Below are 57,671 nucleotides of genomic sequence, written 5' to 3' on the forward strand. Positions count from 1 at the left end.
CCCACCCACGCGCGCAGATCGGAGAAGTGCAGGGCTTCCCCGCCGAAGACCACCCAGCGCAGCGGCAGCAGGTCGGCGTGGCGGATGTCCTCCGCCCACAGCGGCTGAAAGGCGGTGGGTGTCTGGCTCAACACGGTGACCTGCTCGTCTCGGAGCAGCCGCCGGAAGGCCGCCGGGTCCTTGGCGGTCTTGGCCGGTACGACGACGAGGCGCCCTCCGTGGAGCAGCGCGCCCCACATCTCGAAGACGGAGACGTCGAAGGCGAAGGAGTGGACCAGCGTCCACACGTCCTCGGGACCGAAGTCGTACCCCTCCTCGCACGCGGCCAGCAGACTCAGCACATTGCCGTGAGAGACCTGCACGCCCTTCGGCCGGCCCGTGGTGCCGGAGGTGAAGATGATGTACGCCCGTGTGTCCCGGCCGATGGCGACGCCGGGTTCCTCCTCCGCGGCGGGTTCCGGGAGTGGATCGTCCACATAGAGGGCGGCGACGCCGTCGGGTACTTGTCCGGCGAGGGACCGGGAGGTGATCACGGCTGCGGGCTCCGCGTCCTCGACGATCAGCTCCAGACGGGCACGCGGCGTCTCCGGATCCAGCGGGACGTACGAGGAACCGGTGCGGACCACGGCGAGCGCGGCCGCGACCGTCCATGCCGACCGGTCCAGCAGAACGCCCACCGGGCGTCCTGGCTCTGCGGACCGCTCGCGCAGCGCCGCCGCCAGCCGAGCGGCGGTCTCGTCCAGTTCCCGGTACGTCCAGCTCCGCTCCGCGTCGGTCACCGCGACACGCTCCGGGTGTGCCGCCACTGCTCCGGCGAACGCCTCCACCAGAGCGGTGGCGGAAGACAAGGTGGTGCGCCGGGTCTCGTTGCGCTTCATTGCAGACCTCCGGAATTCCGTCTCAGGTTTGGGGGAAAGCGATCAGTTCTCGCAGGGCGGCCATGAACTCCTCGCGCACGAGCGCTGCTTCGCTCTCCAGGACCAGGTCCCGCTGGTACTGGAGGCGGAACACCAGACGGTCGCCGTGGCGGGTGCCGTAGAGGCTGAACGCGAACGACACGTCGCGGGGCGGCAGGTCGTACGCCTCCAGCTCGACACCGCCGTAGGTCTGGCGGCAGCCGCTCCACGGAACGGCGAATCCGTCGTCGAGCCAGCCGCCGACCGACTGCTGAAAGGTCAAGGTCGCCTGGAAAAGGGGGTGTTGTCCGTGCCGTTCCGGCGCCAGGGCCCTGATCAGGCGGGACAGGGGGATGTGCGCCGTGTCCAGAGCCGTGCGCAACTCCCGCCAGGTGCGCTCCGCCAGGTCGTCGAGAGCGTCGCCTGCGCGGAAGTCGCCCAGCAGCGGCAGCATGTTGACGAGGTAGCCGACGGTCTCGGCGTAACGCCAGTCGTTTCGCCCGTGGTACGGCGTGCCGATGACGATGCGCCGGTGTCCGGTGACCCGGTGCAGCGCACGCAGGTAGGCGGTGGCGAAGAGGACGAACGGAGTGTGCCCGCGTGCCCGGCCGTGCTCGTGCAGACGCCGTGTGGTCGCGGCGTCCACCGCGAAGTCGACCAGTCCCGCCGGGTTGCGTCGGCGCCGCTTCGGCGACTCCCGGGGAAACAGCACCTGGTCGCGCAGTGGGTGCCACCGCTCGGTCAGGGCAGCGAGGTCCCTCTTCGCCGTCTCGGAGTCCAGTACGTCCTTCTGGGCGCCCGCCCACTCGATCGCCCCGGCGCGTGTGACGGCGGGAAGGGCACCGGAGGTGTCGTCGACGTCCAGCACGTCGGCCAGCATCTCGGCCATCACGATCCGCAGCGACCAGTAGTCGACGACCACGTGGTGACAGGTGATCAGCAGCAGGGTGCTGGTCGGTGTGAGAACGGCGGCTGCCCGCACCAGGGGGCCGGACGTCAGGAGGAAGCGCCGGTGGGCGACGCCCTCCAGGAAGCGGCGGGCCTCCTGCGGGTCCTCGGTCTCCTGCTCCTGTAGCTGGAAGTCCAGCGGGAGGCTCTCGTGCACGATCTGGGTGCCGGTGCCCAGCGGGCCCAGTGTGGTCCGCAGGGCGGGGTGCCGGGTGATCGCGGCGGCGACGGCGGCGCGCAGGCGGTCCGGGTCCAGCGGACGGGCGACGCGTACCGCCGTCGGCAGGATGTTGGCGGTGTCTTCCGGGTGCAGTTCGTCGTGGAAGGCGAGTTGTGTCTGGCCGTCGGACGCCGGATGGGTTCCCGCGGTGTCGTCCGGTACCGCGGTGGAGGGCAAGGTGGTGGGGAGCGGGGTGACGGCGAGTTCTTCGGCTATCTCCGCGAGGGAGCGGTCGCCGTAGAACAGGCCGGCCTCGACCGGCCGCTGCAGGAGCCGCTCCGCTCCGCCCTTCAGCGCCACGAGTTTGAGCGAGTCCAGACCGAGTGCCGCCAGGGGCTGATGCTGGTCCTCCGGGGTCAGTTCGTATCCCAGGTGGGCTGCGGCGAGCCGGCCGAGTGTGTCCCGCAGCGCTTCCCGGCCTGTCTCCGGCTCAGCGGCCGGGGTGCCGGCGGGCGCGGGGCGGGGCCGCCGGACGAGGCGCAGGGTGCCGTCGAGATGGCGTTGTCCGGTCTCGGCCCGGCGGATCTTCCCGCTGGACGTCTTGGGCAGGGAGCCCGGAAAGACGAAGACCACGTCGGAGAGGTGCACGTCGCACTCCGTGCCGACCGCTCGTCTTACCCGCTCGGCCCACGCGTGCGCCGTGCGTTCGTCGGAGCGCAGCGCGGCCACGCCGTCGCGGGTCACCTCCAGCACCAGGACGACGTCCCGCTTCCCCGGGTCCGGCTGGAACGCGGCGGCGGCGCCCCGGCGCAGGTACGGGGAGCTGAGGGAGGCGACGCTCTCGATGTCGTGCGGATGGAAGTTGCGTCCGGCGACGATGATGAGGTCCTTGCTCCGCCCCACCGGAAAGAGCTGCCCGTCCTTGACGGCACCGAGGTCCCCGGTGCGCAGGAACGTACCCGGATGCCCGGCGACGCGGGCGCGGAAGGTCTCCTCGGAAGCCGCGGGGTCGTTCCAGTAGCCCTGCGCGACGCTCGGGCCGCGCACACAGATCTCCCCCACGGCCTCGTCCGGCAGGCTCGCGCCGTCCTCGCCGCGGATGACGACGGTGGTACGGAGGGCGGCCGCGCCCGAGGAGACGATCGCGACAGTGTTCTCCGTCCCCTCGGCGGCGTCCTGGAGCCGCCCCTTCTCCAGAGCGCTCCGGTCGAACAGCCCGGCCCTGTGGCCCGCCCCGGGTTCGGCTCCGGAGACGAAGAGGGTGGCCTCCGCCAGGCCGTAGCAGGGGTAGAGGGCATTCGCGGCGAAGCCGTGCTCGGCGTAGCGGTCGGCAAAGCTCCGCAGGGTCTGCTCGCTGACGGGTTCGGCTCCGTTGAAGGCGATCCGCCAGGAGCTGAGGTCCACTCCGGCCAGCCGGGCGGGATCGTAGCGGTCGACGAGAAGCTGATACGCGAAGTTGGGCCCGCCGGAGCAGGTGGCGCCGAAGCGGGCGATCGCGGTCGGCCAGATCATCGGATCGTGGACGAAGGCGAAGGTGTTGAGCAGCACGGACGGAATGCCGTAGAAGAGCGGCAGCAGCGCGGTGCCGATCAGCCCCATGTCGTGGTACATCGGCAGCCAGCTGAGGATGACGTCGTCGGGGCGGACGCCGAAGCCGTCGGTGATCGCCGTCTCGTTCTCCACCAGGTTGCCGTGGCTGACCATCACGCCCTTGGGCTGGCCGGTGGATCCGGAGGTGTACTGCAGGAAGGCGAGGTCCGTGCCGTCGAGTTCGACCGGCCGGAACAGCGCGGGATCGGTCGTCAGCATGGCCTCGACGGTGTGCACCCCGGGGGTGCCCTCCGTGCCCTCCGGCGGGAACATCTCGCCCAACTGCCCCGCGAGTTCGTCGGTGGTGAGCACGTGCGTGGGTCGGCAGTCGTCGGCCACCGCCGCGATGCGGTCCAGCTTGGCGCCGGGCCGGGGCGCGTAGAGCGGCACCGCGACGACGCCGGAGTACAGGCAGCCGAGGAACGCCGTCAGGTAGTCGAGTCCGGGCGGGAACAGCAGCAGGACCCGGTCGCCGGGACGGGCCGTCTGCTGGAGGTGTGCCGCGACCTTCAGCGCGGACCGTTGCAGCTCCCGGTAGTCGACGGTGCGTTCCACTGCGAGTTCGGGGCCGACGAAGGTGTACGCGGTGGCGTCCGGCCGTTCCCGGGCCCAGTGGGAGAGGGCGGCCGGGATCGAGGTGAACGCGACGGGTGGGCGGGTCCTCGGCTCCGTCATCGTGCCGTCCTCCCTTCCGTTGCCGAACGGTTCGGCTCCGGCGAGGTGTCCCGGATCCGGGGTGTGAGTCGGTCGAGTGCGTCGGCGCAGGTCTTGGTGACCTGGGTGGGTGAGTCGCCGTGGGCGATGACGTAGCCCAGACGGTCGTAGGCGTCGCGGGGCGGGCGCACGGCGGTTCCCGGGCGGGCGGTGACGACGACGCGGTCGACGCCGTCGATGTCGCGTGCCTGCTCGGCTCCGTCGACCCCGGCGAACTCGCCTTCCCGGTCGGCGAGGAGGAACTGGATGCCGGCGTGGCGGCTCGGCTCGGGGACCGGCTCGGGGGGCTGCCCCAGGGCGACACGCACCTGCTGTTCGAGGAGTTCCGTACCGGTGGCCAGTCGGATGAGTTCCGGGATCATGCCGCCGGCCATCCGGGCGTTGATCTCGACGAGGGCCGGGCCGTCCTCGGTGAGCCGTACCTCGGTGTGCGTGGCGCCCAGCTCGATGCCGACCGCCTCCACGGCGCGGCGCACGATGTCCTCCAGTTGCCCCGCCACCGTGGGCGAGAGCGGAGCGGGGAAGAGGTGGCGGTGCTCAACGAAGTACGGGGAGCCGGTGACGCTCTTCTCGGTGATGCCGATGCAGCGGGTCTCCCCCTTCCAGCTGAACATCTCCACGCTGAACTCGGGTCCGTCCAGATACTGCTCGATCAGCGCGGTCCCGGCCGTGGGCAGGCCCCGCGCGTTGACCCGGACGGCGAGGATCCGCTCGACCTGCGCCTCTGCCTGTTCCCGGGTCGCGCACAGCAGCACGTTCGTGGAGCCGGACTCGTCCGCCGGCTTGACCACACATGGCAGGCCGACCGCGTCGACCGCCGCGGCCACCGAGGCGACGTCGGTCACGGCGGTGAAGCGCGGCTGCCGTACCTGGGCGGAGCTCAGCTTCTGCCGCAGCACCGACTTGTCGCGGCAGGCGGCCACCGCCGGAACAGGGTTGCCCGGCAGCGCCAGCCACGCCGCGAGGTCGGCCACCAGCGGGACGTAGAAGTCGCTGGTGGTGGTGATACCCGCGATCTCCTCCCGGCGGAAGCGGTCCTGGATGGTGCGGCGCAGCTCTACCAGGGAGTTCGTGTCGCAGACCAGCACCTCGCACTCCGCCTCGGCCAGGCCGGCGTACCGCTCGGGTTTGCTGGTCAGGAGGACGGCTTCGTGTCCGAGCCGGCGCGTCGTCTCCAGCGCGAGCATGCCGGTCCCCGTGGTGTTGGACTCCACGAAGAGAAGGTGCCGACGCAGCCCGGAGGTGCCGTCACCCTCACGTGGGGTGCGGGACCACCCGTGCACGACCCGGCCCGGCTCGACGACCTGGGAGGCGGATGCCGTGCCCAGGTCGTGCAGTCCCCGCTCCTTCCAGTACGGGTCGCTGTACACGGTGTTGACGTAGCGGTCGCCGCGGTCCGGGAGGATTCCGACGATGCGGGTGCCCGGCTCGGCACGGGCGGCGAGGTCGCACAGCACCCGGTACACCGACCCTGAGGTGTTCCCGGCGAAGATCTGCTGTTCCCTGGCGAGGGCTCGGGTGGACTCGAACGCCTCGGCGTCGTTGAGCCAGTGCACTTCGTCGATCAGGCGGCGGTCGAGGTTCTTCGGCAGCAGGCTGTTTCCGAGGCCGCTCTGCAACCTGCCCGGCAGGTCGGGCTGACCGAAGAGCACACTGCCGACGGCGTCGACCCCCACCACGGTCAGGTCCGGCAGCGTGTCCCGCAGGGCACGGGCGGTGCCGCAGAGGGATCCCCCGCTGCCCACCGAGCCGACGAGTACGTCGATCGGCCCGAGGTCGTCCAGGATCTCGTCGGCGAGCAGGCGGTAGGCGCCCGGGTTGTCGGGATTGGTGTACTGCTGGGGCCAGAAGGCACCCGGCAGGGTCGCGAGCAGGCGGTCGAGCAGTTCGAGCCGGGCGCTCTGCCACCCGTGTTCACTCATCGCCTCCACAACATGGACATGGCATCCCAGTGCGTGCAGCTTGGCCAGGGTGACCTCGTCGATCCGTGGGTCGGTGACTATGTGCACGTCATGGCCAAGAGCGGTCCCGACCAGGGCGACGCCCAGCGCCATGGTTCCAGAGGAACTCTCGATGATGGGCGCGCCGTCGCGGAGGGCGCCGGTGCGCTTCGCCTCGAGGATCATGTTCCGGGCGACGCGGTCCTTCATGGCGAACAGGTTCTGCAGTTCGAGCTTCGCGCAGACCTCGACGCCGTGGGCGCCGGCCACACGAAGGCGTACCAGCGGTGTGTGCCCGATGGCGTCAACCACACTGTCGAAGAGCATGTTCAGGTCCCTGGGTTGTGGCCGACGGATGTGGTGAACGGTGCTTCGGGGGTTTCTGGATCCTCGAATCTCCCCGGAGCGTCGGATCTCTGGCCCTCCGGCCCCAGCGAGCGGTAGACGGACACGCTCCCGGTGAACGCGGCGCACGATTTCCGGACGTACTCGACGCGATCGGTCTGCTCGTCCTCGTCACCGGGGAGAAGCACACCGAGATTCGTCCCGCTGTGGGCGAGCACCAGTCCGAGCCCGTCGACGTCCCTGCAGATGCGCAGCAGATCACCGAAGTGCTTTCTGGGAGAGAGGGTGTCGCTCATTTCCGCGCTCCGGGTGGCGATATCCCCCACCGTCCGGAGGTCGCCGGCCTCGACAGCGACCGTGAGTTCCCTCAACAGATGCGCGTACTCTCGCTTTTCGGCTTCGCTGCGCGGTTTCCTCGACTGATTGAACTGGACGGTGTCCACCCTTCCTCCGGCGTCGTGGGCGACGATCGTGAGAGGCGGAAGGAATCCCAGTTTCTCGCGCAGTCGCACTTCCCGGTGGTAAAAGGAGACGATTCCCGGGTACATCACGCCGTCCGACGGCTCGATGCCGCGCAGGAACGACTCGGTCTCCCTCTCCGTGAGTCGTACCCCCATCGCCTCGCCGACGGCACGCGCCGTGGCCACCAGATCGGCGGAGGAGCTGGCGAGCCCCTTTCCTTCGGGCAGGTCGGTGGTGATGGTCAGATAGCCGCCGCCGTGCCGGCCGTGGGCCCGCAGGATGCGTTCCGCGAGCAACCGGGACTTGGTCTTGTGCGATGGCCGGACCATCACCTCGCGGCACGAGGAGGCGAACCGGAATTCCGCGGTGGAGGATCTGGTGATCGGAAAGGTGACGAGAAAGTCCAGATCGTTCTCGGGCAGCACTCCCTGCAACAGTTCACCGAAGGTTCCGTTCGCGGCACCGACGCCGACGCCTTCTTCCTCGAAGGAGCCGTACGGCGATACCTCGGGCTGTTCACATGGCGGTCCAGTCATCTGCTCCCCGTGTCCGTACCGAGTCGGCGCGGTCGCCGGATACCGAGTTGACGATCGATTTCTCCGAGCGCGCCTCGGACCCGCTCGTCGCGCCGTCTCCACTGGGCGCGCTGCTCGTCGAGGTGAGCGGCGTTCTCGGCCAGCAGCTCACGCACCGCGTCGGGGTGCGCCGACCCGGCCGACCGTTTCCGGCGCAGGCTCTCCTCCACGTCGAAGGCCACGGCCAGGGCACGTTGGGGTTCCGCCAGGTCGAAGCCGTGCTTGAGTGCGACCTCGCGCAGCAGTTCGGGGTCGGTGTCACGTGGCGACAGACCTCGGCCGGAGGCGGCGACGATGTACTGGCCTGCGATGACCTGGGCTCTGCGCCAGGGCACGTTCTCGTCGAGGGTCAGCAGGTTGGCGAGGGTGAAACCGCCGAGGTACTCGCGTTCGCAGACCTCCCGCATCCGGTCCTCGCGGAAGCGGAGGTTGTCCAGCACGGTGCCGAGCAGGCTCAGCACGCTCCGTACGGCGACGAAGGCGGAATGGAGATGCGCGCCGGCCTCCTTGGAGACCTCGACCGAGTTCGAGTACGGCGTGTTGCGCTGGCCGAGGACGAGGTCGAGGTGGAAGGCGCTGAGGTGGGCGGTTCTGCCCCGGATCCGTTCCAGGATCGGGAAGTTCTTCTTCTGCGGCATCGCGGAGGAGATGCCGGACAGGTCGTCGGGAAGGTCGATGAATCCGTACTCGCTGCTTCCCCAGCTCATGAGGTCGGTGGCAAAGCGGCTCAGCGAGACTCCGAGGACGGAGAATTCGGCGGTGATCTCCACCGACCAGTCCCGGGAGGCCACAGCGGCGAGGGCATGCCGCCGGACGGCACGGAATCCGAGGAGATCGGCCATGCGGCCGCGGTCCCAGGGCAGTTCCTGCCCCGCCATGGCACCGGCGCCCAGCGGACTGACGTCGATCCCGTCATAGGTGGAGAGCAACCGCGTCAGCGAGTGGACCGTCTGCTCGCAGAGGGCCGCCAGATAGAAGCCGGGCGTGATGATCTGCGCGGTCTGGAGGTGGGTGTAGCCGGGCATGGGGATGTCGAGCGTGCGCGAGGCCACTCGGTGCACGGTCTGAGCGAAGTCGAGGAGTTGCTCGGCGGTGCGGAGCAACTGTTCTCGGCCGAAGAGGAGTTGGGCGCACGACTGGAAGTCGTTACGGCTGCGATCCACATGCCATCCGGGGACGGGGCCGGCGAGACGTTCCTCGACGAAACGTTCCAGCGCGAACGCGATGTCCGACATGTTGTCGTCCGGGCTGGCCCGGATGCGTTCGGCGGTGACTTCGCAGAGCAGACTCCCCAACTCCCGCACTGCTGCCGGGGAGATGATTCCCATTCGCCCGTACTCGATCGCGAGTACCTTTTCGATGGCGACGTACCACGGGAGGAGGTGTTCGGCCTCGTAGTGGAACTGCGGAGCAAGTATCTCGTCGTGGAGCAGAGCGCTCGGCGCCAAGGTGATACGCCCGCTGATAGGGGCGGATGATTGTCCTGATAAGGACGTCACACGGTCCTGCTCGGAAATTTCGTTCACCTCCGTGAGAATCCGCAATCGCAGACCGGTTCTGCTAGGAAGCGGCCTGGTAGGTCGTCTGCATCTTCCACGAGAACCATTGCCCGACGGTTACCTGGTCGAGATCCGCCGCCGTGGTTCCCGCCGCGAGCGGTTGCATCGGTTCGATCGAGGTGTCGTGATTCGGCAGATAGAAGAACGGAATGGAGATCCGCGACGATGTGTTCCCCGGCTCCGGATTGACGACCCGGTGCACGGTCGACATCCAACGGCCGCCTGTCCAGAAGGCCATCAGGTCACCGATGTTCACCACAAAGCTGCCCGGAATGGCCGGGACGTCCAGCCAGTCCCCTTCGCCGCGGAGCACCTGGAGACCGCCGAGGGCGTCCTCCACGTACAGCACGGTCAGGCTGCCCCAATCGGTGTGGGCGTCACGGCGAAGCTGATCCGCCTCCGGCTCCGGGTAGTAGTAGTTCGCCAGCAGCAGTGACACGTGCTCGTCGAACTTTTCGTCGAAGAAGTCCTCGTCCAGCTCCAGCGCCACCGCGAACAGCCGCATGATGTCGGCCGACAGCCCTGTCATGGCAGCGATGTACTCGTCCCAGGTCGCCTTGAAATCGGCGTCCGGCCAGATGTTCGCCGCTTTCCACGTTGCCGGGTAGTCACCGAGTTTCGAGCGTTCCTCCTCGCTCAGGTCCCCGGTCACGTGCGCCGCGAACGCCTCGTAGGGTCCGCCGGGGCGGCGCAGCCCGGAGACCCCGGCGCCCGTGTTCGCACTCAGCTCCTTCTCCGCTTCCGGTCGCGTGAAGAATCCCTTCGTCGTGGTGTACATGCGGTCCACGAGATCCTTCGGCACGCCGTGCCCGACGATGGTGAAGAAACCCGAGGTCTCGCAGGCCCGCCGGATCGCGGCGGAGATCTCTTCGCGGCCGGCTTCGGTGTTCCGGGCGGACAGGTCGATGACCGGTACGAATTCGTCTGCCATGACAGCTCCCTCATCCGGGCGGCTTTCAGCGCCGCGCCTCTTGCAGAAGTCGGTGTTCCTCACAGAGACACAAGGCTCCGTGCGGGCTTGAGCCGTGTTGCGCGCCTGGCCGCCAGGACCCCCGCGCCGGTCGCGCCACCGACGGACACCAGGGCTGCGGCACCCAGCGCGGTGAGGCTGACGCTGACGGGCAGCCCGGTGCCTTCGGTCTCCGGAGCCTCGCCGTGCCCTCCCACGGAGGGCGGAGCGGAGAAGAGGTCGGGAGCGGGGACGTACGAGAGCAGGCCGGCCAGGGCCGTACCGACCGCGATGCCCACAGCGGCGCCTACGAGGCCGAGGACCATGGCCTCGACACGGAAGACCCTGACGACATGGGAACGCCTCCAGCCCACCGCCATGAGCAGCCCGATCTCACGGGTACGTTCCGACACCAGGCCGCGCAGTGCCGTCCAGCTCAGCACCAGGCCGCCGATGCCGCCGACGACCGCGGCGATGCTCGAGAAGCGGGCGGAGATACGGCCGACGGCTCCCATGATCTGCACCAGGCTGTCGGGGGTGATGGCGCTCACCTGGCCGACGCGGTCGGTGATCCCGGCGGTGACGGCTTCGGTGTCGGCCGAGTTGCCCACCTGCACATGCACCTGGTTGACCTGGTCGGCTGCCAGACCGGCGAGTTCCTGGGCCTCGGCGAGCGGAAGGTAGATGTTCGAGGCCGCCGTCTGCGCCGAGTCCTTGATCTCGACCACGCCGACCACCGTGAAGCTGCGCTCACCGACCTTGACGCTCTGGCCCACCTTCGTGTCGTAGAACGCCGCATAGTGGCGGTCGAGGACGGCGACGCCCCGCTCACCGGTGCGCAGGGAGCGGCCCGCGATCAGGTTGTGGTCCAGGATCCGGCCCGGGCCGACAGTCCGCTCCCCGGGGTCGACTCCGGCGATGGTGGTGGTCGAGCGCGCCCCGAAGTCCCAGATCTGCAGCGAGCCCACGGCGGCGTCGACGCCGGGTACGCCACCCATCTCCCGCACCTCGCCACTGTCGAAGGTGGCCAGGCCGAACGGCTGCCGTACACCGCGTCCGGTCTGCTCCGAGGGCGTGCCGCCGTCCGGCCGGGTGACGACCAGGTCAGCGGCGATACCCGCCAGCGGGGCGCGAGCGGCCTCGCGGAACCCGGAGCCGAGGGAGGTGAGGGCGATCAGCAGGGCCGCTCCCAGCGCCACCGCGCCCACCACGGCGAGAGCTCGCCGACGGCGAAAGCGCAGCTGAGAGCGGGTGTAGAGGTTCACCGCGGTCATCAGCCCTTCGTCCGCTGCCGTAGGGCGGCGTCGAGATCCTCGATCTCCCAGTCGCCCTCGGCGCTCTTGACGGGGGCCTCGCCGGCCGGGAAGCCCTTGAAGCTGACCTTTCCGTCGATCACGACGGCGATCGCGACATGGCCGGTCAGGTCGTGCTCATCGGTGAACTCCTTGCCTGCCGGGGTGTCGGCGTCGTACCGGGAGACGCTCACCTTGCCCTCGTAGCCGGCGAGGACCTCCTCGATGTCCTTCAGGACCGGCTGCACGGGCGGGTGGTTCAGGTACACCAGGTCGACGTCCACGCCCGCTGCGGACTTGTCGGCCTTTCCCTTGTCCTCGCCACCGCAGCCCGCGGCAGCGAGAACCGCGCTCAGCGCGAGCGCGGCGATGAGTTTGCGGTTCATGCGACTTCCACTCCGTCCTGCAACCTGATCTGTCGGTCGGCGGCGGCGGCCACCTTCTCGTCGTGGGTGACGACGACCAGTGCGAACCCCGTCTCCTGGCGCAGCCGTTGGAACATGTCGAGGATTTCCTGGCCCGTGGAGCTGTCCAGGTTGCCCGTGGGTTCGTCGGCGAGAATCAGCGTCGGTTCACCGACCAGCGCCCGCGCGATGGCGACCCGCTGCTGCTCCCCGCCGGAGAGCTGACCGGGGCGATGGGTCGTGCGGTGTCCGAGGCCCACCTGCTCCAGGCGCTTCCGGGCCTGTTCGTGGCGCTCGGCGGCGCTCATGCGCAGGGGGTACAGCGGGACGGCCACGTTCTCCAGCGCCGACAGTGTGGGGATCAGATGGAATGCCTGGAAGACCAGCCCCACGTGCTCTCGGCGCCAGTCGGCCAGGGCGTCCTCTCCGGTGGGCAGGGCGTCGCCCCGGCTGCTGATCCGTCCCGCGTCGGGCGAGTCCAGTCCGGCGAGGAGGTTGAGCAGCGTGCTCTTCCCTGATCCCGACCGGCCCACGATCGCCAGGAACTCGCCGACGTGGATGGTCAGATCGATGCCGGCCACCGCGGTGACGTCGCCGAAGGACTTGCGGATCCCCTCGGCCTTCAGGGCTTCACTGGACACGCCATGCCTCCATGGGTTTGATGCCTGCCGCGCGCCTCGCGGCGAACACACTGACCAGCGCGGCCGCGACCAGGCTGGCCAGGGCAGCGGCGGCAATCAGAAGCACGTCGAGCGAAGCCCGCAGCGGGACGGTGAGGGACAGTTGCCGGGCTCCTCCGGCGAGGAAGTGGGGTGTGGGGCTGAGCTCCCAGGGGACCGGGACGGTGACCTGGGTGCTGCTCAGTGCCCAGGTGATCCCCACGGCCGCCAGAACGCCGATCACCAGGCCCAGCATCGTGATGGCCGTCGTCTCCGCGGTGAGCTGGGCGGTCACCGAGCGGCGTGGCCAGCCCACGGCACGCAGTACGGCGACGTCCCGGCGCCGCTCGGCGAGGTTGGCGCCGACCGTACGTGCCAGCCCGGCCGCCGCGACGAGCAGGGCGGCGATGCCGACGAGCAGGCCGAACCGGTCGATCAGGGAGAAGGTCGAGCCCAGGGCGTCGTCGAAGGACTGCGGCGTGGTGATGAGGCTGTCCTCGCCGAGTCCGGCGGCGATGTCGCGGGCGACCGCTTCGCTCTGGGCGGGCTGGGCGGTGACGAAGACCATGTTGATGTCCGTCGGGCCGGAGATCCCCGCGGCGGCGGTTATCCTCTGCGCGTCGGGCAGGGTGAGGTAGGCGTTGGCATTGGCGATCTGTCCGGCCCTGCTGGTGTCGACGAGGCCGACCACCTCGAACGCCCGGCCCGCGATGGGGAATCTGTCACCGGTCTTGATCTGCTTCTGCTCCGCGTAGCTGAGGTCGAGCACCACGGCACCGGAGTCCTCGGGTTCGAGGAAGCGGCCGTCGCGCAGCCCGGCGCTGAGCCGGCCCGGCCCGATCCGCTCCGCCGGATCCATGCCCAGCGTCACGACCAGGTCCTCGTCCTGGAAGGACCAGAAGATCAGGGCCCTGCTCGTCGCCTCGACGCCCTCCGTGGCGGCGATGGACGCCGCCTCCTCGTCGGTGATCGCCGCTGCGGAGTGCGGGAAGACAGCGCCCTCGAACGCCTTCGGCCGGTCGCCCTCGCGCTGGGCCACGATGTCGGTGCCGATCTCGGACAGCGGGGCTCTGGCCGCTTCACGGTAGCCGGTGCCGTACGCCTGGAGGCTCAGGAAGAGCGCGAGTCCGATGGCAAGACTGACCGCACCGGTGAGTGTCCGGATGGGCCGGCCCTTCAACTCAGCCCATACCAGAGTGAATCGGGGCACTGTTTCCTCCTTCACATGAGGTGGTGGGCAAGGAGCCGGAGCAGCCCGAAGGCGGCGCCCGCGGCGACGAGGGCGAGGGCGGACTGGGGCCGGCGCCACAAGACCAGGGCGGCGGCCGCGGCGAGGCCGGCGGTGAGCGGGTCGATGATCCCGGTCCGGGCGAACTCGACGGTGACCCCGGCGAGCACACCGATCGAGCCCAGAGTGATGCCGTCGAGGAGAGCGCGGGTCCAGTCGTGGGCGCGGATGAAACGCAGCAAGGGGCCCGCCGCCACCATCAGCGCGAAGGACGGCAACACCACGACGACGGTGACGACGAGGGCGCCCAGCGGCCCGCCCAGGGTGTAGCCGAGGAAGGTCGCCGTGTTGAGCACGGGTCCCGGGGTCACCTGCCCCACCGCGATGGCGTCCAGGAGTTCCGTCTCGGTGATCCAGCCGCGGTCGACCACCAGCTCCCCGCGCAGCAGCGCCATCAGCACGGCCCCGCCGCCGAACAGCAGCGCACCGGCCTTGAGGAACACTCCGGCCAGCGAGACCAGATCGGTGTTCCCCGTGGGAGCGGCCAGCGGAAGCATCAGGGCACCCCGTGTGTTCCGCCGTGCGGTGTGCCGGAACCGGGCCACCAGCGCGAGAACCCCCGCGACGGCGAGGAGGAGGATCTCATCGACTCCGAGGACGTACGCGAGAGCCACGGCGGCCATGAGGGCGGCACGCAGCGGTCGCCGGAGCTTGGCGGTTTTCGCCAGCCGGACGACCGTCCAGGCCGTGACCGCGACGACCACCGGCTTGATGCCGTACAGCAGCCCGGTGACCGCGGGGGTGGTTCCGTACTCCACATACAAGGCACCCAGCAGCGTGGCGAGGAGGGCGCCGGGAAGGATGAACGCCACGCCGCCGAGCACGAAGCCCGCCCGCCCGGCCCGGCGCTGGCCGATGTGCATGGCCATCTCGACCGCGTTCGGGCCGGGCAGGACACTGACCATGCCGGTCAGATCCAGGAATTCGCGCTTGTCGATCCATTTCAGGCCGAGTACGACCTTGCTGTGGACCAGCCCCATGGTGGCCGCCGGTCCGCCGAACGACAGCGAGCCGATGCGCAGGAACACCCAGAAGACCTCGGCTGCCGCCCGGCCCCGCGCAGGTTGCCGTACTTCGGTCATGCCGGGAACACCTCGATCTCGGTGGCCTTCACCGAGGCCCAGACCTGGTCACCGGGGCCCAGGCCGAGTTCGGCGAACGCCTCGGCGGTGACCTCGGCGACGAGCGGGGGCTTGCCGGTCAACGCGACCCGCAGCACGTCGCGTTCGACGTCCAGGCTCTCGATCTGGCACGCCCAGGCGTTGCGCGGCGAACCACCGGGGCGTTCGCGGTGCAGGGCAACGGAGCGGGGCCTGATGCCGGCCCACACATCACCGTGCTGGTCGTCGGGCACGACCAGGGGGAAGCCGCCGTCCACGGTCAGCCGGCCGCCCTCGACCCAGCCGCGCAGCAGGTTGACGCCGACGAACTGGGCGACGTACTGGGAGCGCGGGTGTGCCGTCACCTCGGCCGGGGTGCCGCTCTGGACCACCCGTCCGTCCTGCAGGATGATCAGCCGGTCGCCGAGGGTGAAGGCTTCCGTGGGGTCGTGGGTCACCACCAGCCGTACACCGGGGAAGGAGCCCAGCGCGCGCTGCAGGTCGCGGCGCATCTCGGCGCGCATGCCGACATCGAGGGCGGACAACGGCTCGTCCAGCAGCAGCATTTCCGGCGCCACCGCCAGCGCCCTGGCCATGGCGACCCGCTGCGCCTGGCCACCGGACAGCTCGGCGGGTCGCGCCGCGGCCCGGTCGGCCAGCCCCAGCCGGTCCAGCCACTCGGCGGCCCGCCGGGACGCCTCGCGGCGGGGCACCCGGCGGCAGCACAGGCCGAAGGCGACGTTGTCCACGGCGCTCAGGTTCGGGAAGAGGCGCAGATTCTGGAAGACCACGCCGACCGGACGGCACTCGGGCGGTACGAACGTCCTGGCAGCCGGATCGTCGAGCACCCGACCGTTCAGACTGAGCCGTCCGGCGTCGAGACGATGGAGTCCGGCCAGGGCACGCAGCAGCGTGCTCTTCCCGGCGCCGTTGGGTCCGAGAATGGCGACGGTCTCCCCCTCGCCGACCTCGATGTCGACGTCGAGGTCGAAGGTTCCGTTCACGACGCGCATCTGTGCTGTGAGGGTCACAGGCCACCTGCCCATTGCTTGCGCAGACCGATCAGAATGCTCAGGGAGACCGCCAGGAGCAGCAGGCTGAGGACGACGGCTGCTTCGGGGCTCTGCTCCAGGGCGACGTAGACCGCGAGCGGAAGGGTCTGGGTGGTGCCCGGGAGGTTGCCGGCGAAGGTGATGGTGGCGCCGAACTCGCCCAGGGCACGCGCCCAGCACAGGACCGCCCCCGAGAGGAGTGAGGGACGGATCTGCGGCAGGGTGACCCGCCGGAAGACCGTCCACGGGCTCGCGCCGAGGGTCCGGGCCGCCTCCTCCAGCTGACGGTCCGCGGACTGCAGCGCGCCGCACACCGTCAGTACCAGGAAGGGCATCGCCACGAACGTCTCGGCGAGGATCACGCCGTGGGTGGAGAAGGCCAGGCGGATGCCGAACGTCTCGTCGAGGAACCGGCCGAAGACGCCCTCGCGGCCGAACGCCAGCAGCAGCGCCACACCGCCGACGACCGGCGGCATCACCACGGGCAGCGTGGTGATCGCGCGCAGGACCGAGCGGCCCGGCAGTTGGGTGCGTGTCAGGATCCACGCCACCGGAACGCCCAGCACCAGGCACAGCGCCGTCGCGCAGAGCGAGCACAGCAGGGAGACCTGGAGCGCCTCGCGGGCCTGCGGGGACCACAGTTGGGTGACGGCGTCGGCCCACGGGACACGCAGCAGCAGGGAGGCGAGGGGGGCGGCGAACAGCGTCAGCCCGAGACCGCCGAGCAGCATCACCGCCACCGCCAGCCACCGCGAGCGGCGGGCTCGCGGTGGCGGCGGAACCGCGGCGACCGGGGGTGGTGCTGTTACGGTCATAGCGGGTCCCGGAAACCGTGCTTCTTCAGGATCTCCTGGCCTTCGGAGGACAGCAGGAAGTCCAGGAACACCTTGGCACCGGCGGCGTTGTCCCCGGCATTGAGGACACCGGCGGGGTAGTGGGCCACGACGTTCTGGTCCTCGGCGATGGCCACCGCGTCCGCCTTGCCCGAGGCCGCCTTGGCGTCCGTGGCGTACACGATGCCGGCGTCCGCCTCCCCGAGCGTCACGCGGCTGACGACCTGCTTCACGTCGAGTTCCTCGCCGCCGCTCGGCACAGGCACATCCGCGCGCTCCAGCGCCTGGCGTGCGTACCGTCCAGCGGGCACCTGGGGCCCGCACAGCGAGACCGTCAGGCCCTCGCGGTTCAGGTCCCCCAGCCCGCGGATCTTCTCGGGGTTGCCCTTCTGGACGAGAAGGCTCAGCGTGTTGCCCGCGAAGCGCCGCACGGGGCCGTCGGTCAGGCCCGCGGCCACCGCCTTGTCCATGGTGGGCTCGTCGGCGGAGGCGAAGAGGTCCGCGGGAGCGCCGTTGCGCAACTGCGCCACCAGGGTGGAGGAGCCACCCAGGTTGAGCCGGATGTCCATGCCCGGATGCACCTTCGCGAACGCGCTCTTCGCGTCTTCGAGCGCGCCGCTGAGGGAGGAGGCGGCGAAGACGGTGACCTTCCTGGTCCCGTGTCCGCTGTGCTCGGTGCCGCCCGCGCTGCCGCATCCGGTCACCGCCAGGGCCAGCACGGCGGAGGTGACGGCCCTGGCGATCCACTGTCGTGCCATGCGGTCAGCCTCCGGCCATGGCGGGAACGACGTGGACTTCGTCCCTGTCGGTCAGGCCGGTCTTCTCCCCGTCCAGCGCGCGTATGTCGTCGCCGTTGACGAAGACGTTGATGTGCGGGAGGAGCCCGCCTTCCTTGCGGCGCAGGAGATCACGGACCAGGGGATAGCTGTCGAGGAGGTTGTCGAACACCTCGGACACCGTGGTGCCCGGTACCTCGACGGTCGCCTTGTTCTCGGTGTGCTTGCGCATGATGGTGGGGACGAAGATCTTCGGCATGGGATTCTCCCTCAACAGTCGTCGTCGTCGAGATGGCCGCAGACCGTGCAGTCCGGTCGGCGGGTCACATTGAGCAGCCGGGTCATGTTCGTGCGCAGGTCGAAGAACATCAGTTGTGAGTCCAGCGGCTCGGCGAATCCGGTGAGCACCTTGATCACTTCCATGGCCATCACGGTGCCGACCAGGCCGGGCGCCGTGCTCAGGGCCGGAAAGACCTTGATGTTCGTCCAGTAGTCGGGCTTGGTCGGGTAGATGCAGGACAGGCACGGCGTGCGGCCCGGCCTGACGGTGGTGATGTAGCCCTCCGTGTCGTACATCGCCCCGGAGACCAGCGGGATCCCGAGTTCGACGGCGGCCTTGTTGAGGGCGTAGCGCTCCTCGAAGAGCGGTGCTCCGTCCGCGATGAGGTCGGCGTCGCCCACCAGGCGGCGAACGTTGTCGTCGGTGACGTACTCCGGGTACGTGGTCACCTCGACATCGGGGTTGATCCGGTGGAGGCTGTCGGCGAACGCGTCCACGCAAGGGCGTCCGACGTCCTTGGGGTTGGCGAGCAGCATCCGGTTCAGGTACTCCGGAACGATCTCGCCGCCGTGCGCCACGGTGAGGCGGCCCACGCCGGCCATCGCGAGGTGCGTCGCGACCGTGCCGCCGACACCGCCACCGCGTGAGATGGCGACATGGGCGTCGCGGAGCCGGCGCTGGCCCTCTATGCCGAAGCCTTCCAGCCGGAGCTGGCGAGAGTATCGATCGAGCTGGAACTGGGTGAAGTCTGGCGCCTGAAGCGTCATCCTCATTCCCCCCGTTGTCCTGGATCGGCTGATTGTTCGAACAGCGACGACCGTAGAGGGACGCGGATCAGGGGCTGTGCAGCAGAACGTCAAGGGCACGGCAAGAGCCCGACAAGGGTGGGCACGGCGGTTGGGCAGCCGCAGACCAAGGTGCCCGGCAGAACGCCAGGAGCAGGACAACGGCTCGGCAAGTGAGACGGGGGGTGCCCGCCAGACCTCGGCCTTCAGTCCGCCATGGCCCGTGGGCACACGGGCATGCGTACCGGGTTCTCGGTGGCCTGTGCCGCCCGGGGGCAGAGCGGCATCTCCACTCTGGCCTCGATGCCGCGCGGGGTCGTCGGCAGCAGGCGCAGTGATCCGCCGTTGGCCTTGGCGAGAGTGTCGGCGATCGCCAGTCCCAGTCCCGATCCCTCGTGTCCGGCGGATTGTCCGCCTCGCCAGAACCGGTCGAGGGCTCGCCGGCAGTCCTCCGCCGACATACCCGGGCCTTCGTCGATCACCTGGATCTGTGCATACGCGCCCGCCACCTCGTGCCGGATGGTGATCGAGGTGTCCACGTCGGAGACATGGAGCGCGTTGTCGATCAGCACGTCGAGAATCTGCTCGAGATGGCCCGGCACACAGGCCGTCACGGTCCTGTCCGTGCCGGGGGCGAGCAGCGTGATCCGCTTGCGGGCGGCGGCCTGTTCCCAGGCGGCCACTCTGGTCGCGATGACCTCCGCCACGTCCGTCGGTTCCACGGACTGGTCCCGGCCTTCGGCACGGGCGAGCCGCAGGAGTTGGTCGAGCAGGGTGGAAAGGCGTTCGATCTCCGCCACGGCCTGCTGGAGTCGTTTCCTGGCCTCCGGCAGGACTCCCGATTCCAGTGTCTCGACCCGCAGCCGCAGCGCGGTGAGCGGATTGCGCATCTGGTGGGAGGCGTCGGCCACAAAGGCCCGCTGTGTCTCCAGCAGTGTCACCAGATGGTCGGCCATGCGGTTGAACGCGTCGGCCAGTCCCTGCATTTCGGGGGGTCCTCCGCCACACCGCACGCGTACGTCGTACGCCCCGTCGACGATCGCGTGCACCGTGTTGTCGAACTCCCGGATGGGGCGCAGCAGCCACCGGCTCAACGGCACGCTGGCCAGGCCGACCGCGGTCAACGCCAGGGCCCCCGCGGCGATCAGCACCAGGGTGTGTCTTTCCACGTCCCGTTGCACCGCCGCGCTCGAGGCGACAGACCCCAGGGCCCCGATCACCTTCTCCCCATGACGGACCGGCTCGGCGACGACGACCTCGTCCGGTCGTACGGAGTGTCCGAGATCTCGGGACGGTTCGACGCTCTTGCCCCGCAACGCCTTTGCCAACGGAGAGCGGAGCACGGTCGCAGGGGCGTCGATGTCGGTGCGGGACGCCGCAGCCACCCTGCCCTTGGTGTCGACGAGGACGACCGTGGTCTGATGGTTCGATCCGTAGCGTCGCAGCCGCTCTTCGAAGGCCGTCGTCGATGCCCGGTCCTCCAACACCGCCGTGGCCTCCACGGCCAGTTCACGGGCTTCCCCGGCCCGGATCATGACCAGTTGGTGGTAGGCGCTCATCGAGTAACTGAGAGCCAGCGGGACTTCGAGCATCAATAGGATGACCGCGGTGAGGGTCAGATAGGTGAGGAGCAGCTTCCTCCGCACAGGCCCTCCCTCCTCAGCCGCACGGGTCGGTCAGCCGGAAGCCCACACCGCGGACGGTCTCGATCCAGCGTTTGTCGCCGAGCTTGGTCCGCAGGGTTCCCACATGGACGTCGAGAGTCCGGGTCGAGCCGAACCAGTTCTCGTCCCAGACGCGTTCGATGATCTGCTCTCTGGTGAGTACCGCCCCCTGCTCGGCCGCGAGCAGCGCCAGGAGGTCGAACTCCTTTGCCGTCAGGGACAACGGCTCGCCTGCGAGAAAAGCCTTGCGCGCCCGGACGTCGATGCTGAGCGCTCCGGTCTCCAGCTCGGAGCCGTCGGGTTCCGGCGAAGCGGTGGGAGGCGCGCCTTGCCTGGTGCGCCGCATCACGGCCTCGATACGGGCCAGGAGTTCGCGGAAGCCGTAGGGTTTGACGACGTAGTCGTCCGCGCCGGCCTGTAAGACCATGACCCGGTCGATCTCCTCGGAACGTGCCGTCAGCGCGATGATGGGGACCGTCGAGGCAGCGCGGATCCTCCTGCACACCTCGTAGCCGTCGAGGACCGGCAGGCCCAGGTCGAGAAGGACGAAGTCGGCGTCCTCCGCGGCGTCCACCGCCTTGTCGCCCTCGGCCTTCCACAGGACCGTGTGACCGTGCTGCCGGAGTGCGTCCGTCAACGCGTCCGCGACATGCTCGTCGTCCTCAGCCACAAGTATGTGCACGTAGTCCACAACCCCCCGTTAAAGGCCCACCTGCTGCCCGGAATTCTACCCGCGCGTACATCGCGGAGGGCTGGAATATGTGTTCGGCGTACCACCCGCTGGGACGGGTGGCGTCCCAGCAGGCGGGACCGAGAAGTCGTTGTCCCGTCCTGTGGTCTCCATGCCGGAAGCTGACGATCTGCTGCACTGCGCTTGACAGTCAGTTGCACAAGCCCGGCCTAGCGTGAGTGCCGGAGTTCAGCGTCCGACGGAGTGCCGCGGGATCGCGAACCCGACCCGGTACCCGCACAGCCCGCAGGAGGTCAGGCCATGCGGTTCTCGAACTGGCTCCTCATGTCCGTCGCGTTCCTCCTGCTGCTCGTCGCTGCCTGGCTCCTGTTCAACTTCTACACGTTGTCCCCCGCCTGAAGTCCCGTCGCCCCGATTCTCCTGACACCCCCATCCCCCGTTGGGGGTGTCAGGGCTGCCCGAAGAACCCCGCCCGGTACGCCACAGGAGATATGACGTGATCGCTTTCAGCACCGCGCCCACCGTGGACCTCGACAGTGCGGGCGGCCGCTGCATGTACGCCCAAGCGGACCGACTGCGCGCCATGGGGCCGGCCGTCCCCGTACAGCTGCCCGAGGGAATGGCCGCCTGGTCGGTGAGCCGCGGGGACGTCGTCAAGCGGCTGCTGACGCACCCCGGTGTCTCGAGGGATCTCAAGGGCACCGTTCCCGATTACGAGCCGGGGTCGGTGGCCTGGCTGTCGCCGTGGGTGGACATCGACCACATGGCCACCGCCGACGGCAAGGAGCACGCGCGGCTCCGCAGACTGGTCACGCCCGCGTTCAGCCCTCGCCGTGTGACCGCTCTCCAGCCTCGGATCGAAGCCCTCGTCGCCCGTCTCCTGGACGACCTGGAGGCCCATCCGGCGGACGAACCGGTCGACCTGCACACCGCGTTCTCCTACCGGGTGCCGACCGAGGCGATCTGCGACCTCTTCGGCGTCCCGGACGAGCAACGGCCCGAGCTGCTGCGCCTGTTCCGCGCTGTCGGGGAGACCGATGTGGCGAGCGAGGAGGAATCCGTCGCCATCACCAACGGCCTGGTCGCCGCGATGCACTCGCTGATCGACGCCAGGCGCCGCGAGCCGGGCGACGACCTCACCAGCTTCCTGATCGCCGCCCGGGAGGAGGAGGACGCCCCCCTCACCGAGCACGAGCTGATCTCCACCCTGCTGCTGATGATCGGCGGCGGCAGCGGCACCACCATCAACCTCCTCGACCACACGGTGCGCGAACTGCTCGCCAATCCGGACCAGTTGCGCATGGTCCAGGAGTCCCCCGAGCGCTGGAACGACGCGATCGAGGAGTCCCTGCGCGTGCACTGCCCCGTGATGCACCTCCCGATGCGGTGGGCCACCGAGGACATCGACCTCGGCGAGGGCGTGGTCATACGTACCGGCGACGCCATATTGATCTGCTACGGGGCACACGGCCGCGACCCCGGCGTCCACGAGAAACCGGACGTCTTCGACATCGACCGGGAGAACAAGGACCACCTCGCGTTCGGGCTCGGCCCGCACTTCTGCCCCGGGTCACGCCTGGCCCTGTTGGAGGCCAGGGTCGCCCTGCCGGCGCTCTTCGAGCGCTTTCCCCGGCTCGAACTGGCCGTCGAGCCGGACGAGATCGAGCCGGAGCACACCTTCATCGGGAACGGCGTCGCCTCCCTGCCCGTCCGCCTCCGCCACCAGTCGCGGTAAGGGGAGGCACGGGGATGCGCGCAACAACGTTGGTCCATGAACGCTTCGCCGCCCGCGCGGCGGCACACCCCGACGCACTCGCCGTCGTCCACGGCGAGCAGCAGATCACCTATCGGGAGCTCGACCGCCGTGCCGACCGGTTGGCCCACGGCCTGAGACTGCGGGGGGCAGGACACGGCTCCGTGGTCATGGTGCACCTGGAGCGCTCGATCGACCTGATCGTCTCGCTCCTCGCCACCTTGAAGGCAGGGGCCGTGTATCTGCCGGTGGAGCCCGACGTGCCCCGCCACCGCCTGGCACGGTATGCCGAGGAGACCGGCTGCGCCGTGGTGCTCACCCACCACGACACCACGGATCTCTTCTCCGCCTTGCCGGTGACCACCATCGCCGTCGACAGGGAGCCCGCCGACGAGATCCCGTCAGCGCCTTCGCGGACCGCCGTCGACGGGACGGACGGCGCCTATGTCATCTACACCTCCGGCTCGACCGGCACGCCCAAGGGCGTCCGCGTGGACCACGCGTCACTTGCCCACCTGTTCGACGAGATCAACGCCCGGTACGGGATAGGCCCCGCCGACCGGGTCCTGCAGTTCGCGGCCGTCTCCTTCGACACGTCCATCGAGCAGATTTTCGTGGCCCTGCTCAGCGGCGCGGCCCTCGTCCTCCCCGACCACTTGTGGGCGCCGAGCGACCTCGCGGACCGCCTGACGGCGTACGGGGTCACCGTGATGGACCTGACCCCCTCGTACTGGCGGGCCTTCCTGTCCGAACTCAGCCGTCGGCCGGCCGACCTCGCGGTGCGCCTGACGATCGTGGGCGGCAGCGCCGTGCACGCCGAGGACTGCCGGACCGCGCTGGAGCTGATGCCCCGTTCACGCCTGGTCAACGCCTACGGCCTGACGGAAACCACCATCACGTCCTGCACGATGGAGATCACCACTCAGACGCTGCCGGGGCAGGGCCCGGCGCCGGTCGGCCGCCCGCTTCCGGGCACCGTGGTCCACGTACTGGATGACGATCTGCAACCTGTCGCACCCGGCCGGCGAGGAGAGATCTACATATCCGGCCCCGGTGTCGCGCACGGCTACCTCGGGGACGCCGCGGACCGGTCCGGATTCCTGCCCGATCCCCGCGCGGAACAGCCCGGCACCCGGATGTACCGCACCGGCGACGTCGGCGGCTGGACGTCTGCCGGCGATCTGGAGATCACCGGGCGTTCGGACCGACAGATCAAGATCCGCGGGTTCCGCGTCGAGCCGGCCGAGGTCGAGGCGGCACTGTCCGCGCACGAACTGATCGTGGACGCGGCTGTGGTGCCGTGGGTTCAGGGCGCGGAGGCGAAGCTCGCCGCGTACTACACCGCGGCCCCCACACCGGACGGTGTCTCGCCCACGAGCGGTGAGCTACGCACGTTCCTCACCGGCCGGCTGCCCGCGTACATGATCCCCTCGGCGTTCGTCCGACTGCCGGGGCTGCCTGTGACGAGCAACGGCAAGGTCGATCTGAAGGCGCTGCCCGAGCCGGCCCCCTCCGGAACCGACGCCTTGCCCGCTCCCGAGGCCGACCCGGACCATGGCGCCCGGCTGGTGGAACGAGTGGTCGCCGGTATCTGGCGCCAGGTTCTCGACGTGGAGCGCGTCGAGCCGCACGACAACTTCTTCAGCCTGGGCGGCGATTCCCTGAAGGCCGCCCAACTGCTGGCCAAGCTCCGTGAGTCCCTGGGCATCCTGATCACCCAGATCCGCCCGCTGATCCGGCTGCTGCTCGACGACGCGACGCTGCGCAGTTTCGCGTCCGCCGTCGAGTCGGCCAGGGCAGGGATGCTCGCCGACGACGCCAAGGCCGTGGACTTCGCCGCCGAGGCCGAGTTGGGCATACCCATCCCCGGAACGCCGGCCGAACCCGCCTCGTGGGAGAAACCGGCCCACATCTTCCTCACCGGGGCCACCGGCTTCCTCGGGGGCTATCTGCTCCGGGAGCTGCTGGCCTCCACCGATGCCACCGTGCACTGTCTGGTGCGGGCCGACGATGACGCCACCGCGATGGCGCGTCTGCAGAGGAACACCTCGCACTACTTCCAGGACGACCTGGAGCGCTATCGCGAGGAGGGGCGCATCCGCGCTGTCCCGGGCGATCTCGCCGAGCCTCGTCTCGGCCTGACGGAGGACGGGTTCGACCGGCTGGCCCGGATCGTCGACGTCATCCACCATCCAGGTGGGCTCGTCAACTTCATCTATCCGTACGCCCACATGCGGGCGGCCAACGTCGAGGGAACCCGCGAGATCATCCGTATGGCCGCGCGGTACCGCAACGCCCCCGTCCACTACACCTCCACCATGGCGGTGGTCTCGGGCTTCGGGACCGCCGGCGTCCGGCAGGTCAGCGAGTCCACTCCGGCCGCCCACGCCGATCGCCTGTCAGTGGGCTATGTCGAGAGCAAGTGGGTCGCGGAGGCCCTGCTGCTGAGCGCCGCCCGCCAGGGGCTTCCCGTGGCCGTCTACCGGGCCGCCGACATCTCCGGCGACCGGCAGACCGGTGCCTGGAACACCTCGACGGAGATGTGCGCGATGAAGAAGTTCATCGTGGACACCGGGATGTCACCCGTCGCCGAACTGCCCCTGGACTACACACCTGTCGACTGCTTCGCCGCGGCCGTCGCGCACATCGCCGGATCCCGGCTGCCGCAGGGTGAGGTCTACCACCTCACCAATCCGGGCAAGGCGAACGTCTCCGTACTCGCCGAACGCCTGCGTGCCCATGGCCACGAGGTACGTGAGGTCCCGTGGGCGGAATGGGTGGAACGGATCGCCGAGATCGCGGTCGAGGAGCCCGGACACCCCATGACGCCCTTCGCCCCCCTGTTCATCGACCGCTGCTCCACCGGCGAGATGAGCGTGGCGGAGATGTACCTGGAGACCACGTTCCCCGTCTTCTCCCGGACCAACGTGGAGCTGGCCCTGGACGGCAGCGGTATCGGGATCCCCCCGGTGGACACCGAAATGCTCGACCGCTACATCCGCTATCTGACCGGTATCGACTTCCTGTGAGGCCCACGTGCTGATGCCAAGCCCGGTCCGGCCCCGGTCCGCATGGGGCCTCCTGGATCTGGCCGCGGCGCCTTCCGACGGCCCGGTCGCGTTCGGCAACGATCTCAGCCCATGGAGCCTGCTCGACGCATACCGGCAAGGGCTGTACCCCTTTCCCGCCGCCACCGTCGAGCACCGGCTGATCAATGAACTGAGCTACGAGTCCGAGGTTGCTGCCGGACGGGTCGGGCTGCAGACCGGCAGCCGGGATCCGTACGGCGTCGCCTGGTGCTCACCGGACCCCCGACCGGTCATTCCCGTCGCGCAGGCACGCATCCAGCGAAGCCTTCGACGGCAGCTGCGCCGCACCGACTGGACCACCACCGCGGATGTCTGCTTCGAGCGGGTGGTCAGCCGGTGCCGCGAGGGGCGCACGGAGTGCTGGCTCACCGACGAGCTGCTCGCGAGCCTCACCCGCCTGCACGAGTGCGGATACGCCCACAGTGTCGAGGTCTGGGACGGAGACGAACTCATCGGCGGGGTGTACGGGGTACGCGTCGGTGCCGTCTTCAGTGCCGACTCGCAGTTCACGCTGCGCAGCGGTGCCGGCAAGGCCGCCGTGGCCGAGCTGACGCGCCGCTTCGCGGAAGCAGGCGGCATCGCGGTCGACGTCCAGCGCGACAGCGACCACATCAGGCTCCTCGGGGCGCAGCCGATCCCCCGCGCCCGGTACCTGGAGCTCCTGCGTACCCCGCACCGGCCGGCGCCGCTGCACACCGGGCGAGAGCCGGTGCGGCTGCTGACGGACTGACAGACCGGGACCACACGAGACCACCCACCGGAGACCCGCCATGCCTCACAGCACCGCTGGTACGGAACTGCACGTCACGAACCTGGCCGAACGTCCCGATCTGGAGACGGCCATGCTGACGATGGAGTCGTCCTGGCCCGACTACATACGCCCCGACCCCACCCTCGTCCACTGGATCTTCGAACGGTACGCCCAGCACCAGCTCGTGGTCCTGGACGAGACGAAGACGGTCGTCGCCCGCGCCGCGAGCGCCCCGCTCTCCTGGGACGGCAAGCCCCGCAGCCTGCCCGACACCGGCTGGGACGAAGCACTGCGCCAGTGCATGACCGACACCTACAGCGGTCACCGGCTCAACGCACTGTGCGCGCTGGAGATCGCCGTGGTGCCCGGCCACCAGTCGCGCAGTCTCTCGGGGCGCACACTCCAGGCCCTCAAGGACCACGCCGGAAGCCAGGGCTTCGACGACCTGGTCGCCCCGGTGCGACCGAGCCTCAAACACACCGCGCCGCGGCTGACCATGGCCGACTACGCCGCGCGGACCCGTCCGGACGGGCTGCCGGAGGACCCGTGGCTGCGCGTCCACGTGCGGACCGGAGGCCAGATCCTGAAAGTCTGCCCGGCCTCGATGACCATCTCCGGGAGCCTCACGCAATGGCGCGAGTGGACAGAGCTGCCGTTCGACACCAGCGGCCCCGTCGAGGTGCCCGGCGCACTGACACCCGTGGTGGCCGACCTGGAGCAGGACCACGCCGTCTACATCGAACCCAACGTGTGGGTTCGCCACCACCTCTGACAGGGCGTCTGCTCCGTTTCCCCTTCCGTACCGACCGACACGAAGGACGAACACCATGACCATCAGTGGACCGGACGACACCACCGCCAAGCGCATCCGGCTGCGGGCCGCCCTGATCGAGCGGATCGGCGGCTACATGACCGCGCACGCACTCGGAGTCGTGGCCGATCTGGGCATAGCCGACCTGATCAAGGACGGGGTGCGGAGCAGCGAGGAACTGGCCGCGGAGACCGGGGCGCACGAGCCGTCACTGCGCCGCGTGCTGCGCCTCCTCGCAGCGGTCGGAGTCACCACGGAGCCCGAGCCGGCCCGCTTCGGTCTGACCGAGGTGGGGGCGCAACTGCGTTCCGACTCCCCCGATTCGCTGCGTGCCTTCACCCGGGTCTTCTGCAGCCCGATGTGGTTCACCGCATGGCAGGGCCTGGGCCAGGCCGTCGCCACCGGCGAACTGGCCTTCAGCCAGGCCAAGGGCTCCGACTTCTACACCAGCCTGACCGCGGACACCGAGTTCAGTGCCCTGTTCCACGAGGCGATGGGCGAGGAGTCCCGGATCGCGGCCGCACGCGTCGCCGCCGCCTATGACTTCTCCCGGGCCACCAAGGTGGTGGACCTCGGCGGCGGAGACGGAACCCTCCTGGCGGCTGTCCTCACCGCTCATCCCCACCTGAGCGGAACCGTCTTCGACAGCCCGAGCGGTGTGGCCGACGCCGCCGCCGTGCTGGGCAAGGCCGGTGTCGCCGACCGCTGCGCGATCCAGCCGGGCGACTTCTTCCAGGACATCCCGGGTGACGGCGATCTCTACATCATCAAGAGCGTCTTCCAGGACTGGAACGACGAGGACGCGCGGGCACTGCTGCGCTCCTGCCGCACCCTGATGCCCGAATCCGCCACCTTGCTGATCGTGGGGACGGTGCTGCCCGAGACCCCCTCCCCGGACCAGTCGATCGCGTACTTCACCGATGTGAACATGATGGTCATGGCCGGCGGCCGGGAACGGACCGAGTCCGAGTTCCGGACGATGCTCTCGGAGACCGGCTTCACCGTGCAGTCCGTGCGCTTCGGCGCGGCCGGACCGCTGTCCATGATCCAGGCCACGCCGTCCGCCGCCTGATGACAGCGCCCGGCTTCGGTGCGGAGCTCTTCCTCGGACGGCTCCGCACCAGCCTCCTCACCCCACCCCCCGGCGATCCGAGGCGCCTTGGGGACGCGGACGAGCACTTCCTCACCAGGTTGCGGGAGTTCTGCACGAACAAGGTCGACAGCCATCTGATCGAACGTGAGGACCGCATCCCCGACCAGGTGATCCAGGGCCTCAAGGAACTCGGGGCCTTCGCCGTCAGGATCCCCAGGGAGTACGGCGGACTCGGACTGTCGGGGCGGTGCTACCTCCGCGCCCTGATGGTGGTCAACAGCACCCACTCGGCACTCGGTGAGCTGCTCGCCGCCCATCAGGCCATCGGCCTGCCGCAGCCGCTCCTGCTGTTCGGCACGGAAGAGCAGAAGACCGCCTTCCTGCCTCGGTGCGTACGGGAGATCTCCGCCTTCGCCCTCACCGAGCCCGAGATCGGCAACGACCCGTTCCGGATGCACACCACCGCCGTCCCCGACCGGTCGGGGGACACATACACGCTGAGCGGCGTGAAGCTGTGGACCACCAACGGCACCATCGCGGACCTGCTCGTGGTCATGGCCATGGTTCCCCCGGCGGAGGACCGCTCCGGGGGAATGACGGTGTTCGTCGTCGAGGCCGACACACCTGGGGTGAAGGTGGAGCACCGCAGCTCCTTCCTGGGGCTGCGCGGTCTGGAGAACGGTGTGATCCGGCTCCACGATGTCGTGGTCCCGGCAGCGAACCGCATCGGCGGTGAAGGCGAGGGGCTGACCGTTGCCCTGGCCGCGCAGGAGACCGGGCGGCTCTCACTGCCCGCCGTCTGTGCCGCCGCCGCCAAGTGGAGCGCGAAGATCGCCCGGGAGTGGGCCGGTGTCCGCGTGCAGTGGGGACGGCCGATCGGCGAGCACGACGCGGTCGCCGGAAAGCTGGCCTACATCGCGGCCACCGCCTTCGCCCTGGAGGCGATGGTCGAGATCTCCGGAAGCCGCGCCGACCTCGGTGGCGACACCGCGCTCGAAGCCGAACTGGCCAAGCTCTTCGCCTCGGAACACGGCTGGCTCGTCGCCGACGAACTGATGCAGTCGCGCGGCGGCCGGGGTTACGAGACCGCGGAGTCGGCCGCGGCGCGCGGCGAGCGCGGCGTACCGGTCGAGCGGCTGCTGCGCGACCTGCGCATCGGACGCATCTTCGACGGATCGACGGAGGCGCTGCGGAGTTTCATCGCCGACGCGGTCCTCACACACCACCGCGCGGAGGCCGCCGCGACGCCCGACGGCCCCGGTGAAGCCCCGGGCGACGCCCCCGTCGGCAGGAGCGCGCTCACCGGGCATCTGCTTTTCGTCGAGCAGGCGGCCAGGCGGATCGCCGCGCCGTTCGCCGAGTTCGCTCGGCGCCCGGAGGGTGAACTGGACGTCCACCAGCGCCATCTGGGCCGGCTCGTCGACATCGGCGCGGAGCTGTACGCGATGAGCGCCGCCTGTGCCTACGCGGCGGCCCTCGGTGACGCCGACGACACGCCCGTCCGGCTTGCCGACCTGTTCTGCAGGCAGGCGCGCATCAGAGTCACGGAGCTGTTCACCCGGCTGGTCACCAACACCGACGACCACGACCGTGCTCTGGCGCGCGCGGTCCTCGCCGGAGACTTCGCCTGGCTGGAAGAGGGCGTCATCGACCCCTCGATCGAGGGGCCCTGGATCGCCGGGGCGAAGTCCGGCACGGCGACCGGCCCCGATCTGCGCCGACGCACCGCCACAGCCGGCGTCGGCACATCGCCCGACCCGACGGAGCCCAGGGGAGCACACGATGGACGATGAGACAGACGCCGTCGTCACAGCGGCACGGCAGCAGATGTCCAGGCAGTGGGTGCCGAACCGGTTCATCGACCTGCTGGAGGCGGGCGAGGTACCGAAGGGGCATCTGCGCACGCTGGCAGGGGAGCTGTACCGCCTGGTGGGAAGCGACCGCCGCAGCTTCGCCCTGCTGGCCTCACGTTTCCCCTCGCCCCCCGCCGGAGACCTGTTCCTGGCGATGGCCCAGGGCGAATCGCAGGCATTGCGCCTGTTGCTCGATTTCGCGTCAGCCCTGGGGATGGACGAGGCGGACCTGACGGCGTACGAGCCCCGCCCACTCGCTCAGGCGTACCCGGCCTACCTGACCCAGACCGCTCTGCACGGCACCCGCAGCGACATCGCCCTCGCCCTGCTCGCCAATGCGGCCGAATCAGGAGACCAGTACACCCGCGTGGCCGACGCGCTGTGCAAGCGGTACGGATTCGACGAACAGGCCGTCGGGCACTTCCGGTTCTTCGCCGACACGCCCCAGGAACTGCTGGACCAGGCGGCGGAGACGTTGCGTACCGGTCTGGCCGCAGGAGACGACTCCGCCGAGGCCGTCCGGACGGCTCGGATGGTGCACGCCTACGAAGCCGCCTTCTGGCGTGCCCTGTCCGAGGACATCGTGCGCGGACGCAGAAGCGCCGACCAGACCCGCACAGCGGAGAATCGATGATGACGACCGACGACACCACACCGCTGAGCAGAACCCGTCTCCTGCTGGAGAAGGCCCGCTATCTGAACCTGGCCACGGTGTCACCGGAGGGGCGGCCCTGGGTGGCCACGCTGGAGTACGCCTGGCAGGCGGACCCGCTGCGGTTCGTGTTCGGCTCGGCGGGACTGTCCCGGCACGGGCTGAACATCGCGCACACCCCGGCTGTCAGCGGAACGCTGTTCGCGGCACCGAGCACTCCCGGTCTGGACATCGGCGCGGTCGACGGCGCCCAGTTCACCGGAACCTGCGGCGAGATCCCCGCGGACGAACTGGGCGACTACTACGCGCACTTCTACCGGACCGTGTTCCCCGACCCCGAGCAACGTGACCGGTTCAGGCTCCAGCCGTCGCAGCTGCGCGCTCCGGCACCGCACCGCCTCTACGTCGTCATCGTCGAGGAGTGGTGGCTGATCGACACCCGCACCTGGGAACGCGACAGGATCGACCGGCGGATGGAGGTGCCGCTGACCGAACTGTCCGCGACCGCCCTCGGCGGAGGACGGTCGCGGTCTTCGGAGCATCCACCGGTGGCCGTTCCCGCGCAGGGCGACGGCCACCGGACGCCGACCGGGCAGGGCCGGTAGGTGGCCGCTCGCCCGCGATCGGCGGCGGGGCGTCACCCGTGCCCGTGCTCCTGCGAGCCACTGTCCTCGGCGTGCTCGCTCTCCGCCGCGGTGTCGCCGCCGACGCCGGCCTGGACGGTGAAGTCCGCGGTTCGCACCTTGCCTTCGTGCTTGAAGTCAAGGAAGAGGCGGTAACCGTGGGCGCTCGGCGCGGTGGCGGTGAAGGAGACGGTCGGCCCCGGCTCCATCCGGGCGTCGCCGGCTTCGCTGTTGGGGTGGACGTGCAGGTAGGCCAGGTCTCCGGCGCGCAGCGCGACCAGGTGCCCGTAGGCGCCGAGGTAGGGCTGCAGGTCGGTCACCGGCCTGCCGTTCTTGCTCACCTCGAAGGTCAGCTCCCGTGCGGAGCCGGCGTCGAGGTCCCCGCGCAGGGTGACCGTGTAGCCGTCGACCTTGCTGGTGGACACCTGCTTGGGCAGTGGCTGCGGTTCGTAGCGCCCGGCGACCGCCAGATCGGTGCCCAGGGTGAGGCTCTCGCCGCCCTCGACAGCAGGGGCGAAGTCCGCGAAGAGGCGGTAGTCGCCGGCTGTCGGCAGGCTCACGGGCATGCTCCACGTCCCGTCTCCGGAGCGCGTGGGGTGCAGGTGGCGGAAGACGGTCAGGTCGCGGGAGGCCAGGATCAGGTGGAGTTCCTTCTCCTGCTCCACCTCGTAGTCGGTGACCGGTCGCCCCTTCGCGTCGAGGATGGCGAACCGTATCTCGGTGGTGCGTCCGCGCTCGATCCGCGGGGTCTTCAGGTCGATCGAGTAGCCGTCGGCCGAAACCTGCAGCCCTTCGGGCACTTCTACGGCCTCGCCGGCGTCGCCGCCCTCCGTCGTCTCGACCTCCCTGGCGGCGTTCTTACCCGCTCTGGTGCCCGCGTCGCCGGATCCGGCGAGGCTGCCCACACCGTAGGCCGCGCCGAACGCGACGGCGAGTGCCGCGGTGAAGCCGGTGATCTTCGGCCAGGTCTTCATAAGGGCCTCCCGGGAAGGGCCGACAAGAGGAACGTCATACGAGAAAGCTATACCCCCACGGGGTATCTGGCAACAGCTTTGCATATACGCCGGGGGGGTATAGCATCTACCCCCCGAGGGTATCCCTCGACGATCACGCACGCATCGACACCTGAGGTGAAGGCCATGACCGATCAGACGAACTCCGACTCCTGCTGCTCCACCGACGGTTCCTGCCACTCCGGCACCCAGCGGGGTGAGGTGACCGCCGTCTACAAGGTGTCCGGCATGACCTGCGGTCACTGCGAGGGCGCGGTTTCCGAGGAGATATCCGCGATCAGCGGCGTGACTTCGGTGAAGGCCGTCGCCGAGACCGGTGAGGTCACGGTCGCCTCCGCCGCCCCGCTCGACGAGGAGGCCGTCCGCGCCGCCGTCGACGAGGCGGGCTACGAGCTGGTCGGCTCGCTCTGAGACCTTCCGGGGCCGACAGCCCCGGGCCCTGCACCGCCTCCCTGCCGGGGCGCGCCGATCCCGCTGCCAGGGCGGCCGGCCGCCCTGGCCAACCCCAGGAGAACCTCCCATGACAAGCGCGGCTCCTGATACGAGACCGCACGGCCCGGCATCCGTGCCCACCTCCGAGGTCGAGCTCTCCATCGGCGGCATGACGTGTGCCTCCTGCTCGGCCCGCATAGAGAAGAAGCTCAACCGCATGGACGGCGTCACGGCGACCGTCAACTACGCCACCGAGAAGGCGAAGATCTCCTACGCGGACGGGATCGGTGTCGCCGACCTCATCGCCACCGTCGAGAAGGCCGGCTACACGGCCGAGGAGCCGCCTCCGCCCGCCCCGCCGACCGCCGAGGGGGGCGACGACGCCCGGGCGGCCGGCCCCGCGGTGGACAGGGAGCTGCTCTCGCTGCGGCAGCGTCTGCTGGGGTCGCTCGCGCTGTCGGTGCCGGTCGTGCTGATGGCCATGGTCCCGGCCATGCAGTTCGACAACTGGCAGTGGCTGTCACTGACGCTGGGCGCACCGGTCGTCGTCTGGGGCGCGTTCCCCTTCCACAAGGCCGCGTTCACCAACGCCCGGCACGGCGCCGCGACCATGGACACCCTGGTGTCCCTCGGCACGCTCGCCGCGCTCGGCTGGTCGCTCTGGGCACTGTTCTTCGGCGACGCGGGCATGCCGGGCATGCGGCACGGCTTCGAGTTCACGATCGCCCGTTCGGACGGCTCCTCCTCCATCTACCTGGAGGCCGCGGCCGGTGTCACGACGTTCATCCTCATCGGGCGCTACCTGGAGGCGAAGTCCAAGCGCAAGGCCGGCGCGGCCCTGCGAGCGCTGCTGGAACTGGGCGCCAAGGACGTCTCGGTACTGCGGGACGGCAAGGAAGTACGCGTCCCTGTCGCACAGTTGGCGGTCGGCGACCGCTTCGTCGTACGCCCCGGGGAGAAGATCGCGACCGACGGCACGGTGGTCGACGGGGCCTCGGCCGTGGACGCTTCGACACTGACCGGCGAGTCCGTGCCGGTGGACGTGACCGTCGGGGACGCCGTGACCGGCGCGACCGTGAACGCCGGGGGCCGGCTCGTCGTCGAGGCGACCCGCGTCGGCGCGGACACCCAGCTCGCCCGGATGGCGAGGCTGGTCGAGGACGCCCAGAACGGCAAGGCCGAGGTGCAGCGCCTCGCCGACCGTATCTCCGGCGTCTTCGTCCCCGCCGTCCTGTTCATCGCCGCCGCCACCCTCGGCGCCTGGCTCGGCGCCACGGGCGACGCTGCCGCCGCCTTCACGGCCGCCGTGGCCGTCCTGATCATCGCCTGCCCGTGCGCGCTCGGACTGGCCACGCCGACCGCGCTGATGGTCGGTACGGGCCGTGGAGCCCAGCTCGGCATCCTCATCAAGGGCCCGGAGGTCCTGGAGTCCACCCGTCGCGTGGACACCGTCGTCCTGGACAAGACCGGCACGGTGACCACGGGCCGGATGCAACTCCAGGACGTCCTCACCGCACCGGGCGTGGACGAGGGCGAACTGCTCCGCCTGGCAGGCGCCCTGGAGCATGCTTCGGAACACCCGATCGCCCGGGCCATCGCGGCCGGAGCCGAGGACCGGGCCGGCAGCCTGCCGGTACCGGAGAGCTTCGCGAACGTGGCCGGCCTCGGCGTACAGGGCGTCGTGGACGGGCACTCCGTACTCGTGGGCCGGGAGAAGCTCCTGAAGGAGTGGGCCATCGAACTGCCCAGCGAGCTGGCCAGGACCAAGGCCGCGGCAGAGGCCGAGGGACGCACAGCGGTCGCCGTCGCCTGGGACGGCGAGGCACGCGGCGTCCTCACCGTCGCCGACGCGATCAAGGAGACCAGCGCCGCCGCGGTGGAGGAACTGCGAGGACTCGGTCTGAAGCCCGTCCTCCTGACCGGCGACAACCAACTCGTCGCCGAGTCGGTCGCTCGGGCCGTCGGCATCGACGAGGTGATCGCCGACGTCCTGCCCGAGGACAAGGTCGACGTGGTGGTACGGCTGCAGAAGGAAGGCCGTACGGTGGCCATGGTGGGCGACGGCGTCAACGACGCGGCCGCGCTCGCCACCGCCGACCTGGGCCTGGCGATGGGCACCGGCACCGACGCGGCGATCGAGGCCGGCGACCTGACCCTCGTACGAGGTGACCTGCGGGTGGCCGCCGACGCGATCCGCCTGTCCCGCAGGACCCTGGCCACCATCAAGGGCAACCTGTTCTGGGCCTTCGGCTACAACGTCGCGGCCCTGCCGCTCGCCGCACTCGGCATGCTCAACCCCATGATCGCCGGAGCCGCGATGGCCTTCTCATCGGTCTTCGTCGTCACCAACAGCCTGCGCCTGCGGTCCTTCACATAGGCCGGGTCGAACAGAGGGGCTGACAGACCGGGGCGAACAGACCGGGGCGAACAGACCGGGAGCCGCCAAGGACGGCGATCCGAACGAAGCCCTGTCGTACACACCCGCGGAGCCCCGCTGCACAGCGCATGCCGCTACTGGCCTGACGTTCGAAACAGAGGGACGCAAGTGGAGTGGGCGCCAGGGCCGGGACACCCGGCCCTGGCTCCGGTTCTGCCTGACCGCACACCACCGGCAGGCCCAGCAGGCCCAGCGCCGCTTCGATGTCATGTCGCGGGCCCGGACCCGCCTGGTCGAAGGCATCGAGGCAGCCGGCCTGGACGAACGGGCCGTCTACGCCCTGCTGCCCGCATTCTCTGACGCGAAGGTCCGCCGCACCGTCTACCAGCAGGACGCCGACCTCAGCGACCAGCAAGCCATCCGCGACATCCGGGAACTCGTCGCCCGAGGCTGGCGGCTCGTCCCCCACGGAAAGGCCCAAGCCTAATGGATGCCGACTCTGGTTCGACGCCTCCGGCACCGCATCCGGGCGGCTGCACCTTCGATTCCCGACGGCCAAGGGCTGCGACATCGCCGACCACAACGCCGCCCTGACATACGCAGGCAGCCCGGCATCCGAGATCTTCCGATACACCGGCCGGCCACCAGGGACGGCAACGGAATGCGCTGCCTCCGGCTGCCGCTGTCACGGACGGCTTGAGCACCTTCACCGCGTGGCGGAGTTCTTCGAGCGCTTGCCGGCCCGGCGCAACGCGGACGCGCTACTGGTCTTCTGCTTCGACCTCACCAAGGAGGAGACCACCCGGCTCGACGATCTCAGCATGCCGGTCATCTCCATCAGCCAGCACGTCGAAGGCCGGCCCAGCGTCTACGTCGACGACGTCTCCGCCGCCTGCAAGGCCACCCGCCATCTGATCAACCTCGGACACCGCCGGATCGCCTTCGCCCACACCGTCAACGCCCGCGGCTTCACCTTCAGCTCTCGTGAGCGCCTCCTCGGCTACCGGCAGGCGCTCACCGAGGCCGACATACCACTGGACGACGATCTGGTCGTCACGACCCCGCCCCGCGACAAGCGCGGCACCACCCAGGCCATCGGGAGCCTGCTGAGCCTGCGCGAACCACCCACCGCGATCTTCGCCGAGCAGGACGAACTCGCCGCGGCTGTCGTCTCGGCCCTGCGCACTGTACAGGTCGAGGTACCCGAAAGGATCTCCGTCCTCGGATTCGACGACCAGCTGATGGCCGAGTGGCTCGACCTGTCCACCGTCGCCCAGTCGCCCTCCGACATGGGCCGCGCCGCCGTTCGAACTGGCCCTGGAACTCATCAACGATCCCGAGACGGACCACGGCCGGCACATCGTCCTGCCCACGCATCTCATTCCCCGTGGGACCACAGCCCCACCGCCTGCTATCCCCAGCGACCAGGAAAGCGCGGAGGGGCCTTCGAAGGGCACAGGCCGGACACGCTGACGATCGCCAAACGGGGCCGGAACATATGCGTCCCGGCCCCGTTTGGCTGCTTGTAATTCTGCGCTGAACTCCACCACTTCAGCGACGTGGTGGAGTTCAGTTGTTGAAGCGGAACTCCACGACATCCCCGTCCTGCATCACATACTCCTTGCCCTCCATGCGCGCCTTGCCCTTGGCGCGGGCCTCGGCGACCGAGCCGGTCTCCACCAGGTCGGCGAAGGAGATGACCTCGGCCTTGATGAAGCCCTTCTGGAAGTCGGTGTGGATGACACCGGCCGCCTCGGGGGCCGTCGCGCCCTTCTTGATGGTCCAGGCGCGGGATTCCTTGGGGCCGGCCGTGAGGTAGGTCTGCAGGCCGAGGGTGTCGAAGCCGACACGGGCCAGGGTGGCGAGGCCCGGCTCCTCGGCGCCGACCGACTCCAGCAGCTCCATCGCGTCGGCCTCGTCCAGCTCGGCGAGGTCCGCCTCCAGCTTGGCGTTGAGGAAGATCGCCTCGGCGGGGGCGACCAGGGCTCGCTGCTCGTTCTTGAAGTCCTCGTCGGTCAGCTCGTCCTCGTCGACGTTGAAGACGTACAGGAACGGCTTGGTGGTGAGCAGGTGCAGGTCGTGAAGGAGCTCCTCGTTGCCGGAGCCCTGCACGATGCCCTGGGAGAAGAGGGTGTCGCCCTTCTCCAGGATCTCCTTGGCGGCCTCGACCGCGGCGACCTTCGGCGCGACGTCCTTCTTGATCCGCGACTCCTTCTGGATGCGCGGCAGGACCTTCTCGATGGTCTGCAGGTCGGCGAGGATCAGCTCGGTGTTGATCGTCTCGATGTCGTCCTTGGGCGAGACCTTGCCGTCGACGTGGACGACGTTCTCGTCCTGGAAGGCACGGATGACCTGGCAGATCGCGTCCGACTCGCGGATGTTCGCGAGGAACTTGTTGCCGAGGCCCTCGCCCTCGCTGGCGCCGCGCACGATACCCGCGATGTCGACGAAGTCGACGGTCGCCGGGAGGATCTTCTGCGAGCTGAAGATCTCGGCCAGTTTGGCCAGGCGCTCGTCCGGGACGCCCACGACGCCGACGTTCGGCTCGATCGTGGCGAACGGGTAGTTGGCCGCCAGCACGTCGTTCTTGGTCAGGGCGTTGAACAGGGTCGACTTGCCGACGTTGGGCAGACCGACGATTCCGATCGTGAGCGACACGTTTGCGACTTCCCGTATGTAGGAGGGCCAGGCGGCCGGGGCTGGAGCGGCTGGGCCTGGGGCCGGCCCGGAGCCTGTCCGGCGGATCGCGCCCCAGCGGCCGGAGGGCCGGCCGATCCCCCAGTTTACGGCGTACCGGCACACGCCCCGGCGAGGTATCGAACGCTTGGCCAAGGTCCGCTCGGCGGCGTGTCTGTGAACCCGTTCGGCACATTAACCGACCTAGGTTGGACGAGTGGAGCAGCAGCAGAGGACGTACCCGCCGAATCCCCCTCGGACCGGGCCGCGGCGCGGCACCACGCCCCTTCCACCGCAGGCGGACAGAGAGGGTCGGCGCCCCGGCGTGGGGGACCCGCGTCGTGCTCCGGTCGTGCGCGGGCCCGTGCCGCTTCCGGTTCGAGCCGTGCGGCGCGTCGCGCGGGCCGTGCGCGGGATGCCGGAACCACGCCTCACCGGGCTGGGCTGCGGGCTGTTCTGCGGGGTGGCGATGTTCGTGGCGGCCGGCCTCGGCAGGCTGCTGTTCGACGCGTCCCCTGCCCTGTACGGAATGCTGTTCCTTGTGGTCAGCGCCTTGACCGCGGTGTGGGTGCGGCCCTGTGACCTGGCTGGCGCCCCGGTCGTCGTACCGATCGCCTTCGCTGCCGGTCTGCCGCTGGTCGCCCAGGGCGAGGGCGGACTCGGCGACCACCTGATGGCCCTCGTCACCACCCTCGCCATGCAGGCGGGCTGGCTCTACGGCGGCACGCTCGTCGCCGGGGTGATCGTGACCGTCCGCAAGGTCCGGCTGATGGCCCGGCGAGCGGCCGAACGGAAGTGGGAGAGGGAGAAGGAGAGGGCTGGGGAGGCCGGGGAGAGGAACGGGGGGAAGGGTTGGGTGGAGGTGCAGGGGCAGGTGCGGAAGCCTGGTGCCCAGGCCCGGCCCCTGCACGACAGCCACCCGCTCGGTCCTCGCCCTCCGAGGCCCCCGGCCCAGCCCCGCCGAACGGCCCTCTAGTACGCCTTCGCCGCCCGCATCGCCGCGCCCACGATGCCCGCGTTGTTCTGCAACTGGGCCGGGACGATCTCCGCCTGGATGCCCTCGATGAGGGGGAGGAACTTCTGGGACTTGCGGCTGACGCCGCCGCCGATGATGAAGAGCTCGGGTGAGAAGAGCATCTCGACGTGGGCGAGGTACCTGGTGACGCGCTTGGCCCAGTGCTCCCAGGTCAGCTCGTGGTCGTCCTTGGCCTTGGTGGAGGCGCGGGTCTCGGCGTCGTGGCCGTTCAGCTCCAGGTGGCCCAGCTCCGTGTTGGGGACGAGGACGCCGTCGGAGAAGACGGCGCTGCCGATGCCCGTGCCGAAGGTGAGCAGGATGACCGTGCCCTGACGGTCGCGCCCCGCGCCGAACTGGACCTCGGCGACGCCCGCCGCGTCCGCGTCGTTGACCACGGTCACCGGCAGGCCGCCGAGCCGGTCGCTCAGCAGGGCGCGCGCGTCGACGTCGATCCAGCTCTTGTCGACGTTGGCCGCAGTACGGATCGTGGCGCCGCCGGTGACCACGCCGGGGAAGGTGATGCCGACCGGCCCGGTCCAGCCGAAGTGCTCGACGACCTCCTTGACCCCGTCGGCCACCGAGTCGGGCGTCGCCGGGTGCGGGGTCAGTACCTTGTGCCGCTCGTCCGCCAGGTCGCCCAGGTCAAGGTCCACGGGAGCACCCTTGATCCCGGAACCACCGATGTCCACGCCGAAGATGTGCATGGCCCTACGTTACGTCGTACGACTGACAGTCACGGACGCGAGGGGAGCCGACCGCCGCCGACGGCCGGAATCCTCACGGGCTCGAACGCGTACGGCCCCGGAACCTTCACACGCTCCGGGGCCGTACGCGGTGGTCAGGGGGTCAGGCGCCCTGTCCGGTGCGCTCGGCGACCAGGGAGGCCGCCTCCTCGCGCAGGTCGCGGCGGAGCTCCTTGGGCAGGGAGAAGGTGATCGACTCCTCGGCGGCCTTGACCAGCTCGACGTCCTCGTAGCCGCGCTGGGACAGCCACTCCAGGACCTCCTCGACGAGGATCTCCGGGACGGAGGCGCCCGAGGTGACACCGACCGTCTCCACACCCTCCAGCCAGGCCTCCTCGATCTCGCTGGCGAAGTCCACGAGGTAGGCCTCACGGGACCCGGCGAGCTTGGCGACCTCGACGAGGCGCTTGGAGTTGGAGGAGTTGCGGGAGCCGACGACGATGACCAGCTCGGCCTCGGCGCCCATCTGCTTCACGGCGAGCTGACGGTTCTGCGTGGCGTAGCAGATGTCGTCGCTGGGCGGCGAGACGAGCAGCGGGAACTTGTCCTTGAGCGCGCCGACCGTCTCCATCGTCTCGTCGACGGAGAGCGTGGTCTGGGAGAGCCAGACGACCCGGGAGGGGTCGCGGACCTCGACCTTGGCGACGTCGCCGGGGCCGTCGACGAGCTGGATGTGGTCCGGTGCCTCACCGGAGGTGCCGATGACCTCTTCGTGGCCCTCGTGCCCGATCAGGAGGATGTCGAAGTCCTCGCCGGCGTACCGGATGGCCTCTTTGTGGACCTTGGTGACCAGCGGGCAGGTCGCGTCGATGGTGGCGAGCTTGCCGCGCGCGGCCTCCTCGTGGACGGTCGGGGCCACGCCGTGCGCGGAGAACATCACGATGTTCCCCTCGGGGACCTCCTCCGTCTGCTCGACGAAGATGGCGCCCTTCCTCTCCAGGGTCTGCACGACGTACTTGTTGTGGACGATCTCGTGGCGGACGTAGATGGGGGCCCCGTACTGCTCCAGGGCCTTCTCGACGGCGATCACGGCACGGTCGACACCCGCGCAGTAGCCGCGCGGGGCGGCGAGGAGGACACGGCGGCGGCCAGGCGAAGCGGTCATGTCTTCCATCGTAGGGGGTGCCCTGGCGCGGCCTTCGCCACGAGATGGCGGGACGGAGGTGAGGGACGGGTCGTTGGGCGGGTGCGGGTGCGGGTGCGTGGGGCTTCTCGCGCAGTTCCCGGCGACCCTTAGGCCTACGGTCCTTTGGCGCCGCAAAGGCAGGGGCGCAGCCCTGCTTCTTCAGGGGCGCGGGGAACTGCGCGAACGGCCACGAACCATCCGCACCCGCCGACGCACAGTCACCCCCCACCCCCACCCCCACCCCCTCCCGCGCTCGTCGGCGGCTTTGTCGGCACCCCCCGCTACGCTCGGCGCATGGCTCTCAACACGTCGGCCGAATCACCCCTCCCCGTCGGCGAGGTCTCCCGGCTCATCGGCGGCTGGATCGACCGGCTCGGCGCGGTGTGGGTGGAGGGGCAGATCACCCAGTTGTCGCGGCGCCCGGGCGCGGGGGTCGTGTTCCTCACGTTGCGGGACCCGTCGCACGACATCTCCGTGAGCGTCACCTGTTTCCGCCAGGTGTTCGACGCGGTGGCCGATGTGGTGAGCGAGGGCGCGCGGGTCGTCGTCCTGGCGAAGCCCGAGTGGTACGCGCCGCGCGGGCAGCTGTCGTTGCGGGCGACCGAGATAAGGCCGGTGGGGGTCGGTGAACTGCTGGCCAGGCTGGAACAGTTGAAGAAGTCCCTGGCGAGCGAGGGGCTGTTCGCGACCGAACGGAAGAAGGCGCTGCCGTTCCTGCCGCAGCTCGTCGGGCTCGTCTGCGGCCGGGCCTCGGCGGCCGAGCGGGACGTGCTGGAGAACGCGCGGCACCGCTGGCCGGCCGTCCGTTTCGAGGTGCGCAACGTCGCCGTGCAGGGTGTGCACGCGGTGCCGCAGGTGGTGCAGGCGGTGAAGGAGCTGGACGAGCTGGACGGCGTGGACGTCATCATCGTGGCGCGCGGCGGCGGCAGCGTGGAGGACCTGCTGCCGTTCTCCGACGAGCAGCTCGTACGGGCGGTGGCGTCCTGTCGTACGCCGGTGGTGTCGGCGATCGGTCATGAGCCGGACACCCCGCTGCTGGACTATGTGGCGGACCTGCGGGCGTCCACGCCGACCGACGCGGCCAAGAAGGTCGTGCCGGACGTGGGCGAGGAGTACGAGCGGGTGCGGTGGCTGCGGGACCGCGCGCGGCGGTGTGTGGAGGCGTTCGTGGAGCGTGAGGAGCGCGGGCTCGCGCACGCCCTGGCGCGCCCGTCGATAGAGGATCCGCACCGCATGATCGACGAGCGTGCCGACCAGGTGGCCTCGCTGCTGGACCGGGGCCGGCGTTGCCTCGGGCACCATCTGGACCGCGCGGTCTCGGAGTTGACGCACACGCACGCCCGTGTGGTGGCCCTCTCCCCGGCGGCGACACTCCAGCGGGGGTACGCGGTGCTGCAGAAGGCCGACGGCCATGTGGTCCGGGCGCCGGGCGAGGTCACGCCCGAGGAGCCGTTGCGGGCGCGGGTGGCCGAGGGCGAGTTCACCGTCCGGGCCGACGGGGCCGGGACTGTCGGAGGGGACGCATAGGGTGGGCCGCATGACCAGCAACGTGAGCGAGGCCGACGGGACGACCGAGGCGACCGTGTCCTCCGAGGCCGACCGCGCCCTCGGGTACGAGCAGGCGCGGGACGAGCTGATCGAGGTCGTCCGGCGACTGGAGGCGGGCGGTACGACGCTGGAGGAGTCCCTCGCCCTCTGGGAGCGCGGCGAGGAGCTGGCCAAGGTCTGCCGGCGCTGGCTGGACGGGGCGCGGGCGCGGCTGGACGCGGCGCTGGCGGAGGAGGACGAGGAGCGTGAGGGGGGCGGTCGCGCCGGGTGACGACCATCCGGTCGGTCTGCTCGCCCGTGCCGCCTTGTGAGAAGTAGATCACCCCACTCCACCCACATCTTTAGTTGAAATTTGAACTTCCTTCGCGTAGGGTCGAGGACCTACACCGGATGCCGCAAGAAGGTTGTCTCATGTCTCTCGTTCTCGACCCCTCCGCCCAGGACCTGCTGTTCCGTGAGGCGCACACCGCCCACACGTTCACCGACGAGCCGGTGACCGAGGAGCAGGTGCAGGCGATCTACGACCTGGTCAAGTACGGTCCGACCGCCTTCAACCAGACCCCGCTGCGCATCGTCCTCGTCCGCTCCGCCGAGGCCCGTGAGCGTCTGGTGCCGCACATGTCCGAGGGCAACCAGGCCAAGACGGCCTCCGCCCCGCTGGTGGCGATCCTCGCCGCGGACAACGAGTTCCACGAGGAGCTGCCGTCCCTGTTCCCGGCGTTCCCGCAGGCCAAGGACCTCTTCTTCGCTGAGCGGGGGGCGCGCGAGTCCGCCGCCGGAATGAACGCCGCCCTCCAGGCCGCGTACTTCATCATCGGCGTCCGCGCCGCGGGCCTGGCCGCCGGCCCGATGACCGGCTTCGACCACGCCGGTGTCCAGAAGGAGTTCCTGGACGGCGACCACACCCCGCTGATGATCGTCAACATCGGCAGGCCCGGCGAGGGCGCGTCCCACCCGCGCTCCCCGCGCCTGGGCTTCGACGAGGTCGTCACCACGGTCTGAGTGCGCGTAGGACAGCAGTCGCGACGAAGGGCCCCGGCATCGCCGCCGGGGCCCTTCTTCCGTTCACGTCGCGCGCGTCACCCGCCGGTGGCGTCCGACACGGGCTCACGCCCCGCACGGTCACTCCGTCTTGAGCGCCTCGGCCATCTTCGTCAGCCGGTCGAACGACGCCGAGCCCGCGACCACGGTCGTGGAGCCCTCGTGCTCCAGGACGAGGGCGTCGTAGCGGTCGCCCTCGTACCGGGTCCAGGTCTCGTCGCCGATCCTCTGGGTGGCCTCGGTCTTCTTCGCGTTCTCGGTGGCGTCCGGAATGAACCGGGACGGCTTCTCGGCGGACTGTTCGATCGCCACGTACTGGCCGTCGGGGTCGTGGAACCCGAGGTGCCAGCGGTCGGACTGGTCTCCGCGGAAGCGGACGGAGGTCGCCTTCCAGGTCTCGGGCAGACCCTCGGGCGCGGCCACCGGATAGGAGGCCGCGCGACGCGCCGTCAGCAGCTCGACGCGGTAGTCGACACGCTTGAGCTCCTGCTCGGTCTCGTCGTGCGGGATGAAGAGATAGATGACCCATGCCGCCAGCATGATGAGCCCCAGGGAGAGGACCATGTCGCGAACGGTCTGCTTGCCTTTCGTACCTGCCACACCCTCATCGTCGCAGGTGCGGTGGCCCGCTCATCCGTGGGGTCCCCTGCTCATTTTGTCGGACTGACGATAGAGTCGAGCGGAACCCTCATCCGGCCGTCGTCGTATCAGAAAGGTGCGCTCCGATGACCGAGAACAATCATCTGCCGTCCGAGCTCGAAGTCCCCTCCGAGGCCCCCGACCGGAACCTCGCCCTGGAGCTCGTACGGGTGACCGAGGCGGCCGCGATGGCCGCGGGCCGCTGGGTCGGCCGCGGGGACAAGAACGGGGCGGACGGAGCGGCGGTGCGCGCCATGCGGACGCTGGTCTCCACCGTGTCGATGAACGGCGTCGTCGTGATCGGGGAGGGCGAGAAGGACGAGGCTCCGATGCTCTTCAACGGCGAGCGCGTCGGTGACGGCACCGGCCCGGAGTGCGACATCGCCGTGGACCCGATCGACGGTACGACGCTGACGGCCAAGGGCATGACCAACGCGATCGCCGTTCTGGCGGCGGCCGACCGGGGGACGATGTTCGACCCGTCGGCCGTCTTCTACATGGACAAGCTGGTCACCGGGCCCGAGGCGGCGGACTTCGTCGACATCGACGCGCCGGTGTCGGTGAACATCCGCCGGGTCGCCAAGGCCAAGCGGTCCGCGCCGGACGATGTGACCGTGGTCATCCTGGACCGGCCCCGACACGAAGGGATCATCAAGGAGATCCGGGAAGCCGGGGCGCGGATCAAGCTGATCTCCGACGGGGATGTCGCGGGCTCGATCCTGGCACTGCGCGAGGGAACGGGCGTCGATCTGCTGCTCGGGGTGGGCGGTACGCCCGAGGGCATCATCTCCGCCTGTGCGGTGAAGTGCCTCGGCGGCACGATCCAGGGCAAGTTGTGGCCGAAGGACGACGCGGAGCGGCAGCGGGCGGTGGACGCGGGGCACGACCTCGACCGCGTGCTGACGACCGATGACCTGGTGTCCGGGGAGAACGTGTTCTTCGTGGCCACGGGGATCACCGATGGTGAGCTGCTCCGTGGGGTGCGGTACCGGTCGGAGACCGCGACCACCGATTCCATCGTGATGCGGTCGAAGTCGGGGACGGTGCGGCGGATCGACTCGGTGCATCGGCTGAGCAAGCTGCGGGCCTACAGCTCCATCGACTTCGAGAAGGCCAAGTAGCTCCCGGCACACCGAAGGAGAGGGGTGCCTCGACCGTCCGTCGGCTGCGCGTCGTACGTGGCTGGTCGCGCCCGCGCGGCGGAGCCGCATACGGATACGGTCCCGCGCCTTTGAAAAGCCCAAGCCGAAAGGGCGCCCTCTTTGTGCGGAGAGGGCGCCCTCGCGGGTGCGTAGGGGCGTCAGCCGGCCGCGGCTATGGTGCCCGTCGTCCTGGCGGCCTTCTGCAACTCCACATCCCGACGGCGCCTGCGGGCCAGGACCACTCGGCGTTCGGCCGCGGTGAGGCCGCCCCAGACTCCATAGGGCTCGGGTTGCAGGAGTGCGTGTTCTCGGCACTCGACCATGACGGGGCAACGGGCGCAGACGCGCTTGGCGGCCTCTTCACGGGAGAGCCGTGCCGCGGTGGGTTCCTTGGAGGGGGCGAAGAACAGCCCGGCCTCGTCACGCCGGCACACGGCCTCCGTGTGCCACGGGGCGTCCTGGTCCCTGTCGCGCACTGGCACCCGCTGGGGCGGCACGGCAGCGACCTGCAGGGACGAATGCGGCGGATGCAGCACGGTCTACTCCTGACGACGGCTTCGCGAGCGAGAGACGATGCAGCAAGGCCTACCCGCTGTGCGCGGGCCTATGCACTGAGTCCCGATCCGCTGGAATTCCGCGCCCTCACCCCGCGACCACAACCGGACCGGGGCCCTTCGGCCCGCGTCCGGGCATGGTCGAATTCACAAGCGTCAACGATCCTGGTGTTTGCGCAAATGATCGTCCACCTTGCGCGAGACGTGGTCCGTCACCCTGCCCAGGAGATCGGCGATCACCTTGCCCCGCTTGGGCTTCGCCTCGATGCTCCCGAGGACGGCCAACCCGTCCACGTAGACCACGGGTGCGTCGGTCTCACCCGAATCCAGCGCGTGCACCTCGAAGTTACCGAGGATGCCGGCGCCGCTTCCGCGCAACGAGACGTTCTCCGGGACGCGGATCTCGACGCTGCCGAAGACCGAGACGGCCTTGATCATCACCTGGCGGTGTTCGAACAGCGCCTCGCTGAGGTCTATCTCGACGCTGCCGAATATCGCGTAGGCGTGGATGCGGCGGCCGGCCCGCCAGCGCCCTTTGCGCATCGAGGCGCTGAAGACGGCCATCAGACGCTCGTCGGGATCGATCGGAATGGCCCCCGGAGTCGGGCGGTTGGGCACCGAGGAGACCGGCGGCACATACGCCCGGCTCGGCTTGCGGGCCTGACCGGCCGGCAGGTCCCGCACGAAGACATCCAGCTCACCCACCGTCTTGGCGGCCAGCACGCCCTCGACCCGCTCGGCGTGCTCCCCGGCGGTGAGGCGGCCCTCGGCGAGGGCGTCGCGCAGGAGGTCGGCGATCCGGTCACGGTCGGCGTCGGAGGCGCGCAGCTCGGCGGACGGCAACGGCGGTTCCTGGGTGGGGCGCTTGTGAAGGTCCACGACAGCAGAGTACCCACTCGCGATAGATCGCGACTAGGGGTGTGGACAACCTCGTGGGCGACGAACTGAGCCTTACCTCACAAGCCCGGCCTCCCCGCCAGGTTCTACGCTGGGGACGCCCCCGACGGAGCCCGGCCGCCGCCGGTGAGTGCACCGAAGGGGCGCGCCTGTGAGAACAGCCTGTCTAGTGAGGAATGGGCACCGATGCCTGAGTTCGAGTACACCGATCTGCTCCCCATGGGAGAGGACACCACTCCGTACCGGCTGGTGACCTCCGAGGGTGTCTCCACCTTCGAGGCCGACGGGCGCACGTTCCTCAAGGTGGAGCCGGAGGCGCTGCGCAAGCTGGCCGCCGAGGCCGTCCACGACATCCAGCACTACCTGCGCCCGGCGCACCTCGCGCAGCTGCGCCGGATCATCGACGACCCCGAGGCGTCGGGCAACGACAAGTTCGTCGCCCTGGACCTGCTGAAGAACGCGAACATCGCGGCCGCGGGCGTACTGCCCATGTGCCAGGACACCGGCACGGCGATCGTCATGGGCAAGCGCGGGCAGAACGTGCTGACCGAGGGACGCGACGAGGAGGCCCTGAGCCGGGGCATCTACGACGCCTACACCAAGCTGAACCTGCGCTACTCGCAGATGGCTCCGCTCACCATGTGGGAGGAGAAGAACACCGGGTCGAACCTGCCGGCGCAGATCGAGCTGTACGCCACCGACGGCGGCGCCTACAAGTTCCTGTTCATGGCCAAGGGCGGTGGTTCGGCCAACAAGTCGTTCCTGTACCAGGAGACGAAGGCCGTTCTGAACGAGGCCTCCATGATGAAGTTCCTGGAGGAGAAGATCCGTTCGCTGGGTACGGCCGCCTGTCCGCCGTACCACCTGGCGATCGTCGTGGGCGGCACGAGCGCCGAGTACGCGCTGAAGACCGCCAAGTACGCCTCCGCGCACTACCTGGACGAGATCCCGGCGGAGGGGTCGCCGCTCGGACACGGCTTCCGGGACAAGGAGCTGGAGGAGAAGGTCTTCGAGCTGACGCAGAAGATCGGGATCGGCGCCCAGTTCGGCGGCAAGTACTTCTGCCACGACGTGCGGGTCGTGCGGCTGCCCCGGCACGGCGCCTCCTGCCCCGTGGCGATCGCCGTGTCCTGCTCGGCCGACCGCCAGGCCGTCGCCAAGATCACCGCCGAGGGTGTGTTCCTGGAGCAGTTGGAGACGGACCCGGCGCGGTTCCTGCCGGAGACGACGGACGAGCACCTCGACGAGTCGTCGGACGTGGTGCGGATCGACCTCAACCAGCCGATGGACGAGATCCTCGCCGAGCTGACCAAGTACCCGGTGAAGACGCGGCTTTCGCTGTCCGGGCCGCTGGTCGTGGCGCGCGACATCGCGCACGCCAAGATCAAGGAGCGGCTGGACGCGGGCGAGGAGATGCCGCAGTACCTGAAGGACCACCCGGTGTACTACGCCGGCCCGGCGAAGACGCCCGAGGGGTACGCGTCCGGCTCCTTCGGACCGACCACGGCCGGACGCATGGACTCCTACGTCGAGCAGTTCCAGGCGGCGGGCGGTTCCAAGGTGATGCTGGCGAAGGGGAACCGGTCGCAGCAGGTCACCGACGCGTGCGGCACGCACGGCGGGTTCTACCTCGGCTCCATCGGCGGCCCCGCCGCCCGGCTCGCGCAGGACTGCATCAAGAAGGTCGAGGTCGTCGAGTACGAGGAGCTCGGGATGGAGGCCGTCTGGAAGATCGAGGTCGCGGACTTCCCCGCGTTCATCGTGGTCGACGACAAGGGGAACGACTTCTTCAAGGACCCGGCGCCGGCGCCCACGTTCACGTCGATTCCGGTGCGGGGGCCCGGGCCGGCGTAGGGAGTCACGCGGGGTTTCGGGGCGGTCGGGGGCTTTCTCGCCCCCGCCGCCCCTACCCGTTCCCCTCCCCAGGGGCGCCGCCCCTTCGGCCGCGGACCACTTCCGGGGGCTGCGCCCCGGGCCCCGCTGTCGCCCTTCGGGCTCGTCCTCGAACGCCGGACGGGCTGGATGTGGCCGGGCGACGTGACGTACCTGGCCGGCGAATCACCGGCGGTCCAGGGGCCGGCGGGTGCGATGCCGGCGGCCCCTGCAGGTGGTTCGGTGGGGTTTTATGACAGCTTCGCCATTTGGGCCTTCACGACCTCCGCCGGGAACTCGAAGTCCTTGCCCGTGGCGGCGGAGGCGATGTTGATGGCGGTGAAGTAGCCGAGGGTGCCGCCCTTGCGGAAGACGACGACCTTCATGGGGATCTTGGTGCCCTCGGCCTCGCTGAGGTAGTCGAGTGCGATGGCCTCGTCGGCGCCCTGCGGGGCGGTGGCCGTGGAGACCTTGGTCACGTCCTGGGCCGTGCCGTCGACCGTGACCTTGAACCCGTTCGCACAGGCCTCGGCCGAGGTGGCGAGGGACTTCATCACGGTCCGGGCTGCCGCACCGTCGTACGCGGACAGGCGGAGCAGGACCCGGGTGACGTCGAGGCCCGAGGTGCCGCCGCTCTTGGCGGCCTTGGCGGGGTCGATCTCGGCGGAGGTCTCGCGCTGTACGGTCGCGGACGGCTCGTCCACGACGCTGCCGACCATGGCGTAGGCGACCGGTGCGCAAGCGTCACTGCCCGGCTTGACATCCTTCCGGTCGATGGTGGCGGTGGGTTCGGCGACCTTGTGGCCGTCGACGTCCCCGTCCTTGATCACCGCCTTCTCCAGGTCGGCGGCGGAGAGGGCCGGCGCCTCGGAGCCGCCCTTGCCCGTGTCGCCCCCGCTCTCGCCGGAGTCGGAGCAGGCGGCCAGCAGGGTCAGCGACAGGGCGGCGACACCGGCCACACAGGACCGGCGTATGACAGCTCTTCTCAATGCACGTTCTCTCTTCGTACGGCGGACTCACGTCCCGGTGACGGTACTGCACGCCCATGACATCGGCGCGCGGGCATCGTCCTCACCACCCCTCACCGCCCCTCACCCACAAGGCGTACGGCCGGGAACATCACGGGCGGCCGGGACGCTGTACCGGACATGACTGACTACCGCGTCGAACACGACTCCATGGGTGAGGTCCGAGTGCCGGCGGACGCCAAGTGGCGGGCGCAGACACAGCGGGCGGTCGAGAACTTCCCCGTGTCGGGGCAGCGCATCGAGCGCGCCCACATCGAGGCCCTGGCCCGGATCAAGGAGGCCGCGGCGAAGGTGAACGCCGAACTGGGCGTGCTCGACAAGGACATCGCCGAGGCGATCCAGGACGCGGCCGCGGAGGTCGCGGAGGGGCGCTGGGACGAGCACTTCCCGGTGGACGTGTTCCAGACCGGCTCCGGGACGTCGTCGAACATGAACACCAACGAGGTCATCGCCACCCTGGCGAGCGAGCGGCTGGGCCGGGGCGTTCATCCCAACGACCATGTCAACGCCTCGCAGTCGTCCAACGACGTCTTCCCCTCCTCGATCCACATCGCCGCCACCGCCGCCGTGACGCGTGACCTGATCCCCGCCCTGGAGCATCTGGCCACGGCTCTGGAGCGGAAGGCCGAGGAGTTCGCGGACGTCGTGAAGTCCGGTCGTACCCACCTCATGGACGCCACACCGGTCACTCTCGGCCAGGAGTTCGGCGGGTACGCGGCCCAGGTGCGGTACGGGATCGAACGGCTGGAGGCCTCGCTGCCCCGCCTCGCCGAACTGCCCCTGGGCGGTACGGCCGTGGGCACCGGCATCAACACACCGCCCGGGTTCTCCGCCGCCGTCATCGCGGAGGTCGCCCGGACCACCGGACTGCCGCTCACCGAGGCACGGAACCACTTCGAGGCGCAGGGAGCGCGGGACGGGATCGTGGAGACGTCCGGTCAGCTCCGTACGGTCGCCGTGTCCCTCACCAAGATCGCCAACGACCTGCGGTGGATGGCGTCGGGACCGCGCACGGGCCTCGCGGAGATCTCCCTCCCCGACCTCCAGCCCGGGTCCTCGATCATGCCCGGCAAGGTCAACCCGGTGATCCCGGAAGCCGTGCTCATGGTCGCCGCGCAGGTCACCGGGAACGACGCCACCGTCACCACGGCGGGCGCGTCCGGCAACTTCGAGCTCAACGTCATGCTGCCGGTCATCGCCAAGAACGTCCTGGAGTCGATCCGGCTGCTCGCCAACGTCTCCCGACTGCTGGCCGACCGGACCGTCGACGGGATCGTCGCCCACCGGGAACGGGCCCGCGAGTACGCGGAGTCCTCGCCGTCGGTGGTCACCCCGCTCAACAAGTACATCGGGTACGAGGAGGCCGCGAAGGTCGCCAAGAAGGCGCTGGCCGAGCGGAGGACGATCCGGGAGGTCGTCCTGGAGAGCGGGTACGTGGAGCGCGGCGATCTGACGGCGGAGCAACTCGACGAGGCGCTGGATGTCCTGCGGATGACACGGCCGTGACGGAGCGACGGATTCCGGCCGCCTCGGGTGTCACGCTAGTAACCGATTCCCGTCAAGGCGTGAACCACGACAGGCACCGCAGCGTCGTATGCGCATGACATCTAATATCTGTGCATGGGAGATGACGGAGTGGTGAGACGAGTGGAAGCAAGCGGGGCGGGGTTCTGGGAGCCCGGGAGTCAGATCCTGTGGCGCTACAGGGAGAACGCCGGCGAAACCTTCCACATCGCGCGCCCCGTCACCGTCGTGCGTGACGACGAGGATCTGCTGGCCGTGTGGCTGGCCTCCAACACCGAGTGTGTGAAGCCCGTGATGGCGGACGGCGGCTCGGTGAGCGCGGAACCACTGGAGTCCCGTTACAAGAAGGCGCGTGACGTGCGGCGCGGCCGGTGGCTCGGCACGGGTGTGCTGAAGCTGGCGCGGCCGGGCGAGCCCTGGTCGGTGTGGCTGTTCTGGGAGCCGGGTTGGCGTTTCAAGAACTGGTACGTCAACCTGGAGGCGCCGCTGGCCCGTTGGGACGGCGGTGTGGACTCCGAGGATCACTTCCTTGACATCTGCGTCTATCCGGACCGGTCCTGGGACTGGCGCGACGAGGACGAGTTCGCACAGGCTCAGCAGGACGGTCTGATGGACGCTCGAACCGCCGAGCGGGTGCGGGAGGCGGGGCGTTCCGCGGTGGAGACGATCCGCGCGTGGGGCTCCCCGTTCGCGGACGGCTGGCAGCACTGGCGCCCGGATCCGGCGTGGGGAGTACCGTCTCTCCCCGACGACTGGGACCGTACGCCCGCGCACTTGTCCTCATGAGACCCTTGATGCGCCCCCGGGCCACAACCGTAGGATCGTCCTCCACAAGGGCGTGCCGGGGCAACTCACGCGGTTCACGCAGTGCTTGACCGTACGTCACCGAGGGGCGGCAGGACGTGATCAAGGGGTACGAGGGCTACACCGGTACGAGCCGGAGACAGTCGGACCGGCGGTCGGTGCTGTCGTCCGACGGGTCCGCCGGTACCGTGTGTGGCACAGGAACTGCCTCTGACCACGCGGGAATTCCGTTCCCAGGACACGTAATCCGGGTATCGGCCTTTCTGCGGAACGAAGTTTCGGGTATGCGGGACGCACTGCGCACACGACGCGCAGTCCCGGACGGATGGATTCGACACGCGTGACGGAGCACCCCACCTCACACGAGCGCCCGCAGAGCGGCGCCGGCCCCACGGATCCCCGCGGGGCGCTCCTGCGTACCCAGGAGCCGATGCGCACCGCCCCCGCCACGGCTTTACCCACACAGGCACGCATGGGTGACGCGCCGGCCGAACAGGGCACTCCCGCCCCGTGCGCGAAGAGCGGACAGGCCCCGTCGGAGCACGCCCAGCCGACACTGTCCGAGCACTCCCAGCCCGCGGCCACCGAGCCCGATCCGCACCGTCCGCGTCCCGCGCCGGAGACCATCCCGGCGCAGCCCGGCGGTGAGCCGGACCGGTCCGGGGGTGCCGGTGGCGGTCTGGAGCGGCGCAGCGGGCAGGGAGTGCCGCCGGGCGCCCCCATGCCCATGCGGCGCGACGGCGACCGGCTGCGCTTCGTGGGCGCCGCGACCCGGCGGATCGCCCGGGGCATCGACCTGGACGAGATCGTGATGGGTCTGTGCCGGGCCACCGTGCCGACGTTCTCGGACGCGATCCTGGTGTATCTGCGCGAGCCGCTGCCGGTCGGGGACGAGCGGCCCACGGGGCCCATGGTGTTGCGGCTGCGCCGCACCGACCGGATCCCCGAGGAGCGGGACACCGAGGGCGGTTTTCTGCCCGTGCTCCCGCCCGAGCAGCCCGTCGATCTGGCGGTGGTCACCGCCGAGCAGTGCGAGGTACGGCCCGGTGGGGCCCTCGCCGAGGTGCTGCGGGGCGTGCGTCCGGTCTTCGCGGACGCGCCCGCCGCACACGACGCGCTGCCGGAACTGCTGGGCCCGGACGCCGAACTGACGGTGCCGACCGGTCAGCGGGCGATCCTCGCGCCGCTGCGCGGCCGCCGCCGGGTGATCGGCGCGGCCGTGTTCCTGCGCGGGCCGGAGCGGATGGCGTTCGAGCAGGACGATCTGCTGGTCGCCGCCCAGCTGGCCACGCACAGCGCGCTCGGCATCGACAAGGCCGTGCTGTACGGCCGTGAGGCCTACATCGCCGACGAGTTGCAGCGCACGATGCTGCCGGAGGCGCTGCCGCGCTGTACCGGGGTCCGTCTCGCGCACCGGTATCTGCCGGCCGCCGAGACGGCCCGGGTCGGCGGTGACTGGTACGACGCGATTCCCCTGCCGGGGAGCCGGGTCGCGCTGGTCGTGGGTGATGTCATGGGGCACTCCATGACGTCCGCCGCGATCATGGGGCAGTTGCGGACGACCGCGCAGACGCTGGCCGGACTGGATCTGCCGCCGCAGGAGGTGCTGCACCACCTCGACGAGCAGGCGCAGCGACTCGGCACGGACCGGATGGCGACCTGTCTGTACGCGGTGTACGACCCGGTGTCGCACCGGATCACCATCGCCAACGCCGGGCATCCGCCGCCGGTGCTGCTGCACCTGGGCGGGCGTGCCGAGGTGCTGCGGGTGCCGCCGGGGGCGCCGATCGGCGTGGGCGGGGTGGACTTCGAGGCGGTGGAGCTGGACGCGCCGGCCGGTGGCACGTTGTTGCTGTACACCGACGGGCTGGTGGAGTCCCGGCTCAGGGACGTGTGGACGGGGATAGAGCAACTGCGGGAGAAGCTGGCCGCGACCGCGCAGTTGACCGGGCCCGACCATCCGCCGCCGCTGGAGGCGTTGTGCGACGAGGTCCTCGACATGCTCGGCCCGGGCGACCGGGACGACGACATCGCGCTGCTCGCCGCGCGGTTCGACGGGATCGCTCCGAGCGATGTCGCGTACTGGTTCCTGGAACCGGAGGAGATGGCTCCGGGGCGGGCTCGTCGGCTTGCCCGGCACGCCCTGTCGCGGTGGGGGCTGGAGGAGTTGACCGACTCGGTCGAGCTGCTCATCAGTGAGGTCGTCACCAACGCGGTGCGGTATGCGACGCGGCCGGTCACGTTGCGTCTGCTGCGGACGGATGTGCTGCGGTGCGAGGTGACCGACGACGTGCCGCAGTTGCCTCGGATCCGGCAGGCTCGGGCGACGGATGAGGGGGGCCGTGGGCTCTACCTCGTCAATCGGCTGGCGAAGCGGTGGGGGGCCACGCGGTTGAGCGCGGGGAAGGTCGTCTGGTTCGAGCTCAACCAGGCGTGAGCGCGGGCTCGCGGGAGCGCCGTGGGGGCTTCGGCGTGAGCGCGGGCTCGCGGGAGCGCCGTAGGGACTTCCGCGGGTTCAGCGGCTGCGGGATGTCCGCGGCTGGTCGCGCAGTTCCCCGCGCCCCTGACAGACGAAGGGCGCCCGGTGGCTACCGGGCGCCCTTGTCTTGTGCGCTCGTGCGCTAGCCGCCCGACTGTGGGTCGTTGGGGTCTGACGGCAGTTCGATGTCGCCGTCGTCCGACGGGGTTGCCTCCGGGGTCGTTTCCGGAGTTTCCTCCGGGGTGGTCTCCGGGGTCTCCTCCGGGGTGGTCTCCGGGGTCGTCGGGGGCGCGCTCGTCGGTGCCTCGGTGGTGGGGGACTCCGACGGGGTCGGGCTCGGGCTGGTCGACGGGGTCGGGGACTCCGTCGGTTCCACCGCGGCGCCCTGCTTGGTGTCCAGGTCGAACTTGGTGGTCTTGCCCATGACGCCGAAGGTGTACGTGGCCCAGATCTGGGCCGGGAAGCCACCGCCGTTCACGCGGTCCTCGCCGCCGGCGCCGTACATCGGGACGTGCTTGCCGTTCTTGCTCATGTCCTCGCCGAAGAGGCCGACGGAGGTCACGAGGTTGGGGGTGTAGCCGGTGAACCAGGCGGAGCGGTTCTCGTCGGAGGTGCCCGTCTTGCCGGCGACGACCTGGCCCCTGCGGGCGGGGTTGTCGCGGACGGACGTCTTGGCCGTACCGTCGTCGACCACGCCGGTGAGGACCGAGGTGACCGTGTCGGCGGCCTCGGGGGTGATGACCTGCTCGCCGATCGCCTCGGGGAACGCGACCTCGCCCTCCCGGTGCGTGGCCTCCGCGACGACGGTGGGGGTGACCTTCTTGCCGTGGTTGTCGAGGGTGGCGTAGATGCCGGCCATCTCCATCGGGCTGGCGCCCATGGAACCCAGCGTCTGGGCGGGGACCGCCTCCATGCCCTCGGTGTCCATGCCGAGTTTCCCGGCGACCTCCATGACCTTCTCCATGCCCACGTCGACGCCCATCTGCGCGAAGACGGAGTTGATGGACTTGTTCATGGCGGTCTGCACGGTGACGTCGCCGTAGTCGACGTCGTCCTCGTTCGGCGGGTTGAAGCCGACCGCGGTGCCGTCGTCCATGACCTTGTGCCGGCTGTCACCGTCGTAGACCGTGCTCGCGGTGATCGGTTCGCCGTCCTGTGTCTCGGCGGCCTCGTCGACGGCCGCGGCGAGGATGACCGGCTTGAAGGTGGAGGCGGGCTGGTAGTCCCGGCGGGTGGCGTTGTTCCCGAAGTGCTTGACGTAGTCGACGCCGCCGTACATGGCGAGGACCTTGCCGGTCTTCGGGTCGACGGAGACGGCGCCGGCCTGGATGTGCTTGTCGACCTTGCGCTTCTTCGGGTCGAGCTTGCTGGTGAGGCGTTCCTTGACGGCCTTCTCCAGTGCGACCTGCTTCTTCGGGTCGATGTTCAGGGTGACGGTCCAGCCGCCCGCCTCGATCTTCGTCCTGGCATCCTCCAGGTCGTCCGCCCTGTTCTGCGCCACGAGCTGCTTGGCCAGCTCGTTGTTGGCCGCGTTGACCAGGTAGCCGTTCTGGCCCTGCATGTCGGGGGCGGACTGGGGCTCCTTGGGCTTGGGGAGCTTCATGCCCGCCCGCTCCGAGGCGGGCAGCTCCTTCATCTCGACCATGTTGTCCAGGACGTAGTTCCACCGGTTGGTGACCAGCTTCCTGCCGGTCGGGGTGGCGGTGGCCAGGTCGTACTGGCTGGGGGCCTGGAGCAGTGCGGCGAGGTAGGCGCCCTCGCGGACGTTGAGGTCCTTGGCGTCCTTGCGGTAGTACGCCTGGGCGGCGGCCTGGATGCCCCAGGCGCTGCGGCCGTAGTAGCTGGTGTTGATGTAGCCCGCGAGGATGGTGTCCTTGGTCTCGTTGCGCTCCAGCTTCAGGGAGATGACCAGCTCGTTGAGCTTGCGGGTCACCGTCTGGTCGGACGTCAGGTAGAAGTTCTTGACGTACTGCTGGGTGATCGTCGAGCCGCCCTGCTTGCCCTTGCCGGACAGGGTGTTGATCAGACCTCGGGTCATGCCCTTGAAGTCGACACCGGGGTCCGTGTAGAAGGTCTTGTTCTCGGCGGCGACGAAGGTCTGCTGGACCTCTTTGGGAACGTCCTTGAGTTCGACGATCTCGCGGTTGGTCGTGCCGGAGCGGGCGAGGATCTTGCCGTTGGAGTACTTGTAGACGTTGCTTTCCTGGAGCGCCTGGGGGTTCCCCTTGGGGATGTCGATCCACAGGTAGAGCGCGACGAAGGCACCCATGCCGAGCAGGCAGACGCCGAGGAACGTGCCGAGGATCTTCTTCCAGGTGAAGAGGCGGCGCAGGAAGCTCTTCTGCTGCTTCTTGCCGCCGCTCCTGGCCGCCGCCCTGGCGGCCGCCCGGCCTCCGCCCTCGGCCGAACCTATGACGGTCGTGGTCCCCGAATCGCCCCCGGACGAGCGCTTGGGCGCCGCGCGGCGACCGCCGCGCTGCCGCGCTCGTCTTTCTTCCGCTCGTCCCATGGCTCCGGTCCGCTCCGCATTCTGCTCGGTCTCATACGTCACTCGCGTCTTGTCAGCTCAGCAAGCTAACACCGAGGACTGTGGCCAGCGGGAGTCGGTCCGCCTTGTGGCGACGTGACAATGCGCACGCGAGGCGCCTGTCCATAGACCTCATCCCACCGGAACGGACGTTCCAACTGGGCCGATGGTTGCCCTGCCCGAGTCATGAGTTCCCGGCGACCTCAGTGACAGAACCGTGACAATCGGCCCTGACCTCGGCCCTGACCTGCGATCCCTCTGCCTCTCCCGAGGAGCTATGCACGGCATGTATACGTGCGGTGTATACCCACTGTGTACAGTCGTGTCCATGTCCATCGGTCACACTCTCCTGGGGCTCCTGGAGTCCGGTCCCCGACACGGCTACGACCTGAAGCGGGCCTTCGACGAGAAGTTCGGTCACGACCGGCCCCTGCACTACGGCCAGGTCTACTCGACGATGTCGCGCCTGCTGAAGAACGGCCTCGTCGAGGTCGACGGCATCGAGCCCGGCGGCGGCCCCGAGCGCAAGCGGTACGCGATCACCGAGGCGGGCATCACCGATGTCCAGCGGTGGCTCGCGACGCCCGAGAAGCCCGAGCCGTATCTGCAGTCGACCCTCTACACCAAGGTCGTCCTCGCCCTGCTCA

General features: G+C 69.7%; 49 protein-coding genes (1 of these 49 running past the window's edge). 22 read left to right on the forward strand and 27 right to left on the reverse strand.

Features of this window, described 5'->3' with window-relative positions:
- The 18 genes from ACFY9I_RS32535 to ACFY9I_RS32620 form a co-directional block, all read right to left on the reverse strand.
- The coding region (locus tag ACFY9I_RS32535; protein WP_391008092.1) for an AMP-binding protein at positions 1-878 on the reverse strand (878 nt) is incomplete at its 3' end.
- Between the two features lie 22 nt (positions 879-900).
- Positions 901-4,269 (reverse strand): AMP-binding protein, encoded by a 3,369-nt coding sequence (locus ACFY9I_RS32540; protein ID WP_391008094.1) that lies wholly within the window; start codon positions 4,267-4,269, stop codon positions 901-903.
- Positions 4,266-6,575 (reverse strand): pyridoxal-phosphate dependent enzyme, encoded by a 2,310-nt coding sequence (locus ACFY9I_RS32545; protein WP_391008096.1) that lies wholly within the window; start codon positions 6,573-6,575, stop codon positions 4,266-4,268. The genes ACFY9I_RS32540 and ACFY9I_RS32545 overlap by 4 nt, the downstream gene beginning before the upstream one ends.
- 2 nt (positions 6,576-6,577) lie before the next feature.
- Positions 6,578-7,693: a kinase gene (locus tag ACFY9I_RS32550; protein ID WP_391008098.1), complete on the reverse strand. Its 1,116-nt coding sequence runs from the start codon at positions 7,691-7,693 to the stop codon at positions 6,578-6,580.
- Positions 7,588-9,078, reverse strand: a complete 1,491-nt coding sequence (locus ACFY9I_RS32555) for a lyase family protein (RefSeq protein WP_391008100.1) — start codon at positions 9,076-9,078, stop codon at positions 7,588-7,590. Before ACFY9I_RS32555 ends, ACFY9I_RS32550 begins: the two co-directional genes overlap by 106 nt.
- Positions 9,079-9,190: 112 nt before the next feature.
- The gene (locus ACFY9I_RS32560) at positions 9,191-10,120 is read right to left on the reverse strand and encodes a 2OG-Fe(II) oxygenase family protein (RefSeq protein ID WP_391008102.1); all 930 of its coding nucleotides are present in this window, start codon (positions 10,118-10,120) and stop codon (positions 9,191-9,193) included.
- 59 nt (positions 10,121-10,179) lie between these two features.
- The gene (locus tag ACFY9I_RS32565; RefSeq protein ID WP_391008104.1) at positions 10,180-11,412 is read right to left on the reverse strand and encodes an ABC transporter permease; all 1,233 of its coding nucleotides are present in this window, start codon (positions 11,410-11,412) and stop codon (positions 10,180-10,182) included.
- A complete protein-coding gene (locus tag ACFY9I_RS32570) occupies positions 11,412-11,816 on the reverse strand; it encodes a hypothetical protein (RefSeq protein ID WP_391008106.1) in 405 nt (134 codons plus the stop codon). The genes ACFY9I_RS32565 and ACFY9I_RS32570 overlap by 1 nt, the downstream gene beginning before the upstream one ends.
- A complete protein-coding gene (locus ACFY9I_RS32575) occupies positions 11,813-12,475 on the reverse strand; it encodes an ATP-binding cassette domain-containing protein (protein WP_391008107.1) in 663 nt (220 codons plus the stop codon). The genes ACFY9I_RS32570 and ACFY9I_RS32575 overlap by 4 nt, the downstream gene beginning before the upstream one ends.
- Positions 12,465-13,703, reverse strand: coding sequence for an FtsX-like permease family protein (locus tag ACFY9I_RS32580; RefSeq protein WP_391008109.1), 1,239 nt, complete (start codon positions 13,701-13,703; stop codon positions 12,465-12,467). Before ACFY9I_RS32580 ends, ACFY9I_RS32575 begins: the two co-directional genes overlap by 11 nt.
- A gap of 11 nt (positions 13,704-13,714) precedes the next feature.
- Positions 13,715-14,863, reverse strand: a complete 1,149-nt coding sequence (gene chrA / locus ACFY9I_RS32585) for a chromate efflux transporter (RefSeq protein WP_391008110.1) — start codon at positions 14,861-14,863, stop codon at positions 13,715-13,717.
- Positions 14,860-15,912: an ATP-binding cassette domain-containing protein gene (locus ACFY9I_RS32590; protein ID WP_391008112.1), complete on the reverse strand. Its 1,053-nt coding sequence runs from the start codon at positions 15,910-15,912 to the stop codon at positions 14,860-14,862. The genes chrA and ACFY9I_RS32590 overlap by 4 nt, the downstream gene beginning before the upstream one ends.
- Positions 15,909-16,748, reverse strand: a complete 840-nt coding sequence (locus ACFY9I_RS32595; RefSeq protein ID WP_391008114.1) for an ABC transporter permease — start codon at positions 16,746-16,748, stop codon at positions 15,909-15,911. The genes ACFY9I_RS32590 and ACFY9I_RS32595 overlap by 4 nt, the downstream gene beginning before the upstream one ends.
- Positions 16,745-17,524, reverse strand: coding sequence for a molybdate ABC transporter substrate-binding protein (gene modA, locus ACFY9I_RS32600; protein WP_391008116.1), 780 nt, complete (start codon positions 17,522-17,524; stop codon positions 16,745-16,747). Before modA ends, ACFY9I_RS32595 begins: the two co-directional genes overlap by 4 nt.
- 4 nt (positions 17,525-17,528) lie before the next feature.
- Positions 17,529-17,801: a ubiquitin-like small modifier protein 1 gene (locus ACFY9I_RS32605; RefSeq protein ID WP_391008118.1), complete on the reverse strand. Its 273-nt coding sequence runs from the start codon at positions 17,799-17,801 to the stop codon at positions 17,529-17,531.
- Between the two features lie 11 nt (positions 17,802-17,812).
- Positions 17,813-18,589 (reverse strand): ThiF family adenylyltransferase, encoded by a 777-nt coding sequence (locus ACFY9I_RS32610; protein WP_391008120.1) that lies wholly within the window; start codon positions 18,587-18,589, stop codon positions 17,813-17,815.
- Positions 18,590-18,813: 224 nt separating this feature from the next.
- The gene (locus ACFY9I_RS32615) at positions 18,814-20,253 is read right to left on the reverse strand and encodes an ATP-binding protein (RefSeq protein ID WP_391008122.1); all 1,440 of its coding nucleotides are present in this window, start codon (positions 20,251-20,253) and stop codon (positions 18,814-18,816) included.
- Between the two features lie 13 nt (positions 20,254-20,266).
- Positions 20,267-20,953, reverse strand: a complete 687-nt coding sequence (locus ACFY9I_RS32620) for a winged helix-turn-helix domain-containing protein (protein WP_391008124.1) — start codon at positions 20,951-20,953, stop codon at positions 20,267-20,269.
- A 505-nt stretch (positions 20,954-21,458) separates the two neighbouring features.
- On the opposite strand from ACFY9I_RS32620, the gene ACFY9I_RS32625 reads away from it, so the two are divergent.
- From ACFY9I_RS32625 to ACFY9I_RS32660, 8 genes are read left to right on the forward strand one after another with little or no spacing between them, the layout of a single operon-like run.
- Positions 21,459-22,697, forward strand: a complete 1,239-nt coding sequence (locus ACFY9I_RS32625) for a cytochrome P450 (RefSeq protein WP_391008126.1) — start codon at positions 21,459-21,461, stop codon at positions 22,695-22,697.
- A 14-nt stretch (positions 22,698-22,711) separates the two neighbouring features.
- On the forward strand, positions 22,712-25,744 hold the full coding sequence (locus tag ACFY9I_RS32630; protein ID WP_391008128.1) for an amino acid adenylation domain-containing protein: 3,033 nt from the start codon (positions 22,712-22,714) through the stop codon (positions 25,742-25,744).
- Positions 25,745-25,757: 13 nt separating this feature from the next.
- A complete protein-coding gene (locus ACFY9I_RS32635) occupies positions 25,758-26,534 on the forward strand; it encodes a leucyl/phenylalanyl-tRNA--protein transferase (protein WP_391008336.1) in 777 nt (258 codons plus the stop codon).
- Between the two features lie 40 nt (positions 26,535-26,574).
- A complete protein-coding gene (locus ACFY9I_RS32640; RefSeq protein ID WP_391008130.1) occupies positions 26,575-27,327 on the forward strand; it encodes an N-acetyltransferase in 753 nt (250 codons plus the stop codon).
- Between the two features lie 55 nt (positions 27,328-27,382).
- Positions 27,383-28,438 carry a methyltransferase gene (locus ACFY9I_RS32645; RefSeq protein WP_391008132.1) on the forward strand — a complete coding sequence of 352 codons (1,056 nt, stop codon included), beginning with the start codon at positions 27,383-27,385 and terminating at the stop codon, positions 28,436-28,438.
- Positions 28,438-30,252 (forward strand): acyl-CoA dehydrogenase family protein, encoded by a 1,815-nt coding sequence (locus tag ACFY9I_RS32650; RefSeq protein WP_391008133.1) that lies wholly within the window; start codon positions 28,438-28,440, stop codon positions 30,250-30,252. The genes ACFY9I_RS32645 and ACFY9I_RS32650 overlap by 1 nt, the downstream gene beginning before the upstream one ends.
- Positions 30,242-30,946 (forward strand): transcriptional regulator, encoded by a 705-nt coding sequence (locus ACFY9I_RS32655; protein ID WP_391008135.1) that lies wholly within the window; start codon positions 30,242-30,244, stop codon positions 30,944-30,946. The genes ACFY9I_RS32650 and ACFY9I_RS32655 overlap by 11 nt, the downstream gene beginning before the upstream one ends.
- Positions 30,943-31,569, forward strand: coding sequence for a pyridoxamine 5'-phosphate oxidase family protein (locus ACFY9I_RS32660; protein WP_391008137.1), 627 nt, complete (start codon positions 30,943-30,945; stop codon positions 31,567-31,569). The genes ACFY9I_RS32655 and ACFY9I_RS32660 overlap by 4 nt, the downstream gene beginning before the upstream one ends.
- A 32-nt stretch (positions 31,570-31,601) precedes the next feature.
- On the opposite strand, the gene ACFY9I_RS32665 is transcribed toward ACFY9I_RS32660, so the two are convergent.
- A complete protein-coding gene (locus ACFY9I_RS32665) occupies positions 31,602-32,561 on the reverse strand; it encodes a hypothetical protein (RefSeq protein ID WP_391008139.1) in 960 nt (319 codons plus the stop codon).
- 165 nt (positions 32,562-32,726) lie between these two features.
- On the opposite strand from ACFY9I_RS32665, the gene ACFY9I_RS32670 reads away from it, so the two are divergent.
- The 4 genes from ACFY9I_RS32670 to ACFY9I_RS32685 all read left to right on the forward strand — a co-directional run bounded on the left by ACFY9I_RS32670 (position 32,727) and on the right by ACFY9I_RS32685 (position 36,938).
- Complete coding sequence (locus ACFY9I_RS32670) at positions 32,727-33,011, forward strand: cation transporter (protein WP_391008141.1); 285 nt, start codon at positions 32,727-32,729, stop codon at positions 33,009-33,011.
- Positions 33,012-33,120: 109 nt separating this feature from the next.
- Positions 33,121-35,409 carry a heavy metal translocating P-type ATPase gene (locus ACFY9I_RS32675; RefSeq protein WP_391008143.1) on the forward strand — a complete coding sequence of 763 codons (2,289 nt, stop codon included), beginning with the start codon at positions 33,121-33,123 and terminating at the stop codon, positions 35,407-35,409.
- Between the two features lie 268 nt (positions 35,410-35,677).
- Positions 35,678-35,896, forward strand: a complete 219-nt coding sequence (locus ACFY9I_RS32680) for a hypothetical protein (protein ID WP_391008145.1) — start codon at positions 35,678-35,680, stop codon at positions 35,894-35,896.
- A 226-nt stretch (positions 35,897-36,122) separates the two neighbouring features.
- Positions 36,123-36,938 (forward strand): substrate-binding domain-containing protein, encoded by an 816-nt coding sequence (locus ACFY9I_RS32685; RefSeq protein ID WP_391008147.1) that lies wholly within the window; start codon positions 36,123-36,125, stop codon positions 36,936-36,938.
- 40 nt (positions 36,939-36,978) lie between these two features.
- Here ACFY9I_RS32685 and ychF read toward each other — a convergent pair whose 3' ends face one another.
- Positions 36,979-38,067, reverse strand: coding sequence for a redox-regulated ATPase YchF (gene ychF, locus ACFY9I_RS32690; RefSeq protein WP_391008149.1), 1,089 nt, complete (start codon positions 38,065-38,067; stop codon positions 36,979-36,981).
- A gap of 433 nt (positions 38,068-38,500) precedes the next feature.
- Between ychF and ACFY9I_RS32695 the strand changes: the two genes are divergently transcribed.
- Positions 38,501-39,061, forward strand: coding sequence for a DUF6542 domain-containing protein (locus ACFY9I_RS32695; protein WP_391008151.1), 561 nt, complete (start codon positions 38,501-38,503; stop codon positions 39,059-39,061).
- Here ACFY9I_RS32695 and ppgK read toward each other — a convergent pair.
- Positions 39,058-39,804: a polyphosphate--glucose phosphotransferase gene (ppgK, locus tag ACFY9I_RS32700; protein ID WP_391008152.1), complete on the reverse strand. Its 747-nt coding sequence runs from the start codon at positions 39,802-39,804 to the stop codon at positions 39,058-39,060. The genes ACFY9I_RS32695 and ppgK overlap by 4 nt on opposite strands.
- 142 nt (positions 39,805-39,946) lie before the next feature.
- A complete protein-coding gene (locus ACFY9I_RS32705) occupies positions 39,947-40,957 on the reverse strand; it encodes a 4-hydroxy-3-methylbut-2-enyl diphosphate reductase (RefSeq protein WP_391008154.1) in 1,011 nt (336 codons plus the stop codon).
- A 306-nt stretch (positions 40,958-41,263) separates the two neighbouring features.
- Between ACFY9I_RS32705 and xseA the strand changes: the two genes are divergently transcribed.
- The 3 genes from xseA to ACFY9I_RS32720 all read left to right on the forward strand — a co-directional run bounded on the left by xseA (position 41,264) and on the right by ACFY9I_RS32720 (position 43,519).
- Entirely contained in the window at positions 41,264-42,496 is a 1,233-nt protein-coding gene (gene xseA / locus ACFY9I_RS32710; protein WP_391008156.1) for an exodeoxyribonuclease VII large subunit, read from the forward strand.
- Between the two features lie 10 nt (positions 42,497-42,506).
- On the forward strand, positions 42,507-42,788 hold the full coding sequence (locus tag ACFY9I_RS32715) for an exodeoxyribonuclease VII small subunit (protein WP_391008158.1): 282 nt from the start codon (positions 42,507-42,509) through the stop codon (positions 42,786-42,788).
- Between the two features lie 140 nt (positions 42,789-42,928).
- Entirely contained in the window at positions 42,929-43,519 is a 591-nt protein-coding gene (locus tag ACFY9I_RS32720; protein WP_391008160.1) for a malonic semialdehyde reductase, read from the forward strand.
- Positions 43,520-43,639: 120 nt separating this feature from the next.
- Here ACFY9I_RS32720 and ACFY9I_RS32725 read toward each other — a convergent pair whose 3' ends face one another.
- The gene (locus tag ACFY9I_RS32725; protein WP_391008162.1) at positions 43,640-44,158 is read right to left on the reverse strand and encodes a DUF4245 family protein; all 519 of its coding nucleotides are present in this window, start codon (positions 44,156-44,158) and stop codon (positions 43,640-43,642) included.
- A 125-nt stretch (positions 44,159-44,283) separates the two neighbouring features.
- On the opposite strand from ACFY9I_RS32725, the gene glpX reads away from it, so the two are divergent.
- Positions 44,284-45,318 carry a class II fructose-bisphosphatase gene (gene glpX, locus ACFY9I_RS32730; protein ID WP_391008164.1) on the forward strand — a complete coding sequence of 345 codons (1,035 nt, stop codon included), beginning with the start codon at positions 44,284-44,286 and terminating at the stop codon, positions 45,316-45,318.
- A gap of 179 nt (positions 45,319-45,497) precedes the next feature.
- On the opposite strand, the gene ACFY9I_RS32735 is transcribed toward glpX, so the two are convergent.
- Positions 45,498-45,875, reverse strand: a complete 378-nt coding sequence (locus ACFY9I_RS32735; protein WP_391008166.1) for a WhiB family transcriptional regulator — start codon at positions 45,873-45,875, stop codon at positions 45,498-45,500.
- A gap of 174 nt (positions 45,876-46,049) precedes the next feature.
- A complete protein-coding gene (locus ACFY9I_RS32740; RefSeq protein WP_391008168.1) occupies positions 46,050-46,772 on the reverse strand; it encodes a DUF1707 domain-containing protein in 723 nt (240 codons plus the stop codon).
- 204 nt (positions 46,773-46,976) lie between these two features.
- Between ACFY9I_RS32740 and ACFY9I_RS32745 the strand changes: the two genes are divergently transcribed.
- The gene (locus tag ACFY9I_RS32745; protein ID WP_391008170.1) at positions 46,977-48,644 is read left to right on the forward strand and encodes a FumA C-terminus/TtdB family hydratase beta subunit; all 1,668 of its coding nucleotides are present in this window, start codon (positions 46,977-46,979) and stop codon (positions 48,642-48,644) included.
- A gap of 269 nt (positions 48,645-48,913) precedes the next feature.
- On the opposite strand, the gene ACFY9I_RS32750 is transcribed toward ACFY9I_RS32745, so the two are convergent.
- Positions 48,914-49,621: a hypothetical protein gene (locus ACFY9I_RS32750; RefSeq protein ID WP_391008171.1), complete on the reverse strand. Its 708-nt coding sequence runs from the start codon at positions 49,619-49,621 to the stop codon at positions 48,914-48,916.
- 189 nt (positions 49,622-49,810) lie between these two features.
- On the opposite strand from ACFY9I_RS32750, the gene ACFY9I_RS32755 reads away from it, so the two are divergent.
- From ACFY9I_RS32755 to ACFY9I_RS32765, 3 genes are all read left to right on the forward strand, one after another.
- Positions 49,811-51,196, forward strand: coding sequence for an aspartate ammonia-lyase (locus ACFY9I_RS32755; protein ID WP_391008173.1), 1,386 nt, complete (start codon positions 49,811-49,813; stop codon positions 51,194-51,196).
- Between the two features lie 114 nt (positions 51,197-51,310).
- On the forward strand, positions 51,311-52,000 hold the full coding sequence (locus tag ACFY9I_RS32760) for a DUF402 domain-containing protein (protein ID WP_391008175.1): 690 nt from the start codon (positions 51,311-51,313) through the stop codon (positions 51,998-52,000).
- A 343-nt stretch (positions 52,001-52,343) separates the two neighbouring features.
- Positions 52,344-54,455, forward strand: coding sequence for a SpoIIE family protein phosphatase (locus ACFY9I_RS32765; RefSeq protein ID WP_391008177.1), 2,112 nt, complete (start codon positions 52,344-52,346; stop codon positions 54,453-54,455).
- Between the two features lie 184 nt (positions 54,456-54,639).
- Here ACFY9I_RS32765 and ACFY9I_RS32770 read toward each other — a convergent pair whose 3' ends face one another.
- Positions 54,640-57,006, reverse strand: a complete 2,367-nt coding sequence (locus tag ACFY9I_RS32770) for a transglycosylase domain-containing protein (protein WP_391008179.1) — start codon at positions 57,004-57,006, stop codon at positions 54,640-54,642.
- Positions 57,007-57,352: 346 nt separating this feature from the next.
- On the opposite strand from ACFY9I_RS32770, the gene ACFY9I_RS32775 reads away from it, so the two are divergent.
- A protein-coding gene (locus tag ACFY9I_RS32775) for a helix-turn-helix transcriptional regulator (RefSeq protein ID WP_391008180.1) crosses the window boundary here: on the forward strand, positions 57,353-57,671 show its 5' portion. The gene runs 206 nt beyond the window's last position; 319 of the gene's 525 nt are visible here — the first part of the coding sequence; its start codon is at positions 57,353-57,355; its stop codon lies off the right edge, out of view.

The organism is Streptomyces sp. NPDC012510 (assembly GCF_042955065.1).
Lineage (GTDB): Bacteria > Actinomycetota > Actinomycetes > Streptomycetales > Streptomycetaceae > Streptomyces.

Bases quoted from the DNA above. Each gene is read 5' to 3' on its own strand.
- modA (WP_391008116.1), bottom strand. From the start codon at position 17,524: ATGGCACGACAGTGGATCGCCAGGGCCGTCACCTCCGCCGTGCTGGCC.
- ACFY9I_RS32720 (WP_391008160.1), top strand. From the start codon at position 42,929: ATGTCTCTCGTTCTCGACCCCTCCGCCCAGGACCTGCTGTTCCGTGAG.
- ACFY9I_RS32570 (WP_391008106.1), bottom strand. From the start codon at position 11,816: ATGAACCGCAAACTCATCGCCGCGCTCGCGCTGAGCGCGGTTCTCGCT.
- ACFY9I_RS32770 (WP_391008179.1), bottom strand. From the start codon at position 57,006: ATGGGACGAGCGGAAGAAAGACGAGCGCGGCAGCGCGGCGGTCGCCGC.
- glpX (WP_391008164.1), top strand. From the start codon at position 44,284: ATGACCGAGAACAATCATCTGCCGTCCGAGCTCGAAGTCCCCTCCGAG.
- ACFY9I_RS32695 (WP_391008151.1), top strand. From the start codon at position 38,501: ATGCCGGAACCACGCCTCACCGGGCTGGGCTGCGGGCTGTTCTGCGGG.
- ACFY9I_RS32670 (WP_391008141.1), top strand. From the start codon at position 32,727: ATGACCGATCAGACGAACTCCGACTCCTGCTGCTCCACCGACGGTTCC.
- ACFY9I_RS32545 (WP_391008096.1), bottom strand. From the start codon at position 6,575: ATGCTCTTCGACAGTGTGGTTGACGCCATCGGGCACACACCGCTGGTA.
- ACFY9I_RS32630 (WP_391008128.1), top strand. From the start codon at position 22,712: ATGCGCGCAACAACGTTGGTCCATGAACGCTTCGCCGCCCGCGCGGCG.
- ACFY9I_RS32540 (WP_391008094.1), bottom strand. From the start codon at position 4,269: ATGACGGAGCCGAGGACCCGCCCACCCGTCGCGTTCACCTCGATCCCG.
- ACFY9I_RS32595 (WP_391008114.1), bottom strand. From the start codon at position 16,748: ATGACCGTAACAGCACCACCCCCGGTCGCCGCGGTTCCGCCGCCACCG.
- ACFY9I_RS32650 (WP_391008133.1), top strand. From the start codon at position 28,438: ATGACAGCGCCCGGCTTCGGTGCGGAGCTCTTCCTCGGACGGCTCCGC.
- chrA (WP_391008110.1), bottom strand. From the start codon at position 14,863: ATGACCGAAGTACGGCAACCTGCGCGGGGCCGGGCGGCAGCCGAGGTC.
- ACFY9I_RS32760 (WP_391008175.1), top strand. From the start codon at position 51,311: ATGGGAGATGACGGAGTGGTGAGACGAGTGGAAGCAAGCGGGGCGGGG.
- ACFY9I_RS32665 (WP_391008139.1), bottom strand. From the start codon at position 32,561: ATGAAGACCTGGCCGAAGATCACCGGCTTCACCGCGGCACTCGCCGTC.
- ACFY9I_RS32680 (WP_391008145.1), top strand. From the start codon at position 35,678: ATGTCGCGGGCCCGGACCCGCCTGGTCGAAGGCATCGAGGCAGCCGGC.
- ACFY9I_RS32705 (WP_391008154.1), bottom strand. From the start codon at position 40,957: ATGGAAGACATGACCGCTTCGCCTGGCCGCCGCCGTGTCCTCCTCGCC.
- ACFY9I_RS32745 (WP_391008170.1), top strand. From the start codon at position 46,977: ATGCCTGAGTTCGAGTACACCGATCTGCTCCCCATGGGAGAGGACACC.
- ACFY9I_RS32635 (WP_391008336.1), top strand. From the start codon at position 25,758: ATGCCAAGCCCGGTCCGGCCCCGGTCCGCATGGGGCCTCCTGGATCTG.
- ACFY9I_RS32565 (WP_391008104.1), bottom strand. From the start codon at position 11,412: ATGACCGCGGTGAACCTCTACACCCGCTCTCAGCTGCGCTTTCGCCGT.
- ACFY9I_RS32765 (WP_391008177.1), top strand. From the start codon at position 52,344: ATGGATTCGACACGCGTGACGGAGCACCCCACCTCACACGAGCGCCCG.
- ACFY9I_RS32610 (WP_391008120.1), bottom strand. From the start codon at position 18,589: ATGACGCTTCAGGCGCCAGACTTCACCCAGTTCCAGCTCGATCGATAC.
- ACFY9I_RS32605 (WP_391008118.1), bottom strand. From the start codon at position 17,801: ATGCCGAAGATCTTCGTCCCCACCATCATGCGCAAGCACACCGAGAAC.
- ACFY9I_RS32715 (WP_391008158.1), top strand. From the start codon at position 42,507: ATGACCAGCAACGTGAGCGAGGCCGACGGGACGACCGAGGCGACCGTG.
- ACFY9I_RS32560 (WP_391008102.1), bottom strand. From the start codon at position 10,120: ATGGCAGACGAATTCGTACCGGTCATCGACCTGTCCGCCCGGAACACC.
- ACFY9I_RS32655 (WP_391008135.1), top strand. From the start codon at position 30,242: ATGGACGATGAGACAGACGCCGTCGTCACAGCGGCACGGCAGCAGATG.
- ACFY9I_RS32640 (WP_391008130.1), top strand. From the start codon at position 26,575: ATGCCTCACAGCACCGCTGGTACGGAACTGCACGTCACGAACCTGGCC.
- ACFY9I_RS32645 (WP_391008132.1), top strand. From the start codon at position 27,383: ATGACCATCAGTGGACCGGACGACACCACCGCCAAGCGCATCCGGCTG.
- xseA (WP_391008156.1), top strand. From the start codon at position 41,264: ATGGCTCTCAACACGTCGGCCGAATCACCCCTCCCCGTCGGCGAGGTC.
- ACFY9I_RS32755 (WP_391008173.1), top strand. From the start codon at position 49,811: ATGACTGACTACCGCGTCGAACACGACTCCATGGGTGAGGTCCGAGTG.
- ACFY9I_RS32660 (WP_391008137.1), top strand. From the start codon at position 30,943: ATGATGACGACCGACGACACCACACCGCTGAGCAGAACCCGTCTCCTG.
- ppgK (WP_391008152.1), bottom strand. From the start codon at position 39,804: ATGCACATCTTCGGCGTGGACATCGGTGGTTCCGGGATCAAGGGTGCT.
- ACFY9I_RS32675 (WP_391008143.1), top strand. From the start codon at position 33,121: ATGACAAGCGCGGCTCCTGATACGAGACCGCACGGCCCGGCATCCGTG.